The sequence below is a fragment of the Thalassomonas sp. M1454 genome (genome assembly GCF_007097525.1).
GTDB lineage: Bacteria > Pseudomonadota > Gammaproteobacteria > Enterobacterales > Alteromonadaceae > Thalassotalea_A.
Genome location: NZ_VKDD01000009.1, coordinates 115,343 through 173,013 on the forward strand (window position 1 = coordinate 115,343; position 57,671 = coordinate 173,013).

Annotated in this window: 60 protein-coding genes (1 of these 60 cut by a window edge); 20 read left to right on the forward strand and 40 right to left on the reverse strand. The window is 37.9% G+C overall.

Annotation, left to right across the window (positions count from 1 at the left end):
- Nucleotides 1-143: 143 nt before the first annotated feature.
- The 3 genes from FNN08_RS15520 (at nucleotide 144) to FNN08_RS15530 (ending at nucleotide 3,331) form a co-directional block, all read left to right on the forward strand.
- Nucleotides 144-596, forward strand: coding sequence for a YhcB family protein (locus FNN08_RS15520; RefSeq protein WP_185962694.1), 453 nt, complete (start codon nucleotides 144-146; stop codon nucleotides 594-596).
- Between the two features lie 170 nt (nucleotides 597-766).
- On the forward strand, nucleotides 767-2,122 hold the full coding sequence (locus tag FNN08_RS15525) for a Do family serine endopeptidase (RefSeq protein ID WP_143587404.1): 1,356 nt from the start codon (nucleotides 767-769) through the stop codon (nucleotides 2,120-2,122).
- A 150-nt stretch (nucleotides 2,123-2,272) separates the two neighbouring features.
- Nucleotides 2,273-3,331, forward strand: a complete 1,059-nt coding sequence (locus FNN08_RS15530; RefSeq protein ID WP_260679370.1) for a trypsin-like peptidase domain-containing protein — start codon at nucleotides 2,273-2,275, stop codon at nucleotides 3,329-3,331.
- 68 nt (nucleotides 3,332-3,399) lie between these two features.
- Here the strand turns inward: FNN08_RS15530 and murA are convergent, their stop codons facing one another.
- The 8 genes from murA to FNN08_RS15570 all read right to left on the reverse strand — a co-directional run bounded on the left by murA (nucleotide 3,400) and on the right by FNN08_RS15570 (nucleotide 9,238).
- Entirely contained in the window at nucleotides 3,400-4,665 is a 1,266-nt protein-coding gene (gene murA / locus FNN08_RS15535) for a UDP-N-acetylglucosamine 1-carboxyvinyltransferase (protein WP_143587405.1), read from the reverse strand.
- Between the two features lie 35 nt (nucleotides 4,666-4,700).
- Entirely contained in the window at nucleotides 4,701-4,949 is a 249-nt protein-coding gene (locus FNN08_RS15540; RefSeq protein WP_143587406.1) for a BolA family protein, read from the reverse strand.
- A gap of 15 nt (nucleotides 4,950-4,964) precedes the next feature.
- Nucleotides 4,965-5,276: a lipid asymmetry maintenance protein MlaB gene (locus FNN08_RS15545; protein WP_185962695.1), complete on the reverse strand. Its 312-nt coding sequence runs from the start codon at nucleotides 5,274-5,276 to the stop codon at nucleotides 4,965-4,967.
- A 2-nt stretch (nucleotides 5,277-5,278) separates the two neighbouring features.
- Nucleotides 5,279-5,974 carry an ABC transporter substrate-binding protein gene (locus FNN08_RS15550; RefSeq protein WP_143587408.1) on the reverse strand — a complete coding sequence of 232 codons (696 nt, stop codon included), beginning with the start codon at nucleotides 5,972-5,974 and terminating at the stop codon, nucleotides 5,279-5,281.
- Between the two features lie 49 nt (nucleotides 5,975-6,023).
- Nucleotides 6,024-6,497: an outer membrane lipid asymmetry maintenance protein MlaD gene (gene mlaD / locus FNN08_RS15555; protein ID WP_143587409.1), complete on the reverse strand. Its 474-nt coding sequence runs from the start codon at nucleotides 6,495-6,497 to the stop codon at nucleotides 6,024-6,026.
- An 88-nt stretch (nucleotides 6,498-6,585) separates the two neighbouring features.
- Nucleotides 6,586-7,359 (reverse strand): lipid asymmetry maintenance ABC transporter permease subunit MlaE, encoded by a 774-nt coding sequence (gene mlaE / locus FNN08_RS15560; RefSeq protein WP_143587410.1) that lies wholly within the window; start codon nucleotides 7,357-7,359, stop codon nucleotides 6,586-6,588.
- Entirely contained in the window at nucleotides 7,359-8,162 is an 804-nt protein-coding gene (gene mlaF / locus FNN08_RS15565; RefSeq protein WP_143587411.1) for a phospholipid ABC transporter ATP-binding protein MlaF, read from the reverse strand. Before mlaF ends, mlaE begins: the two co-directional genes overlap by 1 nt.
- Nucleotides 8,163-8,458: 296 nt before the next feature.
- Complete coding sequence (locus FNN08_RS15570; RefSeq protein ID WP_143587412.1) at nucleotides 8,459-9,238, reverse strand: outer membrane protein OmpK; 780 nt, start codon at nucleotides 9,236-9,238, stop codon at nucleotides 8,459-8,461.
- 449 nt (nucleotides 9,239-9,687) lie between these two features.
- Here FNN08_RS15570 and FNN08_RS15575 point away from each other — a divergent pair, with 449 nt between their 5' ends.
- From FNN08_RS15575 to mgtE, 12 genes are all read left to right on the forward strand, one after another.
- Nucleotides 9,688-10,668, forward strand: a complete 981-nt coding sequence (locus FNN08_RS15575) for a calcium/sodium antiporter (protein WP_143587413.1) — start codon at nucleotides 9,688-9,690, stop codon at nucleotides 10,666-10,668.
- Nucleotides 10,669-10,680: 12 nt separating this feature from the next.
- Nucleotides 10,681-11,655 (forward strand): KpsF/GutQ family sugar-phosphate isomerase, encoded by a 975-nt coding sequence (locus FNN08_RS15580; RefSeq protein WP_143587414.1) that lies wholly within the window; start codon nucleotides 10,681-10,683, stop codon nucleotides 11,653-11,655.
- Between the two features lies 1 nt (nucleotide 11,656).
- A complete protein-coding gene (gene kdsC, locus FNN08_RS15585; protein WP_143587415.1) occupies nucleotides 11,657-12,229 on the forward strand; it encodes a 3-deoxy-manno-octulosonate-8-phosphatase KdsC in 573 nt (190 codons plus the stop codon).
- A complete protein-coding gene (gene lptC / locus FNN08_RS15590) occupies nucleotides 12,226-12,792 on the forward strand; it encodes an LPS export ABC transporter periplasmic protein LptC (protein ID WP_143587416.1) in 567 nt (188 codons plus the stop codon). The genes kdsC and lptC overlap by 4 nt, the downstream gene beginning before the upstream one ends.
- On the forward strand, nucleotides 12,782-13,396 hold the full coding sequence (gene lptA / locus FNN08_RS15595) for a lipopolysaccharide transport periplasmic protein LptA (protein ID WP_260679371.1): 615 nt from the start codon (nucleotides 12,782-12,784) through the stop codon (nucleotides 13,394-13,396). The genes lptC and lptA overlap by 11 nt, the downstream gene beginning before the upstream one ends.
- Before the next feature lie 2 nt (nucleotides 13,397-13,398).
- Complete coding sequence (gene lptB / locus FNN08_RS15600; protein ID WP_143587418.1) at nucleotides 13,399-14,127, forward strand: LPS export ABC transporter ATP-binding protein; 729 nt, start codon at nucleotides 13,399-13,401, stop codon at nucleotides 14,125-14,127.
- Between the two features lie 64 nt (nucleotides 14,128-14,191).
- Complete coding sequence (locus FNN08_RS15605) at nucleotides 14,192-15,679, forward strand: RNA polymerase factor sigma-54 (RefSeq protein WP_143587419.1); 1,488 nt, start codon at nucleotides 14,192-14,194, stop codon at nucleotides 15,677-15,679.
- 38 nt (nucleotides 15,680-15,717) lie between these two features.
- Nucleotides 15,718-16,005 carry a ribosome hibernation promoting factor gene (gene hpf / locus FNN08_RS15610; protein ID WP_143587420.1) on the forward strand — a complete coding sequence of 96 codons (288 nt, stop codon included), beginning with the start codon at nucleotides 15,718-15,720 and terminating at the stop codon, nucleotides 16,003-16,005.
- A gap of 16 nt (nucleotides 16,006-16,021) precedes the next feature.
- Nucleotides 16,022-16,471 carry a PTS IIA-like nitrogen regulatory protein PtsN gene (gene ptsN / locus FNN08_RS15615; protein WP_143587421.1) on the forward strand — a complete coding sequence of 150 codons (450 nt, stop codon included), beginning with the start codon at nucleotides 16,022-16,024 and terminating at the stop codon, nucleotides 16,469-16,471.
- 9 nt (nucleotides 16,472-16,480) lie between these two features.
- Nucleotides 16,481-17,329, forward strand: a complete 849-nt coding sequence (gene rapZ, locus FNN08_RS15620) for an RNase adapter RapZ (protein WP_143587422.1) — start codon at nucleotides 16,481-16,483, stop codon at nucleotides 17,327-17,329.
- Nucleotides 17,326-17,601: an HPr family phosphocarrier protein gene (locus FNN08_RS15625; RefSeq protein WP_143587423.1), complete on the forward strand. Its 276-nt coding sequence runs from the start codon at nucleotides 17,326-17,328 to the stop codon at nucleotides 17,599-17,601. The genes rapZ and FNN08_RS15625 overlap by 4 nt, the downstream gene beginning before the upstream one ends.
- A 144-nt stretch (nucleotides 17,602-17,745) precedes the next feature.
- Complete coding sequence (gene mgtE, locus FNN08_RS15630; protein WP_143587424.1) at nucleotides 17,746-19,104, forward strand: magnesium transporter; 1,359 nt, start codon at nucleotides 17,746-17,748, stop codon at nucleotides 19,102-19,104.
- 298 nt (nucleotides 19,105-19,402) lie between these two features.
- Here mgtE and pmbA read toward each other — a convergent pair whose 3' ends face one another.
- Nucleotides 19,403-20,746 (reverse strand): metalloprotease PmbA, encoded by a 1,344-nt coding sequence (gene pmbA / locus FNN08_RS15635; protein ID WP_143587425.1) that lies wholly within the window; start codon nucleotides 20,744-20,746, stop codon nucleotides 19,403-19,405.
- Between the two features lie 161 nt (nucleotides 20,747-20,907).
- On the opposite strand from pmbA, the gene yjgA reads away from it, so the two are divergent.
- On the forward strand, nucleotides 20,908-21,435 hold the full coding sequence (gene yjgA, locus FNN08_RS15640; protein ID WP_143587426.1) for a ribosome biogenesis factor YjgA: 528 nt from the start codon (nucleotides 20,908-20,910) through the stop codon (nucleotides 21,433-21,435).
- An 89-nt stretch (nucleotides 21,436-21,524) separates the two neighbouring features.
- Here the strand turns inward: yjgA and tldD are convergent, their stop codons facing one another.
- From tldD to FNN08_RS15765, 25 genes are all read right to left on the reverse strand, one after another.
- Nucleotides 21,525-22,964: a metalloprotease TldD gene (gene tldD / locus FNN08_RS15645; RefSeq protein WP_143587427.1), complete on the reverse strand. Its 1,440-nt coding sequence runs from the start codon at nucleotides 22,962-22,964 to the stop codon at nucleotides 21,525-21,527.
- An 11-nt stretch (nucleotides 22,965-22,975) separates the two neighbouring features.
- Nucleotides 22,976-23,833, reverse strand: a complete 858-nt coding sequence (locus FNN08_RS15650) for a carbon-nitrogen hydrolase family protein (RefSeq protein WP_143587428.1) — start codon at nucleotides 23,831-23,833, stop codon at nucleotides 22,976-22,978.
- Nucleotides 23,833-27,723 carry a YhdP family protein gene (locus tag FNN08_RS15655; RefSeq protein WP_143587429.1) on the reverse strand — a complete coding sequence of 1,297 codons (3,891 nt, stop codon included), beginning with the start codon at nucleotides 27,721-27,723 and terminating at the stop codon, nucleotides 23,833-23,835. The genes FNN08_RS15650 and FNN08_RS15655 overlap by 1 nt, the downstream gene beginning before the upstream one ends.
- Nucleotides 27,723-29,186 (reverse strand): ribonuclease G, encoded by a 1,464-nt coding sequence (gene rng / locus FNN08_RS15660; protein WP_143587430.1) that lies wholly within the window; start codon nucleotides 29,184-29,186, stop codon nucleotides 27,723-27,725. The genes FNN08_RS15655 and rng overlap by 1 nt, the downstream gene beginning before the upstream one ends.
- Nucleotides 29,183-29,770: a Maf family protein gene (locus FNN08_RS15665; RefSeq protein ID WP_143587431.1), complete on the reverse strand. Its 588-nt coding sequence runs from the start codon at nucleotides 29,768-29,770 to the stop codon at nucleotides 29,183-29,185. Before FNN08_RS15665 ends, rng begins: the two co-directional genes overlap by 4 nt.
- Before the next feature lie 2 nt (nucleotides 29,771-29,772).
- The gene (gene mreD, locus FNN08_RS15670; protein ID WP_143587432.1) at nucleotides 29,773-30,255 is read right to left on the reverse strand and encodes a rod shape-determining protein MreD; all 483 of its coding nucleotides are present in this window, start codon (nucleotides 30,253-30,255) and stop codon (nucleotides 29,773-29,775) included.
- Nucleotides 30,239-31,117, reverse strand: coding sequence for a rod shape-determining protein MreC (gene mreC / locus FNN08_RS15675; RefSeq protein WP_143587433.1), 879 nt, complete (start codon nucleotides 31,115-31,117; stop codon nucleotides 30,239-30,241). Before mreC ends, mreD begins: the two co-directional genes overlap by 17 nt.
- 37 nt (nucleotides 31,118-31,154) lie before the next feature.
- Nucleotides 31,155-32,195, reverse strand: coding sequence for a rod shape-determining protein (locus FNN08_RS15680; RefSeq protein WP_143587434.1), 1,041 nt, complete (start codon nucleotides 32,193-32,195; stop codon nucleotides 31,155-31,157).
- Between the two features lie 258 nt (nucleotides 32,196-32,453).
- Nucleotides 32,454-35,102 carry a DUF6701 domain-containing protein gene (locus tag FNN08_RS15685; protein WP_143587435.1) on the reverse strand — a complete coding sequence of 883 codons (2,649 nt, stop codon included), beginning with the start codon at nucleotides 35,100-35,102 and terminating at the stop codon, nucleotides 32,454-32,456.
- A gap of 2 nt (nucleotides 35,103-35,104) precedes the next feature.
- On the reverse strand, nucleotides 35,105-35,530 hold the full coding sequence (locus FNN08_RS15690; RefSeq protein WP_143587436.1) for a hypothetical protein: 426 nt from the start codon (nucleotides 35,528-35,530) through the stop codon (nucleotides 35,105-35,107).
- A complete protein-coding gene (locus tag FNN08_RS15695; RefSeq protein ID WP_143587437.1) occupies nucleotides 35,520-36,296 on the reverse strand; it encodes a type II secretion system protein J in 777 nt (258 codons plus the stop codon). The genes FNN08_RS15690 and FNN08_RS15695 overlap by 11 nt, the downstream gene beginning before the upstream one ends.
- A complete protein-coding gene (locus FNN08_RS15700) occupies nucleotides 36,293-36,868 on the reverse strand; it encodes a prepilin-type N-terminal cleavage/methylation domain-containing protein (RefSeq protein WP_143587438.1) in 576 nt (191 codons plus the stop codon). The genes FNN08_RS15695 and FNN08_RS15700 overlap by 4 nt, the downstream gene beginning before the upstream one ends.
- Nucleotides 36,858-37,331 (reverse strand): type II secretion system protein, encoded by a 474-nt coding sequence (locus FNN08_RS16605; RefSeq protein ID WP_143587439.1) that lies wholly within the window; start codon nucleotides 37,329-37,331, stop codon nucleotides 36,858-36,860. Before FNN08_RS16605 ends, FNN08_RS15700 begins: the two co-directional genes overlap by 11 nt.
- A 187-nt stretch (nucleotides 37,332-37,518) precedes the next feature.
- Nucleotides 37,519-38,004 carry a type II secretion system protein gene (locus tag FNN08_RS16610; protein WP_143587440.1) on the reverse strand — a complete coding sequence of 162 codons (486 nt, stop codon included), beginning with the start codon at nucleotides 38,002-38,004 and terminating at the stop codon, nucleotides 37,519-37,521.
- A gap of 125 nt (nucleotides 38,005-38,129) precedes the next feature.
- Nucleotides 38,130-38,744, reverse strand: a complete 615-nt coding sequence (locus FNN08_RS15715; protein ID WP_143587441.1) for a prepilin-type N-terminal cleavage/methylation domain-containing protein — start codon at nucleotides 38,742-38,744, stop codon at nucleotides 38,130-38,132.
- A gap of 76 nt (nucleotides 38,745-38,820) precedes the next feature.
- Complete coding sequence (locus FNN08_RS15720) at nucleotides 38,821-39,300, reverse strand: hypothetical protein (RefSeq protein WP_143587442.1); 480 nt, start codon at nucleotides 39,298-39,300, stop codon at nucleotides 38,821-38,823.
- Between the two features lie 4 nt (nucleotides 39,301-39,304).
- Nucleotides 39,305-40,534, reverse strand: a complete 1,230-nt coding sequence (locus FNN08_RS15725; RefSeq protein WP_143587443.1) for a type II secretion system F family protein — start codon at nucleotides 40,532-40,534, stop codon at nucleotides 39,305-39,307.
- Nucleotides 40,535-40,545: 11 nt separating this feature from the next.
- A complete protein-coding gene (locus tag FNN08_RS15730) occupies nucleotides 40,546-42,258 on the reverse strand; it encodes a GspE/PulE family protein (protein ID WP_143587444.1) in 1,713 nt (570 codons plus the stop codon).
- Nucleotide 42,259: 1 nt separating this feature from the next.
- Nucleotides 42,260-43,375 carry a tetratricopeptide repeat protein gene (locus FNN08_RS15735; protein WP_143587445.1) on the reverse strand — a complete coding sequence of 372 codons (1,116 nt, stop codon included), beginning with the start codon at nucleotides 43,373-43,375 and terminating at the stop codon, nucleotides 42,260-42,262.
- Nucleotides 43,372-44,274, reverse strand: a complete 903-nt coding sequence (locus tag FNN08_RS15740) for an ExeA family protein (protein WP_143587446.1) — start codon at nucleotides 44,272-44,274, stop codon at nucleotides 43,372-43,374. Before FNN08_RS15740 ends, FNN08_RS15735 begins: the two co-directional genes overlap by 4 nt.
- Nucleotides 44,275-44,277: 3 nt before the next feature.
- Entirely contained in the window at nucleotides 44,278-45,960 is a 1,683-nt protein-coding gene (gene mshL / locus FNN08_RS15745) for a pilus (MSHA type) biogenesis protein MshL (RefSeq protein ID WP_143587447.1), read from the reverse strand.
- 10 nt (nucleotides 45,961-45,970) lie between these two features.
- Nucleotides 45,971-46,279, reverse strand: a complete 309-nt coding sequence (locus FNN08_RS15750) for a hypothetical protein (RefSeq protein ID WP_143587448.1) — start codon at nucleotides 46,277-46,279, stop codon at nucleotides 45,971-45,973.
- Nucleotides 46,272-46,937 carry a hypothetical protein gene (locus tag FNN08_RS15755; RefSeq protein ID WP_143587449.1) on the reverse strand — a complete coding sequence of 222 codons (666 nt, stop codon included), beginning with the start codon at nucleotides 46,935-46,937 and terminating at the stop codon, nucleotides 46,272-46,274. Before FNN08_RS15755 ends, FNN08_RS15750 begins: the two co-directional genes overlap by 8 nt.
- Entirely contained in the window at nucleotides 46,937-47,539 is a 603-nt protein-coding gene (locus tag FNN08_RS15760) for a PilN domain-containing protein (RefSeq protein ID WP_143587450.1), read from the reverse strand. Before FNN08_RS15760 ends, FNN08_RS15755 begins: the two co-directional genes overlap by 1 nt.
- On the reverse strand, nucleotides 47,532-48,446 hold the full coding sequence (locus tag FNN08_RS15765) for a hypothetical protein (protein ID WP_143587451.1): 915 nt from the start codon (nucleotides 48,444-48,446) through the stop codon (nucleotides 47,532-47,534). Before FNN08_RS15765 ends, FNN08_RS15760 begins: the two co-directional genes overlap by 8 nt.
- Nucleotides 48,447-48,623: 177 nt before the next feature.
- Between FNN08_RS15765 and FNN08_RS15770 the strand changes: the two genes are divergently transcribed.
- Nucleotides 48,624-49,559 (forward strand): 1-aminocyclopropane-1-carboxylate deaminase/D-cysteine desulfhydrase, encoded by a 936-nt coding sequence (locus FNN08_RS15770; protein WP_143587452.1) that lies wholly within the window; start codon nucleotides 48,624-48,626, stop codon nucleotides 49,557-49,559.
- Nucleotides 49,560-49,666: 107 nt separating this feature from the next.
- On the opposite strand, the gene rplI is transcribed toward FNN08_RS15770, so the two are convergent.
- From rplI to rpsF, 4 genes are read right to left on the reverse strand one after another with little or no spacing between them, the layout of a single operon-like run.
- Nucleotides 49,667-50,119, reverse strand: a complete 453-nt coding sequence (gene rplI, locus FNN08_RS15775; protein ID WP_143587453.1) for a 50S ribosomal protein L9 — start codon at nucleotides 50,117-50,119, stop codon at nucleotides 49,667-49,669.
- Nucleotides 50,120-50,136: 17 nt separating this feature from the next.
- The gene (rpsR, locus tag FNN08_RS15780) at nucleotides 50,137-50,364 is read right to left on the reverse strand and encodes a 30S ribosomal protein S18 (protein WP_068544971.1); all 228 of its coding nucleotides are present in this window, start codon (nucleotides 50,362-50,364) and stop codon (nucleotides 50,137-50,139) included.
- Between the two features lie 10 nt (nucleotides 50,365-50,374).
- Nucleotides 50,375-50,683 carry a primosomal replication protein N gene (gene priB, locus FNN08_RS15785; protein WP_143587454.1) on the reverse strand — a complete coding sequence of 103 codons (309 nt, stop codon included), beginning with the start codon at nucleotides 50,681-50,683 and terminating at the stop codon, nucleotides 50,375-50,377.
- A 6-nt stretch (nucleotides 50,684-50,689) separates the two neighbouring features.
- Nucleotides 50,690-51,097 (reverse strand): 30S ribosomal protein S6, encoded by a 408-nt coding sequence (gene rpsF / locus FNN08_RS15790; RefSeq protein WP_143587455.1) that lies wholly within the window; start codon nucleotides 51,095-51,097, stop codon nucleotides 50,690-50,692.
- 622 nt (nucleotides 51,098-51,719) lie between these two features.
- On the opposite strand from rpsF, the gene gspD reads away from it, so the two are divergent.
- Nucleotides 51,720-53,630 (forward strand): type II secretion system secretin GspD, encoded by a 1,911-nt coding sequence (gspD, locus tag FNN08_RS15795; RefSeq protein ID WP_185962696.1) that lies wholly within the window; start codon nucleotides 51,720-51,722, stop codon nucleotides 53,628-53,630.
- A gap of 20 nt (nucleotides 53,631-53,650) precedes the next feature.
- On the opposite strand, the gene rlmB is transcribed toward gspD, so the two are convergent.
- Complete coding sequence (gene rlmB / locus FNN08_RS15800) at nucleotides 53,651-54,406, reverse strand: 23S rRNA (guanosine(2251)-2'-O)-methyltransferase RlmB (RefSeq protein WP_143587457.1); 756 nt, start codon at nucleotides 54,404-54,406, stop codon at nucleotides 53,651-53,653.
- Between the two features lie 25 nt (nucleotides 54,407-54,431).
- Nucleotides 54,432-56,837 (reverse strand): ribonuclease R, encoded by a 2,406-nt coding sequence (gene rnr, locus FNN08_RS15805; protein WP_143587458.1) that lies wholly within the window; start codon nucleotides 56,835-56,837, stop codon nucleotides 54,432-54,434.
- Nucleotides 56,838-57,011: 174 nt separating this feature from the next.
- On the opposite strand from rnr, the gene FNN08_RS15810 reads away from it, so the two are divergent.
- Nucleotides 57,012-57,440 carry a cytochrome b562 gene (locus tag FNN08_RS15810; protein ID WP_143587459.1) on the forward strand — a complete coding sequence of 143 codons (429 nt, stop codon included), beginning with the start codon at nucleotides 57,012-57,014 and terminating at the stop codon, nucleotides 57,438-57,440.
- On the forward strand, nucleotides 57,440-57,671 hold the start of the coding sequence (locus FNN08_RS15815; protein ID WP_143587460.1) for a cytochrome b/b6 domain-containing protein. It continues 422 nt past the right edge of the window; 232 of the gene's 654 nt are visible here — the first part of the coding sequence; its start codon is at nucleotides 57,440-57,442; its stop codon lies beyond the right edge, outside the window. Before FNN08_RS15810 ends, FNN08_RS15815 begins: the two co-directional genes overlap by 1 nt.

Below are 57,671 nucleotides of genomic sequence, written 5' to 3' on the forward strand. Positions count from 1 at the left end.
ATACCAAGTTATAGGCTATGCCATTGAAAAAAATACACCTTTATACGTAAGTTAGGCTTGGGTATATGTAAAATCACAGCTATTATATAAACATGTACCTGAATTGGGTATATTTCATTTTCAAAATTTTTAGGATTGTAATTATGGAACTAGTTTATCTGTTAGTTGGCGCAGTTATTGGTGCTATTGCAGGGTTTTTCGTAAGTAAAAAATTATCAGCATCAGAGCAAGACTATCAACGTTTAGAACAAGAAGTTTCTGAAAGTAAAACGTCTTTAGAGCAATACCAACAAGAAGTCGCTTTGCACTTAGATAATTCAGCGCAGTTATTAGAGCAAATGAATGAGACATGTAAAGTAGCCATGGAGCAAATGGAAAAAAGCACTAAGTTGCTTAATACAGCGACAGCTAAACCAAATGCTATGCCTTTCTTTTCTGCCGATACAGAAGCAAACTTACGAGCGAATCCAAAGAAAGTGAAAGCCTCTCGTAAACGTGATGAAGAACTTGCTACTGAGCCACCTCTTGATTATTCATCAGATCCAAGCGGCCTGTTTAATGATACGAAACAAGTTGTTACAAATAGCCCAAGCTAAAAATAAGCTAGTTAGGAACTTTTAATTTTTTCCTGAGTCTTTAAGTTCATAAGCATTAACGCTAATTTGTCGAAATTAGTGCCAATAGCTTCTTGAATAATTGTTATCTCGCCTATAGTTAATATTAAGCTTATAGGCGAATTAATATAACTAATTGGAGTCTCAATAATATGAAAAAAATTTCTTCATTATCTCGAGTTGCCTTAGTCGTAGGCAGCTTATCTCTTTTCCCGGCATTAGCCACTGCTGCATTACCAATGCAAGTAGATGGACAGCCATTACCTAGCCTTGCCCCTATGCTTGAATACACGACTCCAGGAGTCGTTAGTATTTCAGTAGCTGGTACTCATGAAGTAAAGCAGCAAGTTCCAGATGCATTCAAATTTTTCTTCGGCCAACGACGCGGTCAGCAACAAGCTCAAGAGCGTCCTTTTAGAGGTCTTGGCTCAGGCGTAATTATTGACGCTAAAAATGGTTACGTCGTAACGAACAACCACGTGATTGACCAAGCTGATGAAATTCTGGTTACTTTAAAAGATGGCCGCCAAATTGAAGCAAAAAAAATTGGAACTGATGCAGCAAGTGATATTGCATTACTACAAATTAAAGCTGACGATTTAGTTGCAGTAAAGATTGCCGATTCCGACGATATTAAAGTTGGTGATTTTGCCGTTGCCATTGGCAGTCCTTTTGGCTTAGGACAAACGGTTACTTCAGGTATTGTTAGTGCATTAGGTCGAAGTGGTTTAAATATTGAAAACCTTGAAGACTTTATTCAAACCGATGCTGCAATTAACAGTGGTAACTCTGGTGGTGCATTAGTGAACCTTAGAGGTGAATTAATTGGTATCAATACCGCAATACTTGGCCCAAGTGGCGGCAACGTGGGTATTGGTTTTGCTATTCCAAGTAATATGATGCAAAACTTAACCAATCAAATAATTGAATTTGGCGAAGTTCGTCGAGGTGTGCTTGGCATCACCGGCAATTCAATTAACCCTGAACTTGCTAAAGCTATGGATCTTGCAACTAATCAAGGTGGCTTTGTTAGTCAAGTATCACCGGACTCCGCAGCCGAAGAAGCAGGCATTAAAGCCGGAGACATCATAATTGCAGTTAATGGTAAAAAGGTAAAAAGCTTTAATGCCCTGCGTGGTAAAATTGGCTCAATTGGAGCAGGTAAAAAAGTTAAAATTACTCTACTACGTGATGGTGATGAGAAAACCGTAACAGTTAAGCTGCAATCTGCTCCAGATAGCCAAGTAGCGGCTGCTAATTTACACCCTATGTTAGAAGGTGCAGAACTTAGCAACAATGAAAGCAACCAAGGTGTTGATGTAAATAACCTTGCTAGTAACTCTCCAGCAGCTTCTACTGGGCTTAAGAAAGGTGATGTTATTGCAGGAGTTAATCGCCAAAGAGTTCGTAATATTGCCGAGCTACGCAGTGCCTTAGAAGGTGTTGAAGGAGTGGTAGCTCTTAACGTTATTCGTGGCAACAGTGAATTATATTTAATGATTCGTTAATAGCACTTGGCTAAGTTATTATTCAAACTGCTATAGTGTTTTTTGACTCAATCAAAGGCAAGTTAACCCTTGCCTTTTACTTCTACAAATATCAAACGTTTAATGCTACCCTTTAATTACTTTAATAATAATTATCAAGTTTAAAACAACGTGAAATTAATTCCTTTCCTGTCTTATGTTGTAAAAGCCGCCACCTATGGTTTATTAGCCGCAGTGGTATTATTACTTCTTGTTCCTGAAATGCGGGAAGGTACTAACCTGTCTTTAAATATTTTTGCCAAGCAGGATAATAAAGAAAAGCCTATTTCTTATGCGAATGCGGTCGTTAAAGCAGCTCCTTCTGTAGTCAATATATATTCCGAAAATTTTGAAAGCAACCCAAGATACCGCAGTCGTCCTATCCAGCGAGTTAAACTAGGCTCAGGTGTAATCATGGATGCAAGAGGTTATATTCTTACTAACAATCATGTTGTTAAAAACGCTGACTTGATTACAGTGATTTTACAAGATAGTACTGAATTAACCGCCGAACTCATTGGCAGCGATGAATTCACCGATTTAGCCGTGTTAAAAGTACAAGCTCAAAACTTACCAGTTATTCCAATCGACGAAAACTTAACACCTCTAGTTGGCGATGTAGTTTTAGCCATAGGTAACCCGTTAAATCTTGGGCAAACCATAACCCAAGGCATAATTAGCGCAACAGGTCGAAATGGTTTAAGTAGCAACAGCTACCGTGAGTTTTTACAAATGGATGCTGCGATTAATGATGGTAATTCAGGTGGCGCTGTAGTCAATAGTAACGGCGATTTGGTGGGCATATCTACCGCTCAGTTTAACCGTTCAAATCAAAAAGAAAATATTCAAGGCATCTTTTTTGCCATTCCATATAAACTTGCAGCCAACGTTATGCAGCAGTTGATCAGCAATGGTCGAGTAACTCGAGGCTGGTTAGGCGTAAGTGCCCAGCGTTATAACAGGCAATTAAAAGGCTTAGTTATTGATGAAATAACCCCGCAAGGACCTGCTGATAATGCCGGTTTAATAAAAGGCGATGTCATTTATAAAATTGCTGATACCAATATAGTAAGTATTAACCAAGCTTTAGATATTATCGCAGAAACCAAACCAAACTCTGTGTTACAACTTAGTTTAATTAGAAACAATAGTCGTATGACACTAGATGTGACAATTGGTGAAATAAATTAGCCCATTTATTCAAAGTAAAAGGGGGAATATTATTGCTAATATTCCCCCTTTATCGTTGTAAACTCAGATTAAGAATTAACTTTGTATCTTTGTATATTGCCACCTAATGCTTGTAACTTGCCTTCGATGTTCTCATAGCCACGGTCTATATGATATATACGGTCAACTATTGTTTCACCTTCAGCCACTAAACCCGCAATTACTAAGCTTGCAGAGGCACGTAAATCAGTTGCCATAACTTGTGCGGCATTTAGCTTATCGACACCAACAGATACTGTAGTATTGCCTTCTAGTTTCATATTTGCGCCCATGCGTTGTAGCTCAGGAACGTGCATAAAACGGTTTTCAAAAATAGTTTCAGTAGTTGTAGCTGTGCCATCTGCAATAGCGTTCATTGTTACAAACTGCGCTTGCATATCGGTTGGGAATGCAGGGTGTGGCGCCGTTCTAATATTCACTGCTTTAGGGCGGGTCGTCATTTTTAATTCGATCCAATCATCACCGAAATTGACTTCTGCACCTGCTTCTTGCAGTTTACTGATCACAGCTTCTAATGCTGAAGGGTCAGTATTAAGACAGCGAATATGTCCGCCAGTAACAGCGGCAGCGACCAAGAAAGTACCGGTTTCGATTCTATCAGGCATTACTGCGTGATCGGCACCAGTAAGCTTAGCAACGCCATCTATGGTTAATGTATCAGTCCCAGCACCAGAAACTTTCGCTCCCATAGCATTTAAAAAATTTGCTAAATCAACAATTTCAGGCTCTCTTGCAGCATTTTCTATAACAGTAACGCCATCAGCTAACGCAGCAGCCATCATAAGGTTTTCAGTGCCAGTAACGCTCACCGCGTCCATAAAAATGGTCGCGCCTTTAAGGCGGCCTTCATTGCGCGCTATGATATAGCCATTTTCAACAGTTATATCTGCGCCCATTAACTTTAAACCTTGGATATGAAGATCCACTGGTCGAGCACCAATAGCACAACCGCCTGGCAAAGAAACTTCAGCATGGCCAAAACGAGCAAGTAATGGACCTAGCACCAAAATAGATGCTCGCATGGTTTTTACTAGCTCATAAGGAGCTAAGCAATTATCAATTTTGCTTGCATCAAAACTAACGGCGTTATCACCACTCCAGTTAGCATCGACGCCTAACTCTCTAAGTAATTTTATTGTGGTTTCAATATCATTTAACTTAGGTACATTGGTAATTTGTAATGGTGTTTCTGCTAAGATTGTTGCCATTAAAATAGGTAATGCGGCATTTTTTGCACCGCTGATGGTAACATCGCCGTGTAATTCATTACCGCTATTTATACGAAAAGCTTCCAATAGAATCTCTACTTATTAATTATTTGTTATGAAGGTTAGTTAAACATTTTGTCACGTTGCCATTGGGCATTAGTGAATGTTTTAATCGTTACAGCGTGAATCACCCCTTGGTTAATTACATCGGCTAGCGGTGCATAAATCAGCTGTTGTCTTTTTACGCGACTTAGATCTGCAAATACATCAGAAACTGCTTTGATCGTACATTGCGAGCCATCAAAAGTTACGTGTAATTCATCCAAAGTTAACGCTTGTTTGAGAATATTTTCGATCTCAGTTACGTCCACAGTATTTCTCCAGTTTTATGATTTGGTTGTCATCGACAAAAATGAGTCGACATGACTTAATTTGGCAAGTTTAACCAATTCAGCGGGTGCTTGTGAATAAGTTAATTCAATTTGTTGTAATTTGGCATATTCAATCAGAGTAAGTAACCAAGCTAAACCTGCAGTATCTACTTTACTTAGATGAGTCAAATCAATTGACTGTGTAGTATTACCTGCCAATACAGAAAAATATTTTTGCTGTCGGCCAGAGATAGTATGTCTGGTTAATTCACCAACAATTTGCCAATTTTGTTCATCTATATTTTTTAACTCAAAGCTATTGGCCAAAATTACTCACCTGTACCTTGTTCTTGAATTTTCGCTTTTACATCTTCATCGTTCTTAAATACGATTTTACGTTCACTTTTTTCTTTCAACATTTGAGTAACTTTCGGCACACCGTTTTGCGCTAATATGCTTCTTAACTCTTTCTGTTTAGCATCAAGTAAACTTATGCCTTCTGCGACTAAATCAAAGGCTAACCAGTCATAATGAGAAACTTTTCCTTGCTCATCTTTTTGCGCAAATTTACGTACCTTAAATTTAATGTTAATAGGCGGACCATCGCCATTCATTATATCAACACCAACTAATAGGATTTTTTCTTTATCTATTGGTTTAGCCGGTTCAAAAATTACTTCTTGCTGTTCATATAAAGTAAAAACTTGCGCATAAGATGTTATTAAATAGCTATTAAATGCTTCAAGAAATTCTAAGATTTCGTCTCTTGATGCTTTCTTACGGTAATTTCCTAACACCTTTAAGCCAGCGTATTTATAAGACACATATGGCATTAGTTCTTCACGCACAATGTCTTTTAATATCTCTGGATTTTTTTTAATCTCAGCTTCTTCTCGAGCAAAACGATCAAAGGTAATTTGAGCTGCTTCTTCAATCATTTTATATGGGTTTTCTTTACTTACCTCACTGGCAAAAGCCGAAGTAGTAAAGGACAGCATGAACACAATAGCTAATAATTTTTGCATAAACTTCTCTAAAATAATAACGATAAAACCACATCTAAAACTTTTATGGTTAATCTTCTGATTGGCTAAATAAGAATTGACCAATTAACTCTTCAAGCACTATTGCTGGTTTTGTATCTTCAATAAAATCACCTGGTTGTAAAATTTCTATGCCTAACTCTTCATCCATAAAGCCAGGATCTAAACCTACATATTGCTCACCAAGCAAGCCTGCTGTAAGGATAGATAATGATGATGTTTCTGCAAAGTTATCAAATTCAACAAAAATATCTAGGGTAATAATAGGAGTGTAATGTTGTTTATCTAAATGAATATTAGAAATTCTACCAACTACTACACCACCAACTTTAACCGGCGAGCGTACCTTTAAACCACCAATATTATCAAACTTAGCATAAAGCTGATAAGTATCCCCACTCCCTTGTAACCCTGAGTCTGCAACCTTTAATGCTAAACCAAGAAATGCCGCAATCCCTAGCGCAACAAAAATACCAACCATAAATTCTATTTTTTTCGACAACATGTCAAACCACCAATACTTATTTTATTTGTATTTGTTTAACAGGTTATAAAGACCTGTTAAATCTAATTTTAGTTCAAATTAATTAAAATTACGTAAACATTAAAGCTGTAAGAATAAAATCTAGCCCTAACACTAATAATGACGCTTGTACTACCGAAGAGGTGGTAGCTCGACTGATACCTTCAGAGGTTGGTACACAATCATAACCTTTGTATACAGCAATCCAAGTAACCACAAAGGCAAACACTAAACTCTTGATGCCACCTTTAATAATATCTTCCATATCAACATCGGCTTGCATAACAGACCAGAATGTACCTTGGTCGACACCTAACCATTCAACGCCAACCAAGTGTGCACCAATGATGCCTAACATCGAAAATATCGCAGCTAGAATTGGCATACTAAAAAAGCCCGCCCAAAACCTAGGCGCAATCACTCGTCTTAGTGGATCTACTGCCATCATTTCTAAACTTGATAACTGCTCGGTTGCCTTCATTAAGCCAATTTCAGCGGTAAGTGCAGAGCCTGCACGTCCGGCAAACAGTAAAGCGGTAACTACCGGGCCTAGCTCTCTTAGTAAAGCAAGCGCGACCATAGGGCCTAAACTACCCTCAGCGCCATAATCAACCAGTACTGTGTATCCTTGTAAGGCAAGCACCATACCGATAAATGTCCCTGACACCATAATGATGATAAGTGACAAAACGCCAACAGAATAGACCTGCTGAATAAATAGTGGCATGCCTTTGCGAATATTGGGGATATGTGAAATGGCAGAGCCTAACACTAAGGCTGCTCGTCCTAAGCCAGCAATAATATTAATTGTGGTTCGACCTAACCATTGAATTTTATCTAGCACTAGGATTTTCCTCCTAACAACTCAGCCTGATAATCTTTAGCTGGAAAATGAAATGGTACCGGGCCGTCATGTTCACCTTTGATGAACTGTTGAACTAACTTAGAGTCTTGCTTGACGATTTCTTCAGGGGTGCCCTGACCTATAATTTTTTGTTCCGCAACAATATAAATATAATCGGCAATACTCATCACCTCAGGAACATCATGGGAGACGACGACAGAAGTTAAGCCTAGGGCATCATTTAAATCACGTATTAAACGGACAATAACTCCCATCGAAATAGGATCTTGGCCAGCAAAAGGCTCATCATACATAATCAATTCAGGATCTAGTGCTATCGCTCGCGCTAATGCAGCTCGTCTTGCCATACCACCTGATAGCTCGCTGGGTTTTAAATGCATAGCACCTCGTAAACCAACGACTTCAAGTTTCATCATCACCATCTTTTCAATGATATCTTCTGGAAGTTTGCTGTGCTCACGAATAGGAAAGGCAACATTTTCATATACGCTCATATCGGTAAATAATGCCCCGGATTGAAACAGCATACTTATGCGTTTGCGTACTTCATAAAGTGCATTTCGAGAGAGTTCAGGAATGTTATGGCCAGCAAATAAGATCTCACCACTTTGTGGCTTTAACTGCCCCCCCATAAGACGAAGTAGTGTTGTTTTACCTATACCACTTGGCCCCATGATTGCTGTGACCTTACCTTTTGGTATAGACAAACTAATGCCATCATAGATACAGCGCTCTTCCCTGTTAAAGGTGAGATTTTTAATTTCGACTAAATTTTCTGACATAAAGTATTGAGAATAAACATCATTTAATAGTTATTATAAAATAAAGTTTACCTGACCCTGAATTTAACTGCATTATAAAATAGTAAATTTTTGTGTATAAGATAGATATAGTTAGTAATTACCTAGTTATCAGAATTACTTTTGCTAAGAATAGGCTAAATTTGCAACATTATTAAGTAAAACAACAATTAATTTAAAACATAAAAAAAACCGATAGCAAGCTATCGGTTTTTTATTGTCATCGTTTTGCTTAATACTATTAAGTTTAATCAACCCAACATTTAGCAAATATCGAATTATAAATGGATACCAATGCGGAATATAATCGCATCACCGTAACCATCTACACCAAGTTTATTCTTAAAGTAACGGTATTGAATACCAGTATAAATTTTATCTGTTATGTCATACCAAATCGCAGCACCACCATTAATACCAGTTTCACTGTACTGTAAATCGGAATAATCATCGTTACGAGCAAACTCGATTTCATTCCAGTTGGTTAACATGAACTTTTGCTCACCAATTTTAAAGTTCCAACCAAGGTTCCAACCAAGCATACCACCATTTTGGCCATCTATATCGTCGTAACCCGTTTCACCTGATTGACCTGATTTAACAAAATGAGCACCAAGGTAAGGTTTAAACCAGAAATTTTCAGAAGCCCAACCAATATAACCAATACCCAATACTGTATTTTGTTCATCCAAAGATGACATACCAGAGTCAGAGTAATCATATACTTGACCGTAAGCGGTTATATTGCCAGCAACTTTATAGTGCGCATTAACTTTAATCGCACTTGAGCGTAGGCTCGAACTCATATTTACTTTTTCAAGCTCATAAAAACCATACATTTCACCCCATGAAAAGCCAGCTCCAGCTTCTAAGCCTAGAGTAACATGGTCATCACGAGTTTCACTGACATCTTTTACACCGCCAGTCCAGCCCTCATCACCATTGGTCCAAGACAGGTAATCAGTGTAAGCATTGGCAAAGCCATATAAATATTCAGCTCGTGCACTTGTTGTTACTAACAATGAAGAGCAAATTAAAGCAATTATTAGGTTACGCATTTATATTCCAATAAAGTAGTGGTTGTAGTGTTTAATTAATCAACACCATGATTAAATTTGGCGCTTATTGTAAATAGCAAAAATTATAATTCAGCAATGATTAGTTACAGCTAGGTTAAATAATGTAACCAGAACAAAGTAAAACTTTTGATGCTAAATTTTTCTTATTAAATACAACGAGCTAAGCAAACGCTTCGATTACAAAATCAAACACAAATCGCGATTTTATTAAATTACCATTTATCAATAATAAATAACTTGAATAATAAATATTAGCACATGGAAAATAGCTGATTAATTGTGCACATAGGAGTTAATTAATTCATTGTTTTAAATTTTTCATCACAAACATACGTTTAGGGCTTTTAATTTAATGATTTAAGGGCGACAATTTAGGTATACCCGTTACTTTTCAAAAAATAGGTATGAAAATCTCTTAAGGGTCATAAATGTTTATCGAAATTATAATTTTAATCTTGTCACTCGTCGCCTTGATTTGGAGCGCTGACAAATTTGTATTTGGTGCGGCAGCCGTTGCCAGAAACTTTGGTATCGCGCCTATTATTATCGGTCTTACTATAGTTGCCATGGGCTCTTCCGCACCTGAAATGCTTGTTGCGGCAACAGCGTCTATCAATGGAGCACCCAATACAGCCATAGGTAATGTCATTGGCTCAAATATTACCAATATAGCTTTAGTCTTAGGTTTAACCGCCCTATTTAAACCTCTAATGGTATCGTCAGCAACGATAAAACGTGAAATGCCATTGCTGTTATTGGTTACCATAGTGGCAAGTTGGATGCTTTATGATTTAAATTTGAGTTTTACTGAAGGACTTATACTAATTATCGCTTTTGGTATATTTATCATTAGCTTACTTTTGATATCTCTAAAACAAAGTAAAGATCAAAACAATCCAGACCCTATGTTAATTGAAGCTGAATCTGAAATACCAGAAGGCGTTTCGACCCCTGTGGCTGTTTTTTGGCTAATCATAGGTATGGTATTATTACCTCTTAGCTCGCATTTTTTAGTCGACTCAGCAACATTTATAGCGAAAGCATTTGGTATTAGCGATTTAGTTATTGGCTTGACTATAATAGCAATAGGCACCAGCCTACCAGAGCTTGCAGCCAGTATTATGAGTTTGGTAAAAAAAGAAGATGATCTGGCTATAGGTAATATCATTGGTTCGAACATATTTAATATTTTGGCCGTACTAGCATTGCCAGGACTTATTTCTCCTGGGGCTGTAGATAGCCAAGTTGCCAGCCGAGATATTCCTTATATGTTAGGCTTAACAATTATTTTCTTATTATTATGTTTTAGCCGTAGAATAGGCTTTAGAATTACCCGCCTAAAAGGCGCTGTTTTATTTATTGCTTTTATTGCTTATCAATATTTAATTTTCAGTCAGATGGCTGCTTAAAGAGATTTTTATATGCCCAATGCAAACGAATTTAAAAAACTCGCGACTAATGTTATTGAGATAGAACAGCAAGCGATTGCTAATTTACTCAATTACATAGATGACCACTTTGCTTTAGCTTGTAAGTATATGTTTGAGTGTACTGGTCGAGTTATCGTGATCGGCATGGGAAAGTCAGGACACATCGGCGGTAAAATAGCCGCAACTTTAGCTAGTACAGGTACACCAGCTTTTTTTGTACATCCTGGCGAAGCAAGTCATGGCGATCTAGGAATGGTTACAGCACAAGATGTTGTATTAGCAATTTCTAATTCAGGTGAAACTAATGAGGTATTAGCAATTTTACCTGTAATTAAACGCATCGGCGCTCGTTTAGTTGCTATGTCTGGTAATACTAAGTCTACCCTAGCAAAGCTATCAGATGTTCATATCTGCATTGACGTGCCTCAAGAAGCTTGTCCATTAGGTCTTGCGCCAACGTCAAGCACCACAGCGACATTAGTTATGGGAGATGCCCTAGCAGTAGCATTATTAAATGCTAAAGGTTTTACTGCAGATGATTTTGCTCTTTCTCATCCAGGAGGAAGTTTAGGGAAACGTTTATTATTAAGACTTGAAGATATCATGCATACCGGTGAACGTTTACCTATTGTTAGTGAAACAGCGCTCATTAAAGAAGCTTTAGTGGAAATGTCACGACAAGGCTTAGGTATGACATCAATTGTTGATAGTGATGGAAAATTAACCGGTTTGTTTACCGATGGCGATTTAAGGCGTATTCTTGATGAAGAAATTAATATGCACAAAGATACTATCAAGACCGTTATGACTAAAAACCCAGTTGTTGCCAAGGCTCAAACATTGGCTGCAGAAGCTTTAAAATCGATGGAAGATAAAAGCATAAATGGCTTAATTATTGTCGATGATAATCACCACCCAGTTGGCGCTATGAATATGCATGACATCTTAAAAGCAGGAGTGCTATAGCATGAGTACAAGTGCAGAGAATACACTTACCTCAACTTTATATGGCCAAGTTGCTACGTCTATTATTAATAAAGCCAAAAAGATTAAGTTACTTGTTTGTGATATTGATGGCGTATTTTCCGACGGTAGAATTTATTTAGGCAATGATGGTGAAGAACTTAAAGCCTTTAATACTAAAGATGGTTTTGGCATAAAAGCCTTAGGACAAAGTGGCGTTGATGTGGCAGTGATCACTGGCCGAAAATCTAATATTGTCGAAACTCGTATGACCGCCCTTGGCGTTAAATTTATTGTGCAAGGACAAGAAGATAAACTTCCAGCTCTAAATAGCATCGCCAGTAAATTGGAACTTAATCCAGAACAAATTGCCTATATAGGTGATGATGTACCAGATTTACCTTGTATAAAACACGTTGGTTTAGGTGTTGCAGTTCAAGATGCACATCCATTAGTTAGTCAGGGCGCTGATTACATAACATTTCTTAACGGTGGTTGCGGCGCAGTTAGGGAGTTAACCGATTTAATTATGATGAGTCAAAATACTCTAGCAGACGCTAGCGGAGCCAGCATATGAGCCGATTGCACACTTTATCTACAATTGTCTTTGCAATAGCACTGGCAATCTATGGATATTTGCAGTGGCAGCAATCAAACCAAGCTGTTGTTGCTAAAGTCGAGGATGAAAACACGCCAGACTTTGTTGCAACAAAATTAAGCTCTAATCAATTTAATAGTGATGGAGAATTAACTCATACTATATTTGCCCAAAGCATGAGCCACTTTTCTAATAAAAACCAAACTATTTTTCAAAAACCCAAGTACACTATATATCCAGATGATAATAAACCATCTTGGCATATTTCGGCAAACCAAGGGATTTTACAAGGTAGCGAGCAATTAACGCTATCAGAGCAAGTACTTTTAGTCTCGAGCGATAAAAATAGCTTTATCTCGCAGATAGAAGGCAAGGAAATAATGCTCGACTTAGTGAATAAAATAATTACTTCAGAACAAACCATACTATTAAAAGGCAATGACTTTACTATGTATGGCTCGGGCTTGAACGTTGACATAAACACAACTGAAATGACATTAAACGAACATGTACAAACAATATTTAAAAAACATGACTCATAAATTATTACTGAGCTTAGCGCTATTATCATCAAGTTCTCTGTATGCGGCTTCAGTCGATTTAGAACAAGAAATAAAGATTGTCGCGAAAAAGCAATCAAGCGATTTGAAAAATAAAGTAGCGAGCTACCTAGAAGATGTAAAAATTACTCAAGGAAGTCTTTCTATTGAGGCTGATTTAGTACAAGTTGCTAATGAGCCTGGAAGCGAAAGAAAGTTTTATCTAGCTAAAGGTAAACCCGCTAAATTTAGTCAACTTCTAGAAGATGGGCAAAAGATTGAATTACAAGCAAATGAAATTTCATATTCCCCTTCATCAAATACTATCATTATCAAAGGTAATGCATCGATAAGCCAAGAAGGCAGTATGGTTACTGGTGATATTATTACTTACAACATTACCACTGAGCAATTAACAGCAGAAAGTACAGGGTCGGTAACCACAATACTTAAACCTGAAACCGAAACAACAAATGATGCAGATACTAAGCAAGAGCCAAAGCAGCAACCCATTGATAGTGTTGAAAGCAAATTAGTCGGCGACCCAAGTGAAGAAAAAGCTGATATTAAGCAGCCAGTAACCCCAATTGAAAAAGAGCAAGAATAGCAATGACAGCCACTTTAAAAGCGCAAAATTTAGCCAAAGCATATAAAGGCCGAAAAGTTGTAAAAAGTGTAAGTTTAACCGTAAATTCTGGACAGGTTGTTGGCTTATTAGGTCCAAATGGTGCCGGTAAAACCACTTCCTTTTATATGATTGTAGGTTTAGTCCCTAGTGACGCTGGTACAGTAACTCTTGATGACCAAGACTTAACACTATTGCCTATGCATGAAAGAGCTCGTCAAGGTATTGGCTATTTACCCCAAGAAGCATCTATATTTAGAAAGTTAACCGTATTTGAAAATATCATGTCAATTTTACAAATACGTAAAGACCTGAATAATGAACAACGTTTAGAGAAGCTAGAGAGCTTAGTTGAAGAGTTCAACATTGGTCATATAGTCGAAAATACCGGACAAAGTTTATCAGGTGGTGAAAGACGCCGAGTTGAGATTGCCAGAGCACTTGCAGCTGACCCTAAGTTTATTCTATTAGACGAACCGTTTGCTGGAGTAGATCCTATTTCGGTTAGTGACATAAAAAAAATTATTTTACAGCTTAAAAATCGTGGTATTGGCGTATTAATCACCGACCATAATGTGCGTGAAACCTTAGATGTATGTGAACATGCATATATTGTTAGCCATGGCGAATTAATTGCCGAAGGTGACTCTGACAAAGTGTTAAGTAATCAACATGTGCGTGATGTATATCTTGGTGAAAAATTCACGCTATAGTATATAAATACTCGTTAGGCGCATTAAAATATCCCTAACAATATTATTGGAATATTAGTAACAAATGAGACCTAGTCTTCAGCTCCGAATGGGGCAACATTTAACCATGACCCCACAATTGCAGCAGGCAATAAAACTGCTGCAACTTTCGACGTTAGATCTACAACAAGAGATCCAAGAAGCCCTAGATAGTAATCCTTTATTAGAAGTTGATGAGTCAGCACCTGCGGATGAAGTTAATGATAATTTTGATAAAGACAGTGCGGAAAAACCTACTAGCTTAAGCGATGGTAGTGAAGACTCAACCCCAACCCAAGACGAAATATCCACCGTTGAAGCATTGAATCAACAAGATATCCCTGAAGAACTTTCAGTTGATACAACTTGGGACGAAAGTTTTAGCGCGGGAACATCAAATACAGGCATAAAATCTGCTCCAGATGATGATTATTCATATCAAGGTGAAACAAGCGAATCTATCCATGATCACCTGACTTGGCAGATGGAATTGACTCCCTTTTCTGATAATGACAGAGCAATCGCAACGGCTATAATCGACGCAATTGATGACAGCGGCTACTTAACAGTAACCGTTGAAGACATACTTCAAAGTATGGGCGATGACGAAATAGAATTAGATGAAGTAGAAGCAGTCTTAAAACGGATTCATATGTTCGATCCCATTGGTGTTGGTGCTCAATCGATTTCCGACTGCTTACGTATCCAGTTAGATCAGTTTTGTGCTGATACACCATTTATTGAAGAAGCAAAACTTGTTGTTTGTGAGCACATCGACTTATTAGGTAACCGTGATTTTCGCACAATCATGCGCAAAACTAAGCTAAAAGAGCCACAGCTAAAAGAAGTAATGCAGCTTATCCATAGCCTAAACCCAAGACCTGGTGATGCGATCGTCACAAGTGATGAGCAGTATATCGTGCCAGACGTAAGTGTCTTTAAAAAGAATGGCCGCTGGGTAGTTGAATTAAACCCTGATACGGCACCTAAATTAGGAATTAACCAACAGTACGCAAGTCTGACTCAAGGTGGTTCAAGTGCCGATAATCAATTTGTACGCTCGCATTTACAAGAAGCAAAATGGTTTATCAAATCATTAGAAAGTCGCAATGATACTTTATTAAAAGTATCGAACTGCATAGTACAAAGGCAAAATGCATTTTTTGAACATGGCCCTGAAGCTATGCGCCCTATGGTATTAAACGATATAGCTGAAGCTGTTGAAATGCATGAATCAACTATATCTCGAGTTACCACGCAAAAATATATGCACACCCCGAGAGGCATATTTGAATTGAAATATTTCTTTTCAAGTCATGTTAGTACAGAAACTGGAGGAGAATGCTCTTCTACAGCAATACGGGCTATAATTAAAAAATTAGTTGATGCTGAAATTGCGAGTAAGCCATTAAGCGATAGCAAAATGGCTACTTTATTAGCGGAGCAAGGTATTAACGTGGCTAGGAGAACGGTTGCCAAATACCGCGAATCTCTTGGTATACCACCTTCAAATCAACGTAAGAGTCTTATTTAATATTAGTAGTTTTTCACTTGTAAATTAAGGATACAGTTATGCAAATCAATCTATCTGGTCATCATGTTGAAGTTACACCATCTATGCGTGCATATGTGGAGTCTAAATTACAAAAATTAGAGCGACATTTTGATCATATAAATAATGTATATGTAGTATTAAAAGTAGAAAAATTAAAGCAAATTGCTGAAGCCACTCTTAATGTTAATGCTGGTGAAATATTTGCATCCGCAGACAGTGAAGATATGTACGCATCCATAGATAGCTTAATTGATAAACTCGATCGTCAAGTTATTAAACACAAAGATAAATTATCGAGCCATTAGCAAAAATAATAAAATTATGAATTTAGAACAAATTTTGACCCTAGATTGTACTGTGTGTTCAGCAGTAGGGAAAAGTAAAAAAAATATCCTTGAGCAAATTAGCGCTATTGCAGCAAGTAAAATCAGTAACACTTCTGAAAAAGAGTTATTAATGAGTTTAATGGCTCGAGAAAAGCTATCGAGCACCGGAATTGGTAAAGGCATTGCAATACCGCATGGCCGATTAACCAATACCAATGCAGTAGTCGCGGTGCTTATTACTACCGATAAACCTATTGTATTTGATGCAATCGATGATAAGCCTGTCGATATATTTTTTGCCATATTTGTTCCTGCAGATAATTGTCAACAACATATAGAAACCTTGGCTAATATTGCCAAAGTATTTAGTGACAAAGAAACCTGTAAAAAAGTTCGTAAATGCCAAACATCTCAACAGCTTTATAACGCTGTAATTCATCCATAAGAAGACTATATGAAACTTTTAATCGTCAGTGGCCGTTCAGGCTCAGGTAAATCAGTAGCTCTAAGGGTTCTTGAAGATTTAGGCTATTATTGTGTTGATAACATTCCAGTTAACTTGCTTCCGGCTTTAACTCATACGGTTATTAATGAATACGAAAATGTTGCAGTATCTTTAGATGTTCGTAACCTGCCACAAGACCCTCAAGATATAAAAGAGATTCTCGATTACCTACCCGAATCGGTTGAGTTAAATGTACTTTATCTTGACGCTGATGATGCCGAGCTGATTCGCCGCTTTAGTGAAACCAGACGTTTACATCCATTAGTTCGTAAAAATATGGCACTTGATCAAGCAATAGCGCTTGAGAAAAAACTACTCGAGCCCGTTGCATCAAGAGCAAGCTTATATATAAATACCTCACTACTTACGCCTCATCAGTTAGCAGATCTGGTACGAGAACGTATCTTAGGGCGTAAAACTGGCTCTATGGTTATCGTCTTAGAGTCATTTGGTTTTAAATATGGCGTGCCTACAGAAGCAGATTATGTTTTTGATGCTCGCTTCCTCCCTAACCCTTTCTGGGAAGAGGGTTTAAAAACCTATAACGGCTTAGATCAACCAGTTCAGGAATTTTTAGGAAACCAACCACTGGTTACTAAATTTGTGTGGCAGATTAATAGCTTTATGATGACATGGTTGCCACATTTAGAACGTAATAACCGCTCTTATTTAACCATAGCTATTGGTTGTACCGGCGGCCAGCATCGCAGTGTTTATATTGCTGAAACATTGGCTCAGCAATTTACCAAAGAAGGTAAAGAGATCCAAATCCATCACCGAGAATTATCAAAGAAATGACCTTAGTAGAGCAAACGGTAATTATTGAAAACAAGTTAGGTTTACATGCTCGAGCTGCGACTAAGTTAGCTAAATTGAGTCAAAATTATCAAGCTAAGATAACTCTTACTGTCGAGCAAAAATCAGCAACCGCCGACTCTATCATGGGGTTAATGTTACTTACAGGAAGCCAAGGTAAAGAAGTAAATATTGTTGCCGAAGGTGATGAAGCTAAGCAAGCAATGCAAGCAATATGCACATTGTTTTCTAATAAGTTTGATGAAGGTGAGTAAATATCAAGGTGTCAGAGTTGTTGAACCTTGTTTCAACAACTCTGACACCTTGATATTTTTTGCAAAAAAGCTGATAAAAATAATAACTTACGATAAACTTATGTTCATAAATTGAAATAAGTTAGCATCGGCACAGGGTGGAACATGCCGGATACATCTGAACAAGAAATAAGTCAAAAACGTTTACTCGAAATCAATACCGCTTTGCAAAGCGGTATGTTTGTGTATGTGCGTAAAATGTTCCAGAATATGCCCGCCTTTGATATTGCCTTACTATTAGAATCCTCCCCCGCTCGTAGCAGAAATATTTTATGGCAACTTACCGATCCTGATTTACACGGTGAGATCCTAGAAGAGCTTTCAGAAGAAGTTCGTAAAGGCATTCTTAAAGATATGCAGCCTGAAAAGGTTGCTGCTGTCGTCGAAGGCATGGATATAGATGACCTTGCCGAAGTTTTAAGAACACTACCAGATTCTGTCTATCAAGAAGTACTTAACTCGATGGACAGTCAAGATAGAACGCGAGTTGAACAAGCTCTATCTTATGAGGAAGACACCGCCGGCGGTATCATGAATACAGATACCATCACGGTAAGGCCAGACGTAACCGTTGATGTGGTATTACGTTATTTACGACTTAGAGGTGACTTACCCGACGCAACAGATTCACTTTATGTAGTGGCTCGTAATGATAAATTTGTTGGCTCGGTAACCTTAGCTAAGCTCATTACCGCAGCACCTGAACAATCCATCGAAGATATCACAGATTACGATACGGTTCCGATCCCTGCAGAAATGGATGAGACCGAAGTTGCTACACTGTTTGAGCGTCATGATTGGTTGTCAGCCCCTGTTATTGATGACAGCGGTCGCCTACTTGGCCGTATCACCATTGATGACGTTATTGATGTTATCCGTGAAGATGCCGAGCACTCGATGATGAGTATGGCTGGTTTAGATGACGAAGCTGATACTTTCGCTCCTGTACTAAAAAGTACCCAGCAACGCTCTATTTGGCTAGGCGTTAACTTATTTACTGCATTAGCTGCGGTTATGGTTTCTAGCTTTTTCGAAGATATATTAGCGCAAATGGCTATTTTAGCGGTACTTAACACCTTAGTACCAAGTATGGGTGGCGTAGCTGGTGGACAAACATTAACTCTGGTTATTCGTGGTATGGCTCTAGGTCATATCGGTGATAATAATGCTCGTGCCATATTAACCAAAGAATTAGCTATCGGCTTTTTAAACGGCTTAATTTGGGCAATATTTATTGCTGGTATAGTTGCTATATGGAAGCAAGATTTAACCTTAGGTGGGATCATAGCATTCGCGATGTTAATGAACTTAACCGCTGCAGGTATTGCAGGGGTGACCATACCGCTATTTTTAAAGAAACTAAATATAGATCCTGCTCTAGCAGGTAGTGTAATTCTTACTACGGTTACTGATGTAGTGGGTATATTTGCTTTCTTAGGTACGGCAACCTTACTGTTAGGCTAGTAAAAGTATACCAGCTTCCAGTCACAAACAAGTACACCGTCATCCTGTGCGAGCCTAAGCGAGACACGGGATCTCCATAATTCACAGCCTATCTATATAAAATTTTTCAAATCACAGCACGCGTCAGGAGGTCCCTGATGTCGCTAGTGCTCCTCAAGGATGACGGCGCTTTTTATAAGGTTGGGTGTTCACAGTTTATTACCCCTCCAGTAAACTGTGTATTATTAGAACATCACTTTCATTAAACAAAAAATAGGAACCTAAGGTTCCTATTTTTCATTGCGTGATGGTTAACTAATTACTGACCAGAAACCTGCATTTCTTCAATAATAATTGAGCCCGTTCTTATGCTGCCACGCTCATCAAAATCGGCACCTGTTGCTACGACTGATTTAAAGATATCCTTTAAATTGCCAGCAATAGTAATTTCAGCAACTGGGTATGCTATTTCACCATTTTCCACCCAAAAACCTGCCGCACCACGAGAGTAGTCGCCATTGACAACATTAACGCCTTGGCCCATTAACTCAGTCACTAACAAACCAGTACCTAAAGTTTTTAACATTGCATCAAAGTCGCCACCATTAGCAGAGATTTGCCAGTTATGAATACCGCCAGCATTACCTGTTGTAGTTAAACCTAATTTGCGAGCTGAATAGCTAGTTAATAGGTACGACTGTAATACACCGTCGGTGATAATTTCTCGATCATGGGTAGCAACACCTTCACTATCAAAAGACGAACTCGCTAGTCCTTTTAGTAAATGTGGTCGCTCAGATATATTTAAATGTGATGAAAAAACATCTTTACCGATTGAGTTAAGTAAAAATGAAGAATCACGATATAAGTTTCCACCACTAATAGCCGAGATAAAGTGGCCAAATAAACTATTGGCTATATCGGCACGAAACATAACAGGCACTTTACCAGTAGCAAGCTTTTGGCTACCTAGACGACTCACAGCAGCTTTTGCAGACTCAACACCAACTATTTTAGGGGCTGTTAATTCATTATAATCTCGACTTACCGCATAACTGTAATCTCTTTGCATGTCATCGTCTTGTGAAGCTATCATCATACAACTTAAGCTGTGTCGAGTACTTGGGTAACCAACTAATTGACCATGGCTGTTACCATATACCTTAAAGCCTTCATAACTGGCAAAATTAGCACCGTCAGAGTTTGTTAAACGCTTGTCATGCTCTAATGCCGCCATTTCAGCTTCGGTTGCTATGGCAATGGCTTTTTCTGTTGAAATATCCGCTGGGTGATATAAATCTAGATCTTTAACTGTATAAGCTAATAATTCTTTATCTGCTAATCCTGAGAATTCATCAACTGATGTGTATTTAGCAATATTAATCGCGGCCTGAACCGATTGCTCTAGCGCTTGCTCAGATAAATCAGCCGTTGAAGCTGAGCCCTTACGCCCTTCTTTATAAACCGTTAACCCTAACGCTCCATCATTGGTAAACTCTACCGTGTCGACTTCACCAAGACGAGTTGAAACACTCAATCCTTGCTGCTTACTCATTGATACTTCAACGCTATCTGCGCCCAACTTTGTAGCAAGTTCTAAAACTTTCGCAACGCGTTCTTTTACTTGCGAAATTGAGTTATCCATTGATTCTATTTTGGCCATAATTACTTTTCAGAAAACAGGCTGCATTTTATTAACACGAAAAAATACAGCGCTTAAATTAATAATATGGTTAGCATATCACACAGCTTGAATAAGTGGATTAAAATACGTCTGTTAATGGTGTATAATTAGCGCAACATCATTTAAATATGCAGAAGAGTATGCGCAAAAAACCTGTTGAACCAATTGAAGATGAAGAAATCATCTATGTAAGCCGAGCTGAGTTGAAAAAAGATGCTAGAGAAATTCAGCAACTTGCATCAGATCTTGCAGACTTAAAAGTAGCACAAAGGGAAAAACTTCCTTTAAACGAAGAAATCGATGCGGCTCTACGTTTAGCAGATAAAATTAAAGGCAAACATGATGCCTATAGCCGTAACATACGTTTTTTAGCTAAGTTATTGGCAGAAGTAGATATTGAAGCTATTAAGTCTGGTTTAGATAAGATTAACAATAAACATTCTTACGAAAAGCATAAGATCTCTATTTTAGATGACCTACGTAATGAGCTTATCGCTCAGGGCAATGATAAAATTGAAGAGCTTTTAGCTGAATATGAAGGTTTTGAACGCCAGCGTTTACGCCAACTTGTCCGCCAAGCAGCAAAAGAAGTTAAAACTGAAAAGCTTGGGAAAAGCTACAAAGAACTATTTAAATACTTAAAAGAAAATGTAACTTTTGAAATTTAAGTTTAGCTAAACTTACTTTGAATCGAAAACTAAAAAGCAGAGTGATAATTACTCTGCTTTTTTGTTTTAGGCTGCCCTAATAGAATAAGCTACTGAGTGCCGCCAATGGTCATTTCATCAACTTTCAGTGTGGGCTGGCCAACACCTACCGGTATACTTTGACCATCTTTACCACAAACACCAACGCCGCTATCTAATGATAAATCATTGCCAACCATACTTACCTTCAGCATAGCTTCAGGACCATTACCAATTAATGTTGCGCCTTTAACTGGTGCGGTAATTTTGCCATCCTCAATCAAATAAGCCTCGGCAGTTGTAAATACAAATTTACCAGAGGTAATATCAACCTGGCCGCCAGCAAAGTTAGGTGCATAAATGCCTTTTTTAACTGATTTGATAATATCATCAGGTTCATACTCACCGGCTAACATATAAGTATTAGTCATGCGTGGCATAGGTAAATGAGCGTAAGATTCACGGCGGCCATTACCTGTTGGTTTAACTCCCATTAACGACGCATTGTGCTTATCTTGCATATAACCTTTAAGGATACCTTTCTCGATCAGTACATTGTATTGCCCTGGCGTACCTTCATCATCTATAGCGACAGAGCCTCGACGATCGTTTAAGGTACCATCATCAACAATTGTACAATGCTCTGACGCCACTTTCTGGCCAACTTTACCTGAAAACGCAGAAGCGCCTTTACGGTTAAAGTCACCTTCTAAGCCATGACCAACCGCTTCATGTAATAACACCCCAGGCCAACCTGATCCTAATACTACAGGTAACATGCCTGCAGGTGCGTCAATTGCGTCTAAGTTAACTAGAGCTTGCCTTACCGCTTCTTCAGCGTAGTGACAAAAACGAGTCTTGCCATGTTCAACATCAAAAAAGTAACTATAACCGGTACGAGCACCGCCACCAGAACTGCCTCGTTCGCGGCGACCGCCTTGCTCAACTAATACTGAACAATTTAAGCGAACTAAAGGGCGAATATCAGTAGCGAAAGTGCCGTCACTTGCTGCAACTAAGATCTTCTCATAAACGCCAGACAAGCTAACAATAACTTGTTTAACACGAGAATCGTGGGCTCGAGCATGCGCTTCAACTTCGTGTAATAGATTAATTTTTTGTTCTTGGCTTAATGTCGATAAAGGGTCAATTTCAGTATATAACTGAATATCACTTTGACGACTAAATGCTTTAACGCTTTGTGTTTTATCGTCTTGCACTATACCCCGTGCAGCAGTGGCTGCTTGCATTAAAGCGTGGGCGTTTATGTCATCAGAATAAGCAAAACCGGTTTTTTCACCACTAATAGCTCGAACCCCAACACCGCGTTCGATATTATACGAACCATCTTTGACGATACCATCTTCTAACATCCATGATTCATGGCTCGACGATTGGAAATATAAGTCGGCAAAATCGATATTGCGCTGACAAATGTGGGCTAATGTTTGGTTTAAATCTTCTTGCCCTAACTGGCAAGCTGTAAGTAATTCTTGTTCAACAAGATTCATTATAAATACCGTTACTTATTCAAAGTTACTGAAAATTGATTATGTTCGTTTACCGGAATATCTGCTCGGACTTTACTAATGAGCTCAGGCTCAAGTTCAACGCTGATATAACCAGTACCTTCTTCTTTTATGGCAACAATCTCACCCCAAGGGTTAACTATCATTGAATGCCCGTATGTTTCTTTACCATTTTGATGGGTGCCAACTTGGCCAGCGGCAACCATATAGACTTGGTTTTCGATTGCCCTAGCTTGCAGTAAAGCCTGCCAATGAGCTCGACCTGTTACTTTGGTAAAAGCCGCTGAGTTAGCAATAACATTAGCACCTTTTCCCCTTAGGGCTCTATATAGCTCAGGAAACCTTAAATCATAACAAACAGTCATTCCTAGCTTTATATTATCTAGTTGACTGATAACAACCTTTTCACCAGGAACAGTAAATAAGGATTCACGATATGATTTTTTATTATCGTTAACATCAACATCAAATAAATGAATTTTTTGATAATCATCCAACAACTCACCTTGAGGACCAAATAATAAGTTACTAGCTGAAAACTTATTGTCCACATTAGTATTTAATGGAATAGTGCCTGCTGATAAATAGATGGAGAACTCTTTAGCCAATTGCGCTAGGCTTTCTTGCATATGACCAGTGCCTAAATCTTCACTAATACTTAATTGGTCTTTATCCCGGCCACCAAAATAAAGGCAAGCCTCAGGCAAAACCACTAAATGTTCTGGGTTATGGCCATATTCATTTGTTAAGTTTTCTAATATTGCACGTATTGCCTGTAAATTCTCATCGACATCAGGTACTGAATGCATTTGAATTGCTGTAAGTCTAGCTTTGCTTTTGCTGGTAGACATTATTGACCTCCGCTTTGATTCGGTTCAGGCACCGCATCGGGTTTACTTTTGCCAACATTAATATCTCGGCTCTTACGGTCTACCTCTTTAAAATTAGGTTCATCAACCGTGCCGGTTAACTCAAAGTTTATTACCGATATAACTTCTGCTTTCTCAATCACTTTATCGGCAACCAGTGCGGCAATTCCAACCACAGGGTTTACCATCCATGAGACAATCACAGGCAAACTTGAAGTTACCTTAGGAGCAAACGACATCTTATAATCGAGCTGATTATTAACTAAGTTAGTATTACCTTGCACTTTTAACTTGCCCGCTGTTGCGTCAACCTCAACGTCATCGGTATAGATAACGCCATCAACTACGGTAAAGTTACCTTTCATATCTTCATAGAACATACCGTTAGAGAATATATCTCTAAAGTCCAAACTTAACTTTCTTACTAAAGATTGGAAGCTGAAAATTGACAGTAAACGAGCGCCTTTATCATCGACATCAGCAAGATAACCATCGTCGAGTTTAACGTTTAACTGACCATTTAACGAAGCAAAATTAAATTGCTGTGGATCACCCTGCCAGTTCAAATCAAAATTACTGGTTAAGCCACTGTCTTTTATTCCTGATTCTAAATCAAAGGCTTCAATTTCTTTTTCTAAGTCATTAGTTTTAAATATGCCCTGAATAGATGTTGTATTTTGCGTAGGATCTTTAAGCCAATTACCAGTAAAGTTAACTTCGTTGCCTTTTCTTTTAGCAATAAACTCTGTTAGCTCAACGCTATTAATAGCGTTTCTAGCAAGGGTGAAATTAACCTCACCAAAATCTAACATACTGTACTTACAACTCTTACAATAAAACTTAATCGGCGGAATATCATCAGGTAATAATGTCGACCCTACCGGCTCAGCTGTATCAGCTGTATCTGTGCTGTTTTCATCGTTAGTGTCATTTTTTACCTGCTCGATAAGGTGAATAAAGTCGGCATCCACTTCCAAGCCTTTTGTCTTAAAGTCATGGTAAAATTTAAAGCGACTGCGAATTTGATCGGTATTGAGCTGTAATACCCAAGAGTTAGTTCGATTGAGTAAATTAAATGATATATCGGTGATTTGTTGCCCATAAAAATCAGCACCAAATAAACTGCCTCTAATTCGCTCTGGAATGCCTATTAATGGTTTACTTGCGGCATCGGCTAAGCTTGGATCAGATTCTGGGATACTATCAATAATATTAAAGACAAGTTCATGCCACTGTTGATAATTTATCTGGGCTAAATTTGTGGTTATATGAAAACCTGAAATAGGTAACAGCATAGCTTCATCACCTAACACTAGGTGCGAGCGTGTAAACGCAGTTTGTTGATGATTCAAGCTACCATAAAAGTGCAGATTATTACCCAGCTTTGCCTCTATCATCGAATGCTCTTCATCACCACTAACATTAGCGCTAAGCTTAACCATAGTACCAATAGTTTTATCATATGGTTGCGGTAATAACAGTTGCGCATTAACTAAATCCGAGTTTAGGTCGACCTTATAACTAAACGGCCCATCATCTGGCACATTAATATTTAGTTTACCCTGCCAATCTAATTTACCATCAACATAAGACTTTAAAGGGTCAGGGATTTGTCCCAAATAATGATTAGGTTGCCACTGACCATCTAGGTCGATACTAAGTTTATAAGCATCATTTTGATGGTAGCCATTAACATTCATCGCAATTGGCAAACCACGCCAAATAACATTAAAATCTTTGGTGGTTATTTTTTCATTTACAAAGGTTAATTGGCCACTTATTTGTTTAAACTCCATTTCAGGAGCTGATAGAAAAACCTGATTGTCGTTTAAATCAATAACCCCTTTTGCCACCGTGTTATCAGTATCGGCAAGAGGCACATCTAAAGCAAAGCTACCATTAACCAATCCTTGTGGACCAATAAACTCGAGTACTTTACCGACACTATCGGCCATCGGACTGGCAAGCATAAGATTTTGAATATCACTAACTTGTGCAGTAACAGGCGCGCGAACGGTAAGAATAGACTCACCGCTAAGTGATTCAATACCAACAACAACATCTTTGGTATTAACACCGTTTAAGTCACCATCATTAGCAGTGATTAGCATCGAATCATTGGTAAAGTTTAAGTTTACATCGCCACCAGTAATTGCTGGCCACCCCTCAACAAACTCATATTCAGCTTGTTCAAGATCGGCATCAACAACAAAAATCCCGCTATTATCGATAAATGGAAAATTAGACACTGGGCCATTAAATAACACAGCAACCTGTTTGCCTTGGCCGGATTTTATTGCCGCATTTAAATAATCAACCAAGCTATCCGACATAATTGATAGAGGTAAATAGTATTGCGCTTGGTCAGCTTGAGCACGGTCTAGGTAAGCAAAGATGCCTAATTCACCAGAGCCATTTTCAGGTTGAAAGTATTGAACTGAACCTTGTAAGTTAAGTTCATCTGATGAAAGGCCGATATCTTTAACAGCAAGAGTCCATGTAGAGTCATTCCAATAGGCATTAACTTCTGCGTTTAAATCATTAAAAGGTATAGGGCGAGAAAAGTGCTGATTAAAATCTAATGCTGAATTTTTCGCATTGATGTTTAACGCCAGTTTATTTTCAGCATAAAGTACCTCACCACTAACACCACTTATGCCAGGTATATTATTTGCGTACTGCCAAGCTAAGCTATTTAAATCAACTTTTGCTTGTATGCCATCAAGCGTCGTTTTTAAGTGGATATTTTCTAAGTCACCACTTAAATGTAGTTTGGAAAACTCAGCTAACGTCGGAAAGTTCTCTTCGAGAATGGGGTATAACTGCCAGAGATTATCAAGAGATACGGCTGAAATATAAGATTCGATTGAATCACGTTGATACTGTGTTTGAATATAAAACTCAGTCCAAGGAGTACCATTAAAGTCAACTTCAATATTTGAAGATTGCGCAAAGAAATTAGACGTTAGACCATCACGGTATAAGCTAACATGAGCTTTAGGAATAGTTAATTTATGCTGCTGTTCAAAGCTCAACCAAGAGAAAGATGTTTCGCCAAGAGCTAACTCAATATTGGTTAAGCTACCTTGATTAATTTGCACCCAAGACTGAAAGTTAATGTTTGAGCCAATTTGATCATGCTTATCGCCCAACAACTTAATAAACCAACCGGTTAAATCTATATTATTACCTTCAATATAAATTTGGCCATTTAAGTCACTTAACACGGTACCGTTTAATTCAACAACAAGCTTGGCAGTATCTTGGGATAAGCCATCGATTTCTATTTTACCTATACCTTTGTGACTCGTGCCATCATTATGCCAAGCTAACTTACTGATATTAAATGTGCGTTTTTTGAGAGAGTTTTTAATAATGATTTTACTATCAAGTACTGAAAAACGCTTAATTTGTTGCAACAACAGATCTGAAATAATATCTAAATCTTCTGCGGTTTGAGTGCTTTGTGTTTGACTGCCTGCGGTTAGTTGGCTTTGATCTAGATTGATCAATGCTCCAACTAAAGTTAAATTTTTAGCTTTAACTTTTTGAGCTTGAACGCTTCCCCAAAAATCTAAGCCGAGGTTAACTTCTTCAACACTAATATTTAATGAAGAAGAATTTGATAATACGACATCTCTTACAACTAAGGTTGGGCCAAAGTTGCGCCAGCCAGCTGAAAGCTCACCGATTTCAATATCGCCCTCATATGCAGAGTTTATGTACTCCTCTACATCTTCCTTATAATTATCAGCATAAGGCAAAAGAATACGTGCAGCACTTAACAGAACAGCGAATACTACCAATAGAATAGCTAAGGTTTTATAAAGGCGGCTAAGCCAAGTATTAGCGTGTCCCCAAAAAGTTTTCACTACATCATCACCACGTCAAATTGCTCTTGGTTATACATAGTTTCGGTTTGTACTTTTATTTGTTTACCAATAAAGACTTCTAACTCAGCTAGATGGTGATATTCATCATCAATTAAAGATTCACTAACCTTTGGTGAAGCGTAGACAATAAACTTATCTGAGTCATAGGCACGATTGACTCGAACAATTTCTCTTAAGATCTCAAAACAAACTGTTTCTACTGTTTTTAAATTACCTCGGCCATCACAGACAGGGCACTCACCACATAAAACGTGTTCAAGGCTTTCTCTTGTGCGCTTACGCGTCATTTCAACTAAGCCAAGAGCTGAGAAGTTACTTAGACTGTATTTGACTTTATCTTTGCTCATGGCAACATCGAGACTATGTAGCACACGCTTTTTATGCTCGTTGTTGCTCATATCGATAAAATCAACAATGATGATGCCACCTAAATTACGTAAGCGTAGTTGCCTAGCAATTGCCTGAGTAGCTTCAATATTGGTATTAAAAATAGTCTCTTCTAGATTACGATGACCAACAAAAGCTCCGGTATTTATATCGATAGTGGTCATAGCTTCGGTTTGGTCAATAATAAGGTAACCACCCGATTTAAGCTCTACCTTTCGCTTCAACGCTTTTTGAATTTCAGCTTCAACTGAGAACAAATCAAAAATCGGCCTTTCGCCCGGGTAGTATTCAATAATAGGTCTTATTTCAGGCACAAACTCTTCGGTAAATTTAACAAGTTCTTCGTATGTTAACTTTGAGTCGACTCTTATTCTTTCTAAGCCAGTACCAACGAAATCGCGAATAATTCGGCATGCTAAAAATAAGTCTTGATAAAGCGGTAAATTAGTTTGTTTACGTTTTTTACGCTCTGCCACTTTAGTCCACACTCGGCGCAAAAACTGCGCATCGTGATCAAGCTCATCATCGCCTACACCTTCAGCAGCTGTTCGAACAATAAAGCCACTTTCTTCATCACAGTATGGGCTAACAATTTTTTTCAAACGCTGACGTTCTTTTTCACCTTCGATGCGCTGCGATATACCGGTATGATTTGAGTTTGGCATCATCACTAAATATCTTGATGCGACGGTAATATCTGTAGTTAGACGAGCACCTTTAGTACCTAATGGGTCTTTAACCACTTGCACCATCACGTATTGGCCTTCATGAACTAGGCTTCTGATATCGGGTACTTCATTTTCGCTCGTTTCTTGATTAGTGATTAATCGGGTACGGATATCTGAGGCGTGCAAAAAGGCTGCCTTGTCTAAATTGATATCAACAAAAGCTGCTTGCATACCAGGTAAAACACGAATAATTTTACCTAAATAAATATTGCCGACTATGCCGCGTTTAGCATTTCGCTCAATATGTACTTCTTGTAGGGTACCATTTTCGATTAAAGCAACTCGGGTTTCACTTGGAGTTACGTTGATGAGTAATTCGCCGCTCATTGAATTCCTTTATTAAAATTAGTATTTGCTTTGTTAAGCAACTGTTCTGTTTCATATAGTGGCAGACCAACAACCGCAGAGTAACTACCTTCAATGCGCTTAACAAACTTGCCACCGATACCTTGAATGCCATAACTACCAGCTTTGTCTTGCGGTTCATTAGATTGCCAATAACTTACTATTTCTGCCTCAGGTATATCTCTAAAATAAACAGCAGTACTCACATATTCAGTATAGATAGTATTTCCTTGAACTATAGATATAGCTGTGATCACTTGATGTTGATTACCAGATAGAAGCTGCAACATTTCTTTGCTATGAGTAAAATCTTTTGGTTTACCTAAAATTCTATCTGCACATACAACAACCGTATCAGAGCCTAAGACCCAAGTAGCACTATCTGTCTCGTCTAGCTTTTCCCAGCCAGCTTGAGCTTTTTCTTTGGCCATGCGGCAAACAAATTCAACCGCCGATTCATCATCATTTACTTGTTCATTGATAGACGCATCTACTAAGCTAAACTCTATCTGTATTTGCTCGAGTAGCTCTTTCCGGCGAGGAGATTTAGACGCTAAATAAAGCATAATTAATGCACCTGAAATTGGCGTCGAATCTTACGCAATAATAAAAATACCACTGGCCATATCGGCATACTGGTTAATACCGGTTTTAAGTAACTTATCGAAAAATCAACATCAATAACAAAACGCTGTATCCAAAAGACAGTTAAGTGGTATAAGGCAATAAATACACCAACAATGATGGATTGTTGCAATAGGGAAAAGTTGCGAATTTTTTGGAAATTATTAACCGTCACATAAACAACTAAAGCTGTTGCAAAGGCATTTACCCCTAAAACCGAACCAAGTAAAACGTCTATTATAAAACCTATTAACCAAGCAAGTAGTACGTTAACCCGAGTAGGCAGCGCCAATACCCAATAAATCAATACTAATAATGTCCAGTTAGGTCTAAATTCATCAAAACCAATCGGCAAAGGCATTATCGTTAGCATCAAAGACACGATAATGGTTATCCATATGACAAAATTATTACTTCTTGCTTTCATCTGTCACCTTTGCCACTGTTTTGTCAGCGCTTACCGATACTTTTTCATTCGGCCATAATAATAATAAATAGCGCAACCGATTTAACTCAACGAGTGGTTTAACTTGTATACGTGCAAATTCGCGGTTTGAATTATCAGAAACATAGGTCACTTCGGCAACAGGGTAGCCTTCCGGGAATTTCCCACCTAATCCAGAAGTTACTAATAAATCGCCGGCTTTGATATCGGTGGAATGAGGAATATTTTCAACTTCCATCTTAGTTACACTGCCAGTACCTTTAGCAATAACTCTTACGCCATTACGATGCACCCTTAACGGGATAGCGTGAGTAATATCACTAAGTAGTAATACCCTTGAGGTATTAACCCCTACATGTAAAATTTGCCCGACGACACCATTTTCATCAATTACTGGCTGGCCTTCAAATAAACCATCGGTATTGCCACGGTTAATTACCACCTGATGCGAATACGGATCACTGTCAACAGCAAGGATTTCAGCAACCATTTTTTTATAGTCACTACGTACCGGTGAAGCTAATAGTTGACGTAAGCGCTGATTTTCCTGACTAAGAATATCAAGTTGCAGTAGTTTTTCTTTAAGTAAAAGTTCTTGTCTTTGGTAGCGTTGATTTTCAGCCATCAACTGTTTTCGAGAGACAATATTTTCTGAAGCGTAGTCCATTAATTGTTTCGGACTATTTGCAATGTACTGCAAAGGACTAACAAGAGATTGTAAGTAGCCCCGGGCCACCTCAAAACTTGCTAATTTATGGTCGCAATAAATGAAAACGCTTGATAAAACAAGCGCTAACATTATCCGCCTATGGCTGGAATATCCATCAAGAAAAATGGGATTCATATTTCTCGCTCAGCCGGTTTACACCGGCTGTTAAAAATTACTCGTATGCGAATAAATCGCCGCCATGCATATCAATCATCTCAAGAGCTTTACCGCCACCACGTGCAACACACGTTAATGGATCATCGGCAACAATAACTGGAATGCCAGTTTCTTCAGCTAATAAACGATCTAAATCTTTTAATAATGCACCACCGCCAGTTAACACCATACCGCGTTCAGAAATATCTGAAGCTAGCTCTGGTGGTGACTGCTCTAAAGCAACCATAATTGCACTTACAATACCTGTTAATGGCTCTTGTAATGCTTCTAAAATTTCATTGCTGTTTAGTGTAAAGCTACGAGGTACACCTTCAGCTAGGTTACGACCACGCACTTCAATTTCAATTAACTCTTCACCTGGGTATGCACTACCAATTTCTTTCTTAATGCGTTCAGCTGTTGCTTCACCAATTAAGCTACCAAAATTACGACGCACGTAATTGATAATTGCATCATCAAATTTATCACCACCAATACGCACTGATGAAGAGTAAACTAAACCATTTAGTGAAATGATACCAACTTCGGTAGTACCACCACCGATATCAACAACCATTGAACCTGTTGCAGCAGAAACTGGTAAGTCTGCACCTATAGCGGCAGCCATTGGCTCATCAATTAAATAAACATCACGAGCACCAGCACCAGAAGCTGACTCTTTAATCGCACGTCGCTCAACCTGAGTAGAACCACAAGGAACACATACTAAAACGCGAGGACTTGGACGTAAGAAATTATTTGAGTGCACTTGTTTAATAAAGTGTTGTAGCATTTTTTCAGTAACAAAGAAGTTAGCAATAACGCCATCCTTCATCGGACGGATTGCTTCGATATTACCTGGAGTACGACCTAGCATTTGCTTAGCGGCAGTACCTACAGCAGCAACAGTTTTGTTACCACTGCGATCTTGTCGAATAGCAACTACTGAAGGCTCATCAAGAACGATACCTTGGTCCTTAACATAGATTAGTGTATTTGCAGTTCCTAAATCGATTGATAAATCGTTTGAAAACATACCACTTAAAAATTTAAACATGGAGTGTAAGATCCTTTGGTTGTTTGTCTTTGTTTGCTACAGATAAGTTTTATTATCGTGCAAAAGCCACCTAGATAAACCATTAAAGTTAACTGTGACTATAAATTTGAATATTGAAGATATAATAACCTAGTAACAGTATAAATGTATCGAGAAAATAAGAAAATTTTGAAAAAAAATGTACATTTTAGTAAAACCTACATTTATTTTTTTAAAGTTCACTAAGTAGTTTTGCTTAAAAGCTTATTTCGTTAGCTATTACTTATCTATTTCTTTTTTGTTGATGATTCTTTTACCCTGATTAAAACGTCCGAATGTAGCCTCGGCGGTAGGATTTTCATTAAAGTCATTTTCATTCAACCAATCAGACTGCAACCAACTTGGCGCTTGATAGCCGACACCAATTTTCCCCACTTCATTAGGGGCTGTTAATTCTAAATCTATAGTTTCACCGGCATTAAAAGTAACCGAACTTGGCGTCTCATCAGTAACTGAGGTGCTATTAGGATCTAAGTCAGCTAAATCAATTAAAACCATCGATGACTCTGTAAATACAGTACAATTATCTTGGGTATTCAATAAATAACTACTACCATCAAAATACTCTAACTGCATTATTTGAGCTAAATTTTCAGTTTCAGGGCCAAAAGTATCTTGTAAGTTCCAGCGCCCAAATTTAATATTCAAACTAGCAGCAACACTTGCCTGCACAGCATTTACAGGGTCACCATTAAAATCAATAAACTCTGTAGAGACTCCATCACTGTCAACAACGGAAATTATTTCTAATGGGATGCTACTAATAAATGGAGCTATTTTGGCGTTGCTGTTTTTTGTATAAACAAAGTTGTCCATAGCACTGAATACATAATTAACATTTCCTGATAAAACCGCTGTTTCATTAGGCATTATCTCCCCTGCGCTAATCTGTGCAGTTAAAGCAACTAAAGATCCATCTTTACCAACTTGTACTTGATCAGTTAATGGCGCTGTAACCGTTACCGATGAAGGTGTTAACATCATAAATTCATTGATGTAGTTTTTAGTTACGGCGCCAAAAGCGTTATATGGTTCAATACGGATCTCAGGAGCGACTAGATAATGGATTGCACCTACACTTTGCGTAGCAGCATCCATTTCTCCGCTGTAAGCAAAATCATTACAACTTGTGGTTAAAGTGCCATCAATATCGGTAACTTGCATAAAATGATGAGGAGTAAATCGACCTATTGTTTGATTAGCACTACTGATGTTTTGCCCAAAATAATTTATGTCCCTTGCAGCTAAGGTAATTAACCCCACCTCAGAATAAGTACTCGTACTATCGATATACTCACCAGAGATAAAGCTAGCTGGCTCTATATCTGCCTTATTCCAATCACCATCAATAGCCACTAAGTTGATTTTGTCATTAAAGACTAAAGTACCATTAGCACCTAAAATCGGATCAATTGGCGCCGAACGTTCAGTGATTATTTCAATCGCATTAATAGTTTGTGGTTGGTAATTTGTAGTTATTGTGCCATCTGTACATTGCGCACTAATAGATACTGAAAACTCATTACCCGCTTTTTCATTAGCATTACCATCTAATAACGTATTATCCGTGTTATTTTTTCTAGCATTAACTTTAAGCTGAGTCGGATAAAAAGTTAATTCGGACTGCCCTTGTAGGTATAACCCGGCATACTCACCTGTGGTTTCAGTAAAACTAGAATTTAAATTAATTTTACCAGCATCTCCATAGCTAAACTGATTAATAACCGCCACACCTTGTTGATCAAATTCAAGTAAATATGACTTTTTAGTCCCTGGCTGAGCAAGTGCAGAGCCATTCATTACAGGTAGCTTGGTTCCTGAAGTTGGCAGGTTATAATTGAAATCAAAATCGATAAGTTTCTCACCAACTAAAGCACCTTCACATTGATTAGTGATTTGATTTTTTTGTACAGCTCGAAGCTGTAACTGCTGAATATCACAAGAAGGAGATGCAACTGTATCGATAACAAAACCAGCATCTGAAAAAATCACATCACAACTGCTAGAGCCATCGCCAGTATTTAAACAAACATAGTCACTAGCAAGAGCTAATGTAGCAGTATTTGGCTGTACATAAACAAAACTTGCACCTGTACTATAACCATTAACGATACTAACTGTTTGACCAATACCATTTACCGTTAAAGTAACATCTGTCGTAATTGAGGTATCAATAGTGCCACAAGTATTATCTGTACAAGCTCTGATCTCAACAGGTTCGGCTTCACATGTAAGACCAATACCATCATGGACAATTTGAAAAACGCCGATATTATCAGGTGGTAAATTTGGCTCTAAAGGTGTCTCTTCGCAAGGTCCCCAATTAGCAGGATCCGTGCTACCATCTGGTTTAGAACATATATTGCCCTCATTACCTGGATTTTCAACAATAGTTCCTGAATCAGGATCTTCTGGTTCAAAAGACCAATCTCCACCAGAATTATCATTATTAGTGTAGCGTAAGTAATGAACTAGAATATCAGTCCCATTTGGCCCATCTAATGTATTGGTATCTACTAATAAAATTTCTTGCAGCGTATTATGCAAGTCAACGTCATATAATATTAAAAATGTGCCCGCAGGGTAAAAACTACAATCAGTAGGATCCGCAACAAAGCTACATACTTCAAAAATTGTTTGGGCGTTCCCACCTTGGCCTTCTTCAATCAAAGTCCAATCAGTAACATCCACCCCTTCATTAAAATAAAGTTCAATATATGAGTCTGCAGAATTATTAACTTCGTTGATAACAACTTTCCCAACATGCTCAGAATTACCTAAAGTAACCGTTTCATCAGGTCCCGAAACTGCAACAAAAGAACTAAATACGCTAATAAGTATGCATAAAATTTTAAAGACTTTATTCATCACTATTGCCCTCTCGCATTAACTTCAATAGTGCGGTTGGCGGAAATATTCCCAGCATTACACAAGCCAGTAGTAGTTAAGGTAAAGTAAGTTACTCCATTTTCGGTAAACTCTTGGCATTGCACACTTTCGATAGCACACCCAATTAATCCAGGAGCAGAGTTTATATTTGGCACAGTTGCAGAGTTAACATCCGCACAAGAAGTATTAGATGCTGGTACGGGAAATAGTTTTTGTTGTGCCCATTGGTTACCAGTATCTGCAGCTAAATAAGCTCTAGTACCAAGCACCTCATACGAAATAGTTTCACTCGATACAGATATCATTTTTGCCATAACGGCAGCCAATACACTAAAGACAACAATCATAAATACTGCCATGACTAGACTCGCGCCATGTTGGCGTTTAGGTGTTTTACTATGGAACATGTTGAATATGCACTCCATTACTAAAAAACACACTTTCATTATTCTGACTGAAAGTAAAATTGACCTGCACTATGGCATCACTTTGCTGCTTGGCATCAAAGATAAAAGGCAAACCAGCACTAGTGTCTATATGCTCAGCCATTAACACACCGCCAGTTAAGATCGTTTGAACATTATTAAACCCATAAAACGAAAATCGCTCAAGTCGTCCTGTTTCAGCACAATAGCTTACTGGCTCACCAACAATAAATAAGTGTTGATTAGGAGAATCTGAAGCAAACGAAGTTGCACTAGCAAGGGTGATCTGCCAAGTGTTATTGGTGGTATCAACGCTATTAATTCTCTGCGCTTTATTTAAACTTAAATCATATGCATCACTTTCATCTATAGGATAAACAACAGCTCGGTCAGTATTTCTAAAATTATAAAAAGAACTGGCTTTAATCACTTCAATATCAGCACTTGCTAAATCACCATTGGCAGGTATATCGCTATAAACATGACTAGTTTTGATAGGGACAAACTCTAAACATTGACGATTGCCATCATCGATAATACGAATCGAGTTAGGTAAGGCATTACGCAGTTCACGATTTAATCTTTCAACGGCGAACCTAGCATCCGAAATTAAAGAATCGCGATTAGAAACATTCTGGTAAACATTAGAGCCGACATTGATAAAGCCAACAAAACCGACCGATATTATGCCTAAAATAGCTATCACTAAAACTAATTCAATTAAGGTAAAACCTTTTGCTCTAATCATTCGATATTTGCCTTGTAGTTGGCAAATGTAATAGGAGTACCAAGAGGTGTTGTTACCACAATGGTAATTCTTTTAACTAAATCTGTATTGGTAATTATATTACCTGAATAATCATCACTGCCGGCATCAAAAGTGCCATTGTAATTATTATCATAGGTAACATTGACGCTAACATTAAAGCCAAAGTATTGCTGGGCAATGTCTTCTCCTAGCGCATCACTCAAATTAGTTAAGCCATTAAAGTCATCAACATCATCAAAATTAGCCCTAGACTCTCCAGCTTCAGCCCGTAATTCATCATAACCAGTACAAGCAACAGCGCCTGTTTCATTACACCTAAGTAAACCGCCAGTTCTATCAGTATTTTCATCAAAAGATTTGGATGTGATTTCATTCATTAACGACTGGCCAAGCTCGGCCGCTCGAATTAAATGAATTTGGTCGGCACTTTGCTTTTCTCTTGGCAGCATTGCTGCCATCATAAATCCAATAGCAACCACCATAACAGTCATACCTATAACCAGCTCTATTAGGGTAAAACCTTGTTGGAATTTAGAGGCATTAACAGGCATGGACATAGCCCTCAGATTCAATACAAAGCCTAGCGGTATCTACATTATTAAATTCTATAACACATTGGTTGGAGCATTCGAATGCCCTTCCCCATGAATCAAAAGTTATTGTGCTTGTACTTAAAGAATTTATTGTTACTGATGAGCTTGCTGGAACAGCAAAGCCAACATTATCATCCTGCCAATTTGTTGCAAAAATTGTAGAAACGCAATCAATAGAGCGACCATAGGCTTTATTTTGAATAACAACTCTGTGACAGGCATTAGAGTCAGTTTGCTGCATGGCTTGTTGCTGCATTAAACGCAGGCTAGAAACCATCTGATCGCGATAAGCAAAGGAATCGAAATGACTAACACCTAATAATTTTGGCGTAGCAGTAATCGCTAGAATAGAAATGATTAAAATCACCACCACTAGTTCAATTAAGGTAAAGCCTGAAGATTTAGATTTATTACAACTCATCAACTACAGCATACATTCAGTTAGGTATAAATTAACCAATAAATTAATCACTTAGTTAACTTTTTTAGTATAGTTTAAGACTATAGCATATTGCAGAAAAAACATGCTTTACTAAATGTTACTTAATTTTCGGATACAAAAAAACCGCGACTAGCGCGGTTTAAAAAAATAATAAATTAAACTTTAATTAACAGCCTGGAATCAAGTCGGTACCTATTTTTGATTCTACTGAAGGTCGAGTTTCAGCATTGGCAACATTGTTATCATAATTTACAAAACAATTAGCCGTATCCGTTGCTCCGTTGTGTGTCCACGTTGAACCAGTACCTTGTGCGCCACTAGCAAAAACAATTTCTTCATCTGAAATCTCTACCATAAGTTCGATAGACTCATTTGTAGGCCAACCATAGTTTAACTCTATCTTAGTGCCTGCAACCATGATGAAATCATTAGTTGAACCATCCGTATAAGCCGCAGTTGCACCTTCTATTAATGCTTTAGCATGAGCAATATCAGCCGCCGAGTTTACTGAACCTTCAACACCTTCAATTACAGCACCACGAGCATCACCAGTTAAGTCAATAAACTTAGGGGCAGCTGTTGCAGCTAAAATACCTAGGATAACGATTACGATTACTAATTCGATTAGTGTAAAACCTTTGTTGTTGTTCATGAGAACCCCTTTAATAAAAACTTAGAATCTGTGTTAAATAATTTAATAAAGCCATTGTAAAGATTAAGTTAACAACTAACCGTTACAATTTGTAAAATCCAAGTAAAACTTCGTACTTACTGTAACTAATCAACAGGGTGATGAACTACAACATGGCTTGTTGCTGGTTGATAAGTAAAGTTATTACCTTCAGTCTCATCTTCAGGAGCAACATAATCATCACCTGATCTAACTAAACTTTCTTTTAAAAAGTATGCACAGTAACTTTGAGCTCCAGTACCTTCTAATGTTACGAAGTATTTATAACTATCAGAATCAACACCGTTAAGGTCATCAATGCTTGAAGTAAGTAACGGTGGTTGCTGTAAAATATTATTCCAAATATCAACACAATCTGTTGCAGATAACGACGTATCCCCTCCTTCTAATGCAATTGGGTAACCAGGACGTACTCCGTTAGCTTTATCTTCGGCAGTTAAAATTAAAACGCTACCATCGTAATCTACAACATTATTAGTTCCATCATTTTGTCGACCTTCGGCTTCCCATTGTGCTCGAGCTAATGAAACGGCTGTAGCAAAACCACCTGCCATCCCTTCAATATTAGCATCTTGAGCTTGCTCGGTAAGGTCAATAAATTTAGGTATTGCTGTAACCGCTAATAAGCCAAGTAGCACTACTACTATGACTAGCTCAATTAAGGTAAAACCTTGCGTTGCTTTAATTTTTGTATTTTTCATACTTATCTCAACTTCTTGTTATATTTCTAACTGTAATAGAGTTTCGATCAAAATCAAACTATTTTACAGCAAGCCATTAATTTTTATTAATTATTTTGCCAGTTGCACTATTATATTCAATATATTTTTTATCTGACAATTGATATCTACATACCCTATTTTTGTCTTTACTATTTAACTCTATCGCTATTAAAGGCGCATTTAACACTTTTAATTCACTTTCAGTAATACGTTCCCAAATACGAGCACACGCATTATGAGCAATGGTTAAATCTGGCCATCCATATTTATTAACCTTAAACGTTAATTGCTCAAAACTATCATTGCTACCTGGTTTTCGCGCTTTAATTAATACTTTATTCGGCTTACCTGTCATTAACCACTGTGAATGAATCAGGGTAACTTTACTGGTAAATGCCGCTGCGGCAGATGCCATTGCAGTTTTAACCAAGTCATCTTCATTTTTTTTAAAGTACAACCAAAACGTTGTCATTAAGATTGTTATAATCCCAACAATTAATAACCCTTTAATTTGTGGGACGTTATTACTCGACATAAGCTTAGCCTTGCACTGCTGAGTACATATCCCACATAGGTAAAAAGATCCCTAGCGCCAATATTAAAACCAATCCAGCCATAATACTGATTAAAATCGGTTCAATTTTGTCAGTTAAGGTTTTTAAATCATAATCAACTTCACGCTCGTAGTACTGAGCAACTTCTTCAAGTAACTTATCTATCTCACCGGTTTCTTCACCCACGGCAATCATCTGCAGTACTAACGGTGTAAACAGTCCACTATTATTTGCCGTTCGCAATAAGGTTTCACCGGTTTCGACTTTCTTACGCATATGTTTTACTTTATCAGCCATGTAACTATTACTAATGGCATCAGCCGTTAAACTTAAACCTAAAGTAATCGGCACACCAGTACGCAAGACTATGGAAAAACTATGAGCAAAACGGGCAAGATAAGAGCGTTCAATAATAGGTCCGACTATAGGGAATTTTAATTTTCGTTTATCCCAACTATATAAGCCATGTTCCGTAGCCAAATAGCGCTTAAAGATAAATACGCCGGTAAATATTGCCGCTAGCAAAAAAGCCCAATAATCGACAAAGAAATTGGAACTCGCAATTAACCACTGCGTAGCTAATGGTAATTCGGTTTGAAACTGTGCAAACATATTGGCAAATACAGGGATAACAAAAATATTTAAAACAAACATGGCGATAACAATGGCGATGACAACAAAAAATGGATAACGTATCGCTTGCTGAATATTTTTCTTAGTTTCATCTTCGCGTTCAAGGTACTGCGCAAGTTTGGCAAATGCCTCATCTAGCTGACCAGTATTTTCACCAACATGGACAATACTCGTAATTAGCTTGTTGAATATGTTGCTATGATTGCTCATTGCAATCGATAAGGTATGGCCGCGTTCAAGTTGTTCATTAATATCAATAAGAGCGTCTTTTAATGCTTCAGACCTTGTGCTTTCTGATAAACCTTTTATTGCTCTTAACAGTGGAACACCTGAGCGGGTTAGAGCATACATCTGCCGACAAAACATAATCATATCTACGGCTTTTACTTTTTTAGAGACAAAGTATTGCTGTAAATTTATTTCTTTATTCGCACCAACCTCTTCTTTAGCAGGTTTAATGGTGATAGGTATAATATTATTTTTACTTAATTGCTCAGCAACAGCAGAGCTAGAACTAGCATCAATAGAACCAGAGACTTGCTTACCTTCAGAATTTCGAGCGATGTAATGAAAAATTGTCATAATAATTTCAACTAATTAAGATCGATCATTTCAGCTAAACGTAACGTTTCTTCTACTGTCGTAATGCCATCTACAGCATAATCATAAGCACAAATTGCTAATGGCTTAAAATCAGGGCTTTGTTTGGCAATACGCGTAAACTCTTCGGTATCTTCACGCTTAAGCGCATTCATCATATCGGTATCTAACTCGAGTAACTCAAACACACCGATACGACCTCTATAACCACTATAATTACAAGATTGACAACCACTGCCGTGATAAAACGGTTTTATTTGTTTCTCACCGGTAAGGTTTTCTAACCAAATAGATTCTTGTGGTGTTAATTGATGCTCAACTTTACAACTGTTACAAATACGGCGTACTAAACGCTGGGCAACAATAGCACGTAAGGCACTACTCACTAAAAAGCCCTGAGCTCCCATATCGATTAAACGTATAGCACTAGTAATAGCATCATTGGTATGCAACGTTGATAAAACCATATGACCTGTTAATGCGCCTCGCAGACCTATTTCAACCGTTTCTGCATCACGCATCTCACCTATCATTAAAATATCAGGATCTTGTCGCAGGGCAGTTCGTAATACTCTTGAGAAAGTTAAATCAATTTTTGAACTCACCTGCACCTGATTTATCCGGTCAATTCGGTACTCAACAGGATCTTCCACTGTAATAATTTTTTTATCAGCACCATTTAGTTCCGATAATGCAGCATATAGGGTTGTTGTTTTACCACTACCTGTTGGCCCGGTAACTAGTACCATGCCATTTGAACGAGATATTTGCATACGTAATCGGGAAATTAAATGTGCAGGTAATCCGGTTTCTTCTAGCTTAATTAAACCGCCGGTTTGATCAAGTAGACGCATAACTACTGACTCACCAAATTGCACTGGCATAGTCGATAAACGTACATCAACTTCATGGCCTTTTACCCGCATATGAAAGCGCCCATCTTGTGGTAAACGCTTTTCTGAAATATCTAAACTGGCTAGTAATTTCAACTTTAACACTAGAGCTGAGGCGATCTTGCTTTGATTAATAATGTTTTCTTGTAAAACACCATCAACCCTTTGACGAATTCTTAATTTATTTTTTTCTGGCTCAATATGTACATCCGATGCGCGCATTTGTACTGCATCTTCAAATACCGATTGTAATAACTTATCAACAGTCGCGTCACTGCTATCGTCGTTTAAATTACCTGTTAGAAATTCTAAATCATTGCCGTCTTGATATTCTTCTTCAAGTTGGCTGGCAAATGATTCTATTTCAGCGGTTCGACGATATAAATTATCAAATGCATTAAAAAGCTGTGACTCACTCACTGCTGCAAGTTTTAAACTTCGCGGCGCTAAATACTGTTCTAGTTGATCTAAGGAGCCTAAATCGGCAGGATCACTCATGCCTAATAAGACAGAGTCATCATCATATTCAAGCACTAATGCGCGCAAACGGCGTGCATGTATTTCTGGTAATAACTCAACTACATCCGGAGAGATAAAACGCTGCGTGATATTGATAAAAGGAAGGCTTAATTGCTTAGCTAAAAATTGCAGTAATTGATTCTCAGTTATATAACCAAGATCTGTTAGTGAATCGCCTAGCTTGCGATGGGTAGTATTTTGTAGATTTAGAGCATGAGTTAATTGTTCATCAGAAATAATATTCTCTTGAACCAGTAAATCACCTAAACGCATTTTTAGTCTTGGTGTTGTCATGTTACTCCCCTAACTCAGCTAAACGTTGCTTGGCAAATTGTTTAGAATTCTTTGATAACCTATTACTTGCTATTGCTTCTTTATAGGCAACAATGGCTTGTCCATAGTCTTCATTACTGTCTAAAGAAATAGCCATTCCTAACCACCATAAGCCTTGAGTCGGTCGCATAGCCAATAGTTTTTGATATGCACTTATTGCTTCAACATGGTGATCAGTTTGTGCGGCTATATTTGCTAACGCTAGTTGGTACTCTAATAGTTTACTCTGTGAAAACTCATTTAATACCGCGAAGGCTTTGTCATTATTGCCTATGGTCGAGTATAAACGCGCCAGCATTAATCTATACTCTTCATTGTTAGGGCTTAGAGCCAAGCCTTGAGACAATAAATTAATCGCCTGATTATAAGATTTGCCACCAAACCATAAAGCCGCTAACTGTTTACGTGCTTGTACGTTATATGGGTCTAAAATTATCGCTTCTTCTAACCAAGCCTGCGCTTTATTAAGTTTATTATCATTTAAATATCGCTTAGCTTGGTTTAGTTTTTTTAGTGATAACTGCTGTGGCGTCAGTTCAACCTGAGAAATCACTAGGTTTTTATCTGAGCTTTTAGTTTCATCTGTTGTTGTAGATATCGTTATTGGCGTTACCGCTACAACTTCAACTTTATCATTTGATTCAACAACTACCGGCTGTTTTACTGGCTGAGAAGGTTTACTAACTACAGCTACCTCTTCAACTTTAGGGGTTTTAACCTGCTTAACTGTGTTAGTTTGCACTTTATCTTCAGGAGCTGGCGCAGCTATGTTCTTAGCAACAACTATGTTCGAGACTTCAGGCTCTGTAACTTTAATAGGAGGCGTTTGAGGTATGTTTTCAACTTTTGCAGTTGTGCTTTTTTCCGGCACAGAGTTTACATTTTCATTATTTAAGTTGTTTTGAATAAAATATGTGGCAGCGATGCTGATCGCCGCAGTAAATACAATTAATGTAATAATTAATTTATAGCTTGGAGTATTGGATTGCAAAACGCTAGCAGCATAATTACTTGCACTCTCATCTTGAGGTGCTTTACGCTGTTCCAAGTCTTTTAGCATTTCATTTATAACGCTCACAGCATTCCCTTAAAGTATCCAATTGCAATCACAAGCAAAATAATAGCCGTCGATATCATTACAACAGGCATTGTCATTCGACCTTTTTTTTCAACTGATTCAGTATCTTTTACAGCTAAATTTAGATCTTTTTTATTCACTTTCTGTTTGCCTTGCCCATAACTAAGCATCAGCATTTTATGACAAAGAACATTTACCAAACGAGGTATACCACCAGAGACTCTAGCAATACTTTTACAGGTTTGACTATCAAACAATGGCTCACCTTTATAACCAGCAATAGTTAGTCTGTGCCTAATATAGTTTTCAACTTCGGTATTGGTCATTGGCCTTAACTTATATGAAAAAGTAATCCGCTGTTTTAACTGACGAAAACGCTTTTCATTTAATCGTTCATCTAACTCCGGTTGAGCAAATAACACAACTTGTAATAGCTTTCTTGATTCTGTTTCTAAATTAGTAAATAAGCGTAAAGCCTCAAGACTTTCTTCAGGAAGCGCCTGTGCTTCATCTAAGATCAAAACTACAGAATGACCTTTACTATGTAACTCTAACAACCGCTCTTGAATACGCTGGCTTAATAGCTGCACATTCATGCGTTGTGCTTGTTTAACCCCAAGCTCAGTTGCTACCGCACGGCGCAACTCGTCAGGGTTAAGATATGGGTTTGGGATATAAGCGGTAACAAAGTGATCAGGTATTTCATTTAATAGCTTGCGACAAATAAGTGTTTTACCTGTTCCGACTTCGCCAACAACCTTAATAAAACCTTCACCATTTTTTAATGCCACTAACAAAACATTTAGCGCTTCATTATGCGGCTGCAAGCCCAAATAAAAACTTGTATTTGGTGTCAGAGTAAAAGGCAACTCTGACAAACCATAATGGTACAAATACATAACTTATTCGCTTTCAGGGAACCATTTTTGTAGTAGTGAACGGGCCTCTTTAATTTGGTCTTGCCAAGTTTCTTTGCCCACAACTACTGGTTTAAGCAGAATAACTAATTCTTTCTTAACAATACTTTCGCTACGGTTAGTAAATAACTCTCCTAAATAAGGGATATCACCTAAATATGGTGTTTTAGAGACAATATCTGTTTTACTAGACTCGATTAAACCACCTAACACAATTACTTCACCAGACTTAGCTTTGACAATAGTATCCGACTCTCTCACGCGTGAGCGAGCAAGCGGAAGCAATATCTCTTCTTGGTTAAAGCTCACGCTTTTAACTTGTTCAGAGGTAATGGTAACTGATGGATGAACATGCAAAATAACTTCGCCATCTTCATTAATTTGCGGAGTCACATCTAGTGCAATACCAGAGAAAAATGGCGTTAACTCAATTTCAGGAGTAACCGTAGTCGCATTACCAGTAATGGTTGTACTCGATATTTCGGTCACAAAATATTCATCTTCACCGACTTTAATTACTGCTTTTTGGTTATTTGTTGCGGTAACACGCGGGCTTGATAGTGTTTGCACCTTACCCTGGGTAGATAACAAGGTTAGAATGCCTGAAAAATCGGTTCCTTGAACTACGAAATTACCACCACCACCTATGGCGGTACTAATTGCATTGCCGGCAACATTACCTGAAGTTCCAAACCCTACGCTACCACTATCAACATCACCTATAGCAGCCCAAGAAATACCCTGCTGATAATCATCATTTAAGGTTACTTCCAGTATTTTAGCTTCAATAATCACTTGTCTGCGTAAATGCTGTTCAGACGTTTGAATAAACTCTTCTATTGCTTTAATTTCGTTTGGCAGAGCTTTAATTGTTATTAAACCCGCTTGTGGTGAAATAACGACATTTCGACCATCTTCAGTACCAATTAAAGATTGTAAAGTTTGCTCAAGCTCGGTCCAATAATCAGATTCATTTTCGGTAGAGATATTAATGCCACTTACCTGGTTTTGTGAACCACCCTGACCATTATTGCTATTATTTGAACTTGAGTTATTTGAGTTACCATTTTGGCCATTTTGATTACCGTTGCCACCGGCATTAGGATCATTGGTAGATACACCGCCAGAATTAATGCTAGTAGATGACAAACCTGCACGTTTTAAGAATAAATAATTTAATGGAATGGTTTGAGTACGCATGCCAGCAGGGTAAATTTGAATTACGCGATTAAATTTACGAATATCATAACCATACATATCTTGCACAATATCTAATGTTTCTTTAAGCGTAACTTCAGATAGGTTTAAAGTAATATTGCCCTTAACATCAGGGTGAACGGCAATAGAATAGTCACTATCAGCAACGATTGCAGAGAAGAAATTAGCGGCAGGAATTTGATTAGCAGCAACATCCATGCGTTTCTCAACCATTAAAGAATCACGAGCATCGGCTAAGCCTTGCTGCATAATATCTTGTTGCACGGCTAAAGGTATTTTAGACAAAGGTTTGGCTTTAACGGGTGCTTTTTCTTTGTTTATGGAATCATCTAATACGTCCATTGGCTCGTCTTGCGCGGCCTTTTTAGCATCTGGCTCTTCTGTAGTAGAACAACCAGCTAAGGTTAATACTGATGAACAAATTAAGCTTAATAACAAATGTTTTTTCATATTTTTCTACTTATTTAACCAAACCGTTTGCAAACAGGGAAAGTTCTATCGATTCTGATGAGCTTGTTAGGATGACGCTATTTTTTAATATATCAGTTACTTTGAACTCACCTAAGCTGTCACCAATGGCCAATACTTGATTATTAATCATGGCTTTTTTAGATTGTCCTGAAATTATCACTGAATAGAGTTTAAAGTTTTTTTGCACAGAATCTTTATCCAATGCAACCTTGGTAAATGGCTTCGTTGGGTCTAGTTCTTGCGCAGTTGCCACACTAGACAACATTAAAAGTATTAGCGTTGATATAATTTTAAACACCGATAAACTCCTTCTTGGTACTTAAACTATACATCTCTATATTCAGTTGCGCATTTGGGTATTCACTTACTGAATAATCGAATTCATGCCAATAGAATGACCAAGGCATATTTTCAACACTCTTCAGGTAATCTCTTAGTTGAAAGAAGTCTCCCTCAAGTGTTATACGAATAGAATGACGGTAAAGGTCTATCTGCTCGCTATTATTTTCAGACGGTTCTTTTGCAGATTGCGCAAGTAGAGTCTCGGCGGGTAATGACTCAAATGAAACTATCTTAACCTTGCTTAGGTTAAGTAAATTCTGCAATGCTTTACGCATTTCTTGTGGCGAGATTAATTCATTAGTTAAAGAGTATAATTGTTTATCCATACTCGCTAATTTTTGCTGATATAACTCGATTGACTGGTGCAACTCATCATTTGGGTTTTTGGCTATTTGCACCTGTGCTTTAGCAAGTTCCAAAGTTAAGGTCGAATTTTTACTTTTTAACTGAGTTAATGATTTTTTTACTCTGTTAGTTTTTGTTTGGTTATTTTCAAACACTAGTGAGTTAAACAATAAGAAAAAGATAATCACCCCTGAGAGTAAAATAATATACTGCTCTCGAGATGTTAATTTAGAGAATTTCTCAGATAATACAAACCATTGTTTTTGCATTATTTATTCTCCTTATCTAACAACCCAGAATAAACCACAAATTGTATATCACCACTGTCAGTTGCAGATAGATTAAAATGTGAAAAGTTTTTATTGGCCATGTAGGCACTTTGCGCAAAACCAGTTAACCAATTAGGTACAGAGTCAGCGCTACGAGCAAGGCCAGATAAATTAATTTTACCATTAGCAATATTTATTTTTTGTAAACTAATCTCTCTACTGTGATAGCTAGCAAGCTCCGTCATAATATCGGCAAACCCGCTTACTTGTACTTGCGTTTGATCGGTTAATTGGCGATGTAATATTTGCTTATTTTGGAAAACAAATTTCAACGTTGCTAACTTATTGGTTAATTTAGTATCAATACTGCGCGAGCTTAACACTTCTTCATATTGTTCTAATTGGTTAGTTAGCTGCACGTGTTTTTTATTTAGTTTTTGATATTCACTATTAATACTGGAGTAGTTATATTGAGAGTAAACTGAAGCAAGCACAAAGAGAATAAAACTAGCGGCCCATACTCGCACTACATTAGTTAAAGTTAACCAGGTTTTCTGTGCAACTAGTTCATCACGCAGTAAATTAATTCTTAATTTATTCACTCTGTTGAGCCTCCCTTATAGAAGTTTCAACAATAGCGCCAACACTTGCAGCGCAATGACGATGCTGAGCAAAGTCTGTATCTAGCACTAACTTCTCAACCTTAATATTGGCATTGGCATTTAACCGTTCAACAATAAAATCTTCATGCACTACTGGTAGTATTACTTGAATACTCGTTACTGGCGCTTGCTTTAATTGACGTTCAAAATAATCCAATGATTTTTGCAGTTCAATACTTAGAGAGTCGCAAATACCATTCATTAATTGCTCTTGCGAATAACCACCAATTTCATTAAAACCGCGTAAACGTCGGCTCAGATATATTTGTCCATTAACGATAATTAACAGTAATAAGTCTTCAAATGGTTGCTGACATAATAACAAGGTCGGTTTTTCTGATGCTTTAACTAAATTAGCAAAAGCAAACTCATCGGTTGTAATTCCGCTTAATTTAACCTGGTAACGTTTAAAGCTATCGGTGAATTTTTTAAGGTGAGATAAATTAGCGCAAACAACATTGATTTTTTGAGTACCAGCAACAACAACAGGAGAGTCCGAATAGTCAACAACCATATCTTCAGGCTCAATAGGTACTATATCTTTCACTAGCCACTTTAAAGCTGCGCTTATTTCATCATCAGGTAAGTCTGGTTTATCTATTTGTACGCTATGAAAATGACTCGAGGATAATACTAATGTGCCACGACCAGAAAAGGTGTGTGATGAAAGTAGCTCTTCAAGCCAATCACCAGCGCTATCCGTTGTTTCAGTAAAAAACTCATCTATTTGGCAAGTGCTAGTACTTTTATCAACCACAGCATAGCTACCAACTTGGCGCCTTAAGGCAATACCAAATTTGCTGGTTGAAGACTTTTTATTAAAAATCTTTTTTAATCCATTCAACATTTATTATTAGTACCCTGATATAGGTTTAGACTTCACCCTAGTCTTTTATTCATTATCGCTCAATTACCTTTTCGTGCAAGCGTTAAATTTTAAATTCCTATTATTAACACCAACCAACTCTAGCTATAATATACGAATAAAATCAGTAGATTATCAAATTGGACTAATTACCAAGCCATGACCAGTATATTATCAGCCATTAAACACCCTGTTTTTGAGCAAAAAGAACTTAATGTATTTATCAAAAGAGATGATCTTATCCACCCGATTATTTCAGGTAATAAATGGCGAAAGCTCAAACATAACCTATTACAGGCAAAAGCTGAGAATAAAAATACGATTATTAGTTTTGGTGGCGCTTTTTCAAACCATATCCACGCCCTAGCCTATGCTTGTAAAATTAATGATTTGAATTGTATAGGTATAATTAGAGGTGAACAGCAATACCAGAATAACTTTACCCTAAGCTGGGCAAAGCACTGGGGCATGCAACTTAAGTTTGTTGATAGAAAAACCTATAAACTACGTAATGATGAAAACTACCTGCAAGCGCTACAACAGCAATATCCACAGGCCATGATAGTTCCAGAGGGAGGCAGCAATACCTTAGCTTTAGAGGGAGTAGCTGAAGTTATCACTGAACTACTGCAGCAAGTTAACTATGACTATTTACTTACTCCTGTTGGCAGTGGAGGCACGCTCGCCGGATTAATTAAAGCAGATAGTAACCAGCATAAGATATTAGGTATAGCTGTGTTAAAACAAGATGGCTACCTTAAAGATGAAGTCAATAAACTGTTAGGCACAGAGCATAGCAAGTTTAATAACTGGCAGATAATGAACGACTTTCATCGCGGTGGTTATGGCAAATATAAAACTGAAGATGCGAGCCGAATATTAGACTTTATTAACACTTCAGGCATTCCTTTTGAGCCAGTATATTCAGGAAAAATGATTTTGGCACTACTCGACTTAATTACTCAAGATTACTTTCCTAAAGGCGCTACAATTGTACTTTTACATACCGGAGGCATTCAAGGATTGGGCGGTATGGCAGAAAGAGGATTAATAGATGCTAGCCTTTGGCCAGTTCCAAATAGGGTAGATATTTAATAGAAAGGCAAATGGGTTCTAGATAAATCCATGCATAAAAAAAGCACCGCAAGCGGTGCTTTTTTATTGCAAAATTTTAAATCAAATAATATTTGATAAAATTTCGATTAAGCTTCAGCGATAACAACAACGTTGATAGTTGCGTTTACGTCTGCGTGAAGGTGAATAACGATTTCGTTAGTACCAGTTTCACGAATTGAACCTAAAGGAAGACGAACTTCTGCTTTAGAAACTTCAACACCAGCTTCAGTAATTGCTGTAGCAATATCGTTAGTACCGATAGAACCGAACAATTTACCTTCGTCACCAGCTTTAGAAGCGATAGTAACTTCAGCAAGTTCTGCTAATTTAGCAGCGCGTGCTTCTGCAGTTGCTAGAACTTCAGCTAATTTAGCTTCTAATTCTGCACGACGTGCTTCGAAGTGTTCAACATTAGCTTTAGATGCAATAACAGCTTTACCTTGAGGTAAAAGGTAGTTACGTGCATAGCCAGATTTTACAGTTACCTGATCGCCCAGGCCGCCTAACTTGGCAATTTTATCAAGAAGTATAACTTGCATTTCAATAGCCCCTTAGGTTACTTGTGTAAATCAGTGTATGGTAATAACGATAAGTAACGAGCACGCTTGATCGCACGACCAAGTTGACGTTGATACTTAGCACTTGTACCAGTGATACGGCTTGGAACAATCTTACCACTTTCAGTGATATAGTTTTTTAATGTAGCGATATCTTTGTAATCGATTTCAGCTACACCTTCTGCGCTAAAGCGACAGAATTTACGACGTCTAAAAAAACGAGACATGGAGTTTCTCCTAATTAATCATTTCAATTTGTTGCGCATGTAACACCAAAATTGGATTACCATTTCTGGTTTCGTGACGGTTGATAAAACCACTCACTTGTATATTACTGCCAACAATTAAATCACGAGTTAAGTTTTGCGACCATTGACCTGTTGCTACCACTTGCATTCTTACGAATGCTTGCCGAGATAAACCATCTTCAGTTTGAGTAGAGCGATGCTCTAATGAAAACTTACAATGATGAATTCCTGCCGGGCTTGTTGATAATTGTGGAGATTTTACAACCTCACCTACCAACACAAGACAATTTTCAGTCACTAATTACTATTCTTCGCTTGCAGCTTCTTCAGCAACTGGTGCTGCAGCTGGAGCTTCTTTAGTAACTTCTTTTCTCTCGCGGCGGTCTTCACGACGTTCTTCAGCAGCCATTGGCGATGCTTCAGTTACAGCCGTTTTAGTACGCATGATCATGTTACGAATAACAACATCGTTGTAACGGAAAGAAGTTTCAAGTTCATCAATAACTGACTGTGGCGCTTCAATGTTCATAAGAACATAGTGTGCTTTGTGCAATTTATTGATTGGGTATGCTAACTGACGACGACCCCAGTCTTCAAGACGGTGGATCTTACCTTCAGCGGCAGTGATCATGTCTGAGTAACGTTGGATCATACCAGTTACTTGTTCACTCTGATCAGGGTGAACCATAAATACGATTTCGTAATGACGCATTACGAGCTCCTTACGGTAGTAGCCTTTTGCTGGCTCAGCCAAACACCAGTTAAAGGCAAGGAACAAAAAGTTCGGGCTGAATTAAGGACGCGTATTGTAGGGAAAATGAGCAGTTAAAGCAAGGATTTGTTTTGCCAGCCTAAAAATACATAATTAAAATTGATAAAAGCAGCCGAAAACACAATAAACAGTGTCAATATTTTTTACACATACAGCTTATCTAAAACCAACAAACACATATAAATCATTGTAAAAATAGAATATTTAAAGCTTGGCTCAATACCTGCTTTATTAAAACTTTTTGCACATTTGTTGAATTACTATGATTTATATTAAAGAAGGCTTTTTACTTTTATTACTACTTGGCATATTTTCCTTTATGCTTGAGCAAAGTAAAAGCAGCGAAATGAATGTAACTCCTTCTATAATTAGCAAAGGCGTGACGTAATACCAATCCCAATAAGTTTCTGCCCATGGATTACATAATTAATGGCAATGGCATAAGCAGAATAGTAATTAAGCGAATGCGACACAAGATTACACTTCAACTTATTAATTTCACAACTTAAATTGAACTACTACCGTAGGATCTATCTAATCTTTTTATTTAGGTTGCATCCCATTGTTTAATATACAAATAGCATTATTGCTTTGCTTACTTTTCTCATTTCCAAGCAAATCTCAAGAAAATCCTTTTTCGCCAAACTTTAATGGCACAGACATTGACCAGTTTATTAATGTTGTTGGTAAAAATTTACAAAAAACTATGGTCATAGACCCAAAAGTCCGCGGTAAGGTTTATGTGCGCAGTTATAGTAAGCTTGATAATGAGCAGTATTATCAATTTTTTCAAAACGTATTAAGCATATACGGCTACACAGCAATTGAAGAAGACAACGGTGTAGTTAAAGTCATTTTAAAAAAAGACGCCAAGAAACAAAACCTACCGATTGTAACTCAGCAAAATTCTATCAATGGTGACACCTTAGTTCACAAAGTCATTCACGTAAATAATATTACGGTTCGGGATTTATCACCTATGCTAAGGCAACTATCAGATCAAAGCGGAGGCGGTAATGTCAGCAGTTATAATCAAGCAAACTTACTACTGATAACCGGCAGCGCATCCGCCGTAGAAAAACTATCAAACTTAGTCGAATCTATGGATAAGTACGGCATAAGTTACACAGAGATAGTTCCAATCATTCACAGCTCTGCAATAGAATTGGCAACCATAATCAATGAAATGCAAAGTAACAGCAAAAAAGCAGAATACACCTCATCGAGAATAGTCGCAGATCAACGCAGCAATAGCGTTATTATCCAAGGTGACAAGTTAACAATAAATAAGTTAAAAGCTTTAATTAATAAGCTCGACAAAAAACTCGAATTAAACAGTAACACACGCATATATTACTTAAATTATGCGAATGCAGAAGAAGTTGCTAACTTAATATTAAAACTGCATAGCGATACTTTAGAAGGGGGAGCACAAGCACACACAACAAAGCTAAAAGTAGACTTTCATCAAGATACTAATTCTATTGTAGTTAAATCTGATCCTGCATTATTTAGCACAATTGAAACCATTATTAGAAAACTAGACATTCGTCGAGCACAAGTATTAGTGGAAGCAATAATCGTTGAAATCCTGGAGTCTGATGGCGTTAATCTTGGCGTGCAGTGGTACAGCGAAAATACAGGTATGGTGCAATTTAATAATGGCCAAGCTCCCATCGGTGGATTAGTTAACGCCGCGAAAAATGCAGACGATTCAGATGAAGTATCAACACAAAATAACGATGATGTATCTGACTTACTTAGCACAGTAACCGGTGGGTTGGTTGCCGTTGGCGACGACGACTTTGGCGCATTAATTCAAGCAGTATCAACCAATACCAACTCCAATATACTGGCAACGCCTAGTATTATAACGCTAGATAACGAAGAAGCTTCGTTCCTTGTTGGCCAAGAAGTACCTATTATTACCGGCTCAACCGCGGGAGATAACAACAGTAACCCTTTTCAAACCATAGAGCGTGTCGATGTCGGTACTAAGCTTACCGTTACCCCTCAAATTAATTCGGGTAATGCGGTACAGCTTATTATTGCTCAGGAAGTATCTTCAGTAAGTGGCTTGTCTGGCTCTGATATCACCATGAATAAGCGCACTATTAATACTACGGTATTAGCCGAAGATGGCAAGACCATTATTTTAGGAGGCTTAATTGATGAGGACGTACAAGAGGTTGAACAAAAAGTACCTTTACTTGGTGATATCCCTTATATTGGACGTTTATTTAGTTCAACCAGTAATAGCGTTAAGAAGCGTAATTTAATGGTCTTTATTAAACCATCGATCATCAGAACTCCAGATGATGCTAATGAAGTAACCCAGTTGAAATATACCGACATTCGTAATAAAGAAATTAGTCAAAATATGAAAGGTCTTGGCTTAATGCCAGATGCAGAGTTGCCGATTTTAAGCCCAATAGCTGCAGGTGCAGAAATAGAACAAGGTGCTAGTGAATAGCACCTTAAAATAAATAGCGCTTAACCTAATCGTTGACGTACTATTTCAAATAAACAAATACCAGAAGCTACCGAAACATTTAAGCTTGATACAGAGCCGGCCATTGGTAGTTTAACTAATTCATCGCAGGTTTCACGAGTAAGACGGCGCATACCCTTACCTTCAGCGCCCATAACAAGAGCCATTGGGCCTTGTAATTTGCATTCGTATAACGATTGCGTTGCTTCACCAGCAGTACCAATAATCCATACGCCCTGCTCTTGTAATGCTTTCATTGAGCGAGCTAAGTTGGTAACTTGCACTAAAGGTACAGTCTCAGCAGCACCAACGGCAACTTTACGCACAGTTGCGGTGATTTTAGCGGCATTATCTTTTGGCACAACAATCGCTTGCACCCCCGCAGCATCAGCATTTCGTAAACATGCACCAAGGTTATGCGGATCGGTTACGCCATCAAGAATAAGCAAAAAAGGTAATTCATTTTTGGCAAGAGTGTTTTCAACTATGTCTGATAAGTCGTTTTCAGTCAGCATTTTTGCAGCTTTAACGCGGGCAATAACACCTTGGTGTTGTTCACCTTCACTTTTTTCATCTAAAGCTTTGCGGTGCATAAACTGCACCGACACGCCATATTGGCGAGCCAGGTTAATAAGAGGGGTTACACGCTCATCATCTCGACCTTTCAAAAACCACACTTCAATAAAACGCTCTGGAGTGCGTTCCATTAAAGCCGTTACCGAATGGATACCAAATACTAACTCATCATTTTTTGCCATGTTTATCTTCTTTGTTTGTTACTATTTATTGCTTCATTTTCTTGCGAGCATTTTTGCCTGGTCGACCTTTGGCTTTATTACGCTTGCCCGCTTTTACTTTCTTAGCTGATTTAGGTTTATCTGAGCCTTGTTTACTTCGGCTAGATTTAGCTGAAGAGGGCTTACTGCCCTTTTTCGCATCTGATTTTTTGTCTAATTTTTTATTAGTGTTTTTCATTTTTTTACGTAAATCACGGCTACCATCAACCACGACATCTGCGCCACCTAATAATAAATCAATTTTCTTTTCATCTAAGTTAACCGCTGCAACTTGTACTTCAAGTAAATCACCAACATGGTATTTTTTCCCCGATTTTTCACCCACTAAACACATGCGTACTTCATCATGAGAATAAAAATCTTTTCCGAGCGAGCTAATGTGCACTAAGCCTTCTATATGGAAGTCTTGTAAACGCACAAAGAAACCAAAGTTAGTTACCGTTGAAATAACACCTTCAAAGGTATCGCCAACGTGGTCGCGCATAAACTCACATTTAAGCCAGTCAGATACATCACGAGTAGCATCGTCAGCGCGGCGCTCGGTCATTGAACAATGCTCACCAAGCTCAGTTACTTCTTTATCATCATATTGATAGAAGCCAATATTTACTTTATTCGCTTGCTGCTGTTCAAGTATGGCTTTAATAGCTCGATGAATAACTAAGTCTGGGTAGCGACGAATTGGCGAAGTAAAATGCGAATAACCCGGCAAAGACAAACCAAAATGGCCAATGTTTTCACTTTGATAAACGGCTTGCTTCATTGAACGCAATAACATGGTTTGTATTAACTCATGATCAGGTCGGTCAGCAATTAAATTAATGATGTCACCAAAGTCAGCCGAAGTTGGCTCATCTTTTTTCTTAATCGGCACACCTAGTTCGCTTAAGTAGCTTACTAAGTTGTTATATTTGTCTTCATTTGGCTTATCGTGCACACGATATAACCCTAGTTTTTGATGTTTTTCAACAAATTGTGCTGTAGCAACGTTAGCTAAAATCATACATTCTTCGATGATTTTATGAGCGTCATTACGAACAACAGGCTCTACTGAGTCTATTTTTCTGTCAGCATTAAAAATAAAACGAACTTCTTCGGTTTCAAATTCAATTGCACCACGCTCACGACGTGCAGCAAGTAGCGTATGGTACATCGCATGCAATTGTTCTAAATGAGGAACTAAAGCTTGGTGTTGACTACGTAACTCAGTATCGCCCTCTAAGATTGCGGCAACATTGGTGTAGGTAAATCGAGCGTGTGAACGCATAACTGCAGGGTAAAACTCTGCAGAAGTTAATTTCCCCTGAGCATTAATACTCATTTCTGTCACCATACATAAACGGTCAACATCGGGGTTTAATGAACACAAGCCATTTGATAAGACTTCTGGCAGCATAGGAATTACTTGCTGTGGGAAATAAACCGAGTTGCCACGCTTTATAGCTTCTCCATCAAGGGCAGTACCAGGTCGCACATAATAGCTAACATCAGCAATAGCAACCCATAAAGTCCAGCCACCATTTTCATGCTTTTGACAGTACACCGCATCATCAAAATCTCTGGCATCTTCACCATCAATGGTTACTAATGGTAATTCGCGTAAATCTATACGGCCATTTTTAGCAGCATCATCAACTTCGGGGGGTAATGTTGAAATTTCAGCAAGCAATTCACTTGGCCACTCGTGAGGAATATCATGTTGATGCAGAGCAACTTGGATCTCCATTCCTGGTGCCATATGCTCCCCAAGAACTTCAACCACTTTACCTACTGGGCCACTATGCTTGCTTGGACGTTGAATAATTTCAACAATAACCATTTGCCCTTGGCGAGCAGCTAAACGCTTTTCAGCAGGGATAATAATTTCATGATTTATTTTGGCGTCTTCAGGGATCACGGTAATTACTGATTTATCAACAAATAAGCGACCAATGATCTTATCTTTTCTAGGCTCTAATATATCGAGTACTTTTACTTCTTGACGGCCCTTGCTGTCATCACTTGCAGTAACTCGAGCTTCAACAACATCACCATGAATTAATTTACGCATTTCATAGTAAGGAATATATAAGTCTTTATCGCCTTCATCTGGTTTTAAAAAACCAAAACCATCACGATGACCTATAACGACACCTGTGATTACTGATGACTTAGTAGCAACAGCATATTGCTTGAACTTAGTAAAAACTAGCTGACCAGCATTTTCCATCGCCCTTAAACGGCGCTTTAACCCTACCGCGGCATCATCTTTGTATTGCAACTCTTTACACAATTGCACAAAAGACATTGGATGTCCTTTATCTTCGAGTAAAGCTAATAAGAATTCACGACTCGCAATAGGCTTGTCGTACTTGGCGGATTCACGCTGATGATGTGGGTCTTTATGTTTCACTAGTTTATCTATTTAAGTTTTTTTTAAGTATATCAGTAATTAGCTCAATTAAGATGAAAAATTTAATCACCTGCTAAGCTGACTATCTAAGCTAACAACCATGTTAAAATTATTGTTGCAGTATTTCACAACAGATTTACAATAACCCTTTAAAATTAATAATAACGGATCATTATGAAGAAAATATTACTTACCCTAGCTTTATCATTTACCACATTAGTTTCAGCGCACGCTGCGCACCCACAATGTGGTGAAACAGAGCTTGCAAAAATCATGGGCGAGATGAAAGATGACATGAAAGCAATTAAAGGTGCAGCTAAATCAAATGACACCATTAAAGTATCTGCTTTAGCTCAAGATCTTCTGATTACAGTACGAAAAGCAGATGATTATGTACCTCTAGTAATTTCAGACAAAAAAGAGTTAACTGCCGCTCAACAAGCAGAGTTTGATGACTACAAAAAAGGTATGGCTGCACTAGAAGATGCCGTGACTGAATTAACTATGGCAAAAACTGCTGATGAACAAAAAGCAGCTCTTGGCAAAATCGGTAAATCAGCTAAAAAAGGTCATAAAGCCTTTAAAATGGATTGTGACGATTAATGCAAAAGGTAAAAGTTTGGGATAGATTTACCCAGATTTTCCATATAAGCCAGCTTATTTTGCTGGCTTTATTATGGTATAGCGGCGAAGAAGCTAATTTTGAACTGCATTTTATCTGTGGCTTTATCTTATTAGCTTTGTGGTTAACCCGCATAACATGGGGTTTTATTGGCAGTGACACCTCTAAATTTGCCAACTTTATTAAAAGCCCTTTAAAGGTTATTAAAGCGT

Coding starts and splice junctions, on each gene's coding strand:
- FNN08_RS15520 (WP_185962694.1), top strand. CDS start 144: ATGGAACTAGTTTATCTGTTAGTTGGCGCAGTTATTGGTGCTATTGCA.
- FNN08_RS15525 (WP_143587404.1), top strand. CDS start 767: ATGAAAAAAATTTCTTCATTATCTCGAGTTGCCTTAGTCGTAGGCAGC.
- FNN08_RS15550 (WP_143587408.1), bottom strand. CDS start 5,974: ATGCAAAAATTATTAGCTATTGTGTTCATGCTGTCCTTTACTACTTCG.
- mlaD (WP_143587409.1), bottom strand. CDS start 6,497: ATGTTGTCGAAAAAAATAGAATTTATGGTTGGTATTTTTGTTGCGCTA.
- mlaF (WP_143587411.1), bottom strand. CDS start 8,162: ATGTCAGAAAATTTAGTCGAAATTAAAAATCTCACCTTTAACAGGGAA.
- FNN08_RS15570 (WP_143587412.1), bottom strand. CDS start 9,238: ATGCGTAACCTAATAATTGCTTTAATTTGCTCTTCATTGTTAGTAACA.
- FNN08_RS15575 (WP_143587413.1), top strand. CDS start 9,688: ATGTTTATCGAAATTATAATTTTAATCTTGTCACTCGTCGCCTTGATT.
- FNN08_RS15580 (WP_143587414.1), top strand. CDS start 10,681: ATGCCCAATGCAAACGAATTTAAAAAACTCGCGACTAATGTTATTGAG.
- kdsC (WP_143587415.1), top strand. CDS start 11,657: ATGAGTACAAGTGCAGAGAATACACTTACCTCAACTTTATATGGCCAA.
- lptC (WP_143587416.1), top strand. CDS start 12,226: ATGAGCCGATTGCACACTTTATCTACAATTGTCTTTGCAATAGCACTG.
- lptA (WP_260679371.1), top strand. CDS start 12,782: ATGACTCATAAATTATTACTGAGCTTAGCGCTATTATCATCAAGTTCT.
- lptB (WP_143587418.1), top strand. CDS start 13,399: ATGACAGCCACTTTAAAAGCGCAAAATTTAGCCAAAGCATATAAAGGC.
- FNN08_RS15605 (WP_143587419.1), top strand. CDS start 14,192: ATGAGACCTAGTCTTCAGCTCCGAATGGGGCAACATTTAACCATGACC.
- hpf (WP_143587420.1), top strand. CDS start 15,718: ATGCAAATCAATCTATCTGGTCATCATGTTGAAGTTACACCATCTATG.
- ptsN (WP_143587421.1), top strand. CDS start 16,022: ATGAATTTAGAACAAATTTTGACCCTAGATTGTACTGTGTGTTCAGCA.
- rapZ (WP_143587422.1), top strand. CDS start 16,481: ATGAAACTTTTAATCGTCAGTGGCCGTTCAGGCTCAGGTAAATCAGTA.
- FNN08_RS15625 (WP_143587423.1), top strand. CDS start 17,326: ATGACCTTAGTAGAGCAAACGGTAATTATTGAAAACAAGTTAGGTTTA.
- mgtE (WP_143587424.1), top strand. CDS start 17,746: ATGCCGGATACATCTGAACAAGAAATAAGTCAAAAACGTTTACTCGAA.
- pmbA (WP_143587425.1), bottom strand. CDS start 20,746: ATGGCCAAAATAGAATCAATGGATAACTCAATTTCGCAAGTAAAAGAA.
- yjgA (WP_143587426.1), top strand. CDS start 20,908: ATGCGCAAAAAACCTGTTGAACCAATTGAAGATGAAGAAATCATCTAT.
- tldD (WP_143587427.1), bottom strand. CDS start 22,964: ATGAATCTTGTTGAACAAGAATTACTTACAGCTTGCCAGTTAGGGCAA.
- FNN08_RS15650 (WP_143587428.1), bottom strand. CDS start 23,833: ATGTCTACCAGCAAAAGCAAAGCTAGACTTACAGCAATTCAAATGCAT.
- rng (WP_143587430.1), bottom strand. CDS start 29,186: ATGAGCGGCGAATTACTCATCAACGTAACTCCAAGTGAAACCCGAGTT.
- FNN08_RS15665 (WP_143587431.1), bottom strand. CDS start 29,770: ATGCTTTATTTAGCGTCTAAATCTCCTCGCCGGAAAGAGCTACTCGAG.
- mreD (WP_143587432.1), bottom strand. CDS start 30,255: ATGAAAGCAAGAAGTAATAATTTTGTCATATGGATAACCATTATCGTG.
- mreC (WP_143587433.1), bottom strand. CDS start 31,117: ATGAATCCCATTTTTCTTGATGGATATTCCAGCCATAGGCGGATAATG.
- FNN08_RS15680 (WP_143587434.1), bottom strand. CDS start 32,195: ATGTTTAAATTTTTAAGTGGTATGTTTTCAAACGATTTATCAATCGAT.
- FNN08_RS15685 (WP_143587435.1), bottom strand. CDS start 35,102: ATGAATAAAGTCTTTAAAATTTTATGCATACTTATTAGCGTATTTAGT.
- FNN08_RS15690 (WP_143587436.1), bottom strand. CDS start 35,530: ATGTTCCATAGTAAAACACCTAAACGCCAACATGGCGCGAGTCTAGTC.
- FNN08_RS15695 (WP_143587437.1), bottom strand. CDS start 36,296: ATGATTAGAGCAAAAGGTTTTACCTTAATTGAATTAGTTTTAGTGATA.
- FNN08_RS15700 (WP_143587438.1), bottom strand. CDS start 36,868: ATGCCTGTTAATGCCTCTAAATTCCAACAAGGTTTTACCCTAATAGAG.
- FNN08_RS16605 (WP_143587439.1), bottom strand. CDS start 37,331: ATGAGTTGTAATAAATCTAAATCTTCAGGCTTTACCTTAATTGAACTA.
- FNN08_RS16610 (WP_143587440.1), bottom strand. CDS start 38,004: ATGAACAACAACAAAGGTTTTACACTAATCGAATTAGTAATCGTAATC.
- FNN08_RS15715 (WP_143587441.1), bottom strand. CDS start 38,744: ATGAAAAATACAAAAATTAAAGCAACGCAAGGTTTTACCTTAATTGAG.
- FNN08_RS15720 (WP_143587442.1), bottom strand. CDS start 39,300: ATGTCGAGTAATAACGTCCCACAAATTAAAGGGTTATTAATTGTTGGG.
- FNN08_RS15725 (WP_143587443.1), bottom strand. CDS start 40,534: ATGACAATTTTTCATTACATCGCTCGAAATTCTGAAGGTAAGCAAGTC.
- FNN08_RS15730 (WP_143587444.1), bottom strand. CDS start 42,258: ATGACAACACCAAGACTAAAAATGCGTTTAGGTGATTTACTGGTTCAA.
- FNN08_RS15740 (WP_143587446.1), bottom strand. CDS start 44,274: ATGTATTTGTACCATTATGGTTTGTCAGAGTTGCCTTTTACTCTGACA.
- mshL (WP_143587447.1), bottom strand. CDS start 45,960: ATGAAAAAACATTTGTTATTAAGCTTAATTTGTTCATCAGTATTAACC.
- FNN08_RS15755 (WP_143587449.1), bottom strand. CDS start 46,937: ATGCAAAAACAATGGTTTGTATTATCTGAGAAATTCTCTAAATTAACA.
- FNN08_RS15765 (WP_143587451.1), bottom strand. CDS start 48,446: ATGTTGAATGGATTAAAAAAGATTTTTAATAAAAAGTCTTCAACCAGC.
- FNN08_RS15770 (WP_143587452.1), top strand. CDS start 48,624: ATGACCAGTATATTATCAGCCATTAAACACCCTGTTTTTGAGCAAAAA.
- rplI (WP_143587453.1), bottom strand. CDS start 50,119: ATGCAAGTTATACTTCTTGATAAAATTGCCAAGTTAGGCGGCCTGGGC.
- rpsR (WP_068544971.1), bottom strand. CDS start 50,364: ATGTCTCGTTTTTTTAGACGTCGTAAATTCTGTCGCTTTAGCGCAGAA.
- rpsF (WP_143587455.1), bottom strand. CDS start 51,097: ATGCGTCATTACGAAATCGTATTTATGGTTCACCCTGATCAGAGTGAA.
- rlmB (WP_143587457.1), bottom strand. CDS start 54,406: ATGGCAAAAAATGATGAGTTAGTATTTGGTATCCATTCGGTAACGGCT.
- FNN08_RS15810 (WP_143587459.1), top strand. CDS start 57,012: ATGAAGAAAATATTACTTACCCTAGCTTTATCATTTACCACATTAGTT.